62 protein-coding genes (1 of these 62 only partly in view) are annotated in these 53,191 nt (G+C 70.5%); 22 read left to right on the forward strand and 40 right to left on the reverse strand.

Annotated features, from left to right (window positions below; translation table 11 throughout):
• The 5 genes from VGC13_RS22150 to VGC13_RS22170 form a co-directional block, all read right to left on the reverse strand.
• Window positions 1–787 carry the 5' portion of an acetyl-CoA C-acetyltransferase gene (locus VGC13_RS22150; RefSeq protein WP_331127475.1) on the reverse strand. The gene continues 437 nt to the left of window position 1, outside the view, so 787 of the gene's 1,224 nt are visible here — the first part of the coding sequence; the start codon lies at window positions 785–787; its stop codon lies beyond the left edge, outside the window.
• 72 nt (window positions 788–859) lie between these two features.
• A complete protein-coding gene (locus tag VGC13_RS22155) occupies window positions 860–1,771 on the reverse strand; it encodes an MBL fold metallo-hydrolase (protein ID WP_331127476.1) in 912 nt (303 codons plus the stop codon).
• On the reverse strand, window positions 1,768–2,655 hold the full coding sequence (locus VGC13_RS22160) for a 3'-5' exonuclease (protein WP_331127477.1): 888 nt from the start codon (window positions 2,653–2,655) through the stop codon (window positions 1,768–1,770). Before VGC13_RS22160 ends, VGC13_RS22155 begins: the two co-directional genes overlap by 4 nt.
• Window positions 2,652–3,917 (reverse strand): arginine deiminase family protein, encoded by a 1,266-nt coding sequence (locus VGC13_RS22165; RefSeq protein ID WP_331127478.1) that lies wholly within the window; start codon window positions 3,915–3,917, stop codon window positions 2,652–2,654. Before VGC13_RS22165 ends, VGC13_RS22160 begins: the two co-directional genes overlap by 4 nt.
• Window positions 3,918–4,277: 360 nt before the next feature.
• Window positions 4,278–4,898 carry a redox-sensing transcriptional repressor Rex gene (locus VGC13_RS22170; RefSeq protein WP_331127479.1) on the reverse strand — a complete coding sequence of 207 codons (621 nt, stop codon included), beginning with the start codon at window positions 4,896–4,898 and terminating at the stop codon, window positions 4,278–4,280.
• A gap of 177 nt (window positions 4,899–5,075) precedes the next feature.
• Here VGC13_RS22170 and VGC13_RS22175 point away from each other — a divergent pair, with 177 nt between their 5' ends.
• Complete coding sequence (locus VGC13_RS22175; protein WP_331127480.1) at window positions 5,076–5,549, forward strand: type II toxin-antitoxin system VapC family toxin; 474 nt, start codon at window positions 5,076–5,078, stop codon at window positions 5,547–5,549.
• Window positions 5,550–5,553: 4 nt separating this feature from the next.
• Window positions 5,554–5,742: a hypothetical protein gene (locus VGC13_RS22180; protein ID WP_331127481.1), complete on the forward strand. Its 189-nt coding sequence runs from the start codon at window positions 5,554–5,556 to the stop codon at window positions 5,740–5,742.
• Between the two features lie 301 nt (window positions 5,743–6,043).
• On the opposite strand, the gene rsmA is transcribed toward VGC13_RS22180, so the two are convergent.
• The 34 genes from rsmA to VGC13_RS22350 all read right to left on the reverse strand — a co-directional run bounded on the left by rsmA (window position 6,044) and on the right by VGC13_RS22350 (window position 39,508).
• Window positions 6,044–6,910: a 16S rRNA (adenine(1518)-N(6)/adenine(1519)-N(6))-dimethyltransferase RsmA gene (gene rsmA, locus VGC13_RS22185; protein ID WP_331127482.1), complete on the reverse strand. Its 867-nt coding sequence runs from the start codon at window positions 6,908–6,910 to the stop codon at window positions 6,044–6,046.
• 2 nt (window positions 6,911–6,912) lie between these two features.
• Window positions 6,913–8,457 (reverse strand): GAF domain-containing SpoIIE family protein phosphatase, encoded by a 1,545-nt coding sequence (locus tag VGC13_RS22190; RefSeq protein WP_331127483.1) that lies wholly within the window; start codon window positions 8,455–8,457, stop codon window positions 6,913–6,915.
• Between the two features lie 13 nt (window positions 8,458–8,470).
• Window positions 8,471–8,929, reverse strand: a complete 459-nt coding sequence (locus VGC13_RS22195; protein WP_331127484.1) for an ATP-binding protein — start codon at window positions 8,927–8,929, stop codon at window positions 8,471–8,473.
• Between the two features lie 139 nt (window positions 8,930–9,068).
• Window positions 9,069–9,401: an STAS domain-containing protein gene (locus tag VGC13_RS22200; protein WP_331127485.1), complete on the reverse strand. Its 333-nt coding sequence runs from the start codon at window positions 9,399–9,401 to the stop codon at window positions 9,069–9,071.
• A gap of 272 nt (window positions 9,402–9,673) precedes the next feature.
• Window positions 9,674–10,561 (reverse strand): hypothetical protein, encoded by an 888-nt coding sequence (locus VGC13_RS22205; protein ID WP_331127486.1) that lies wholly within the window; start codon window positions 10,559–10,561, stop codon window positions 9,674–9,676.
• A gap of 372 nt (window positions 10,562–10,933) precedes the next feature.
• Window positions 10,934–11,917 carry a phosphate acetyltransferase gene (gene pta, locus VGC13_RS22210; protein ID WP_331127487.1) on the reverse strand — a complete coding sequence of 328 codons (984 nt, stop codon included), beginning with the start codon at window positions 11,915–11,917 and terminating at the stop codon, window positions 10,934–10,936.
• Window positions 11,918–11,919: 2 nt separating this feature from the next.
• Window positions 11,920–12,741, reverse strand: a complete 822-nt coding sequence (coaD, locus tag VGC13_RS22215; RefSeq protein WP_331127488.1) for a pantetheine-phosphate adenylyltransferase — start codon at window positions 12,739–12,741, stop codon at window positions 11,920–11,922.
• Window positions 12,738–13,265 (reverse strand): 16S rRNA (guanine(966)-N(2))-methyltransferase RsmD, encoded by a 528-nt coding sequence (gene rsmD, locus VGC13_RS22220; RefSeq protein ID WP_331127489.1) that lies wholly within the window; start codon window positions 13,263–13,265, stop codon window positions 12,738–12,740. Before rsmD ends, coaD begins: the two co-directional genes overlap by 4 nt.
• Window positions 13,266–13,823: 558 nt before the next feature.
• Window positions 13,824–16,727, reverse strand: coding sequence for a hypothetical protein (locus VGC13_RS22225; RefSeq protein ID WP_331127490.1), 2,904 nt, complete (start codon window positions 16,725–16,727; stop codon window positions 13,824–13,826).
• Window positions 16,724–17,398: a hypothetical protein gene (locus VGC13_RS22230; RefSeq protein ID WP_331127491.1), complete on the reverse strand. Its 675-nt coding sequence runs from the start codon at window positions 17,396–17,398 to the stop codon at window positions 16,724–16,726. The genes VGC13_RS22225 and VGC13_RS22230 overlap by 4 nt, the downstream gene beginning before the upstream one ends.
• A gap of 66 nt (window positions 17,399–17,464) precedes the next feature.
• Entirely contained in the window at window positions 17,465–18,514 is a 1,050-nt protein-coding gene (locus VGC13_RS22235) for a hypothetical protein (protein WP_331127492.1), read from the reverse strand.
• 265 nt (window positions 18,515–18,779) lie between these two features.
• Complete coding sequence (locus tag VGC13_RS22240) at window positions 18,780–19,190, reverse strand: hypothetical protein (RefSeq protein ID WP_331127493.1); 411 nt, start codon at window positions 19,188–19,190, stop codon at window positions 18,780–18,782.
• Window positions 19,187–19,435, reverse strand: coding sequence for a hypothetical protein (locus VGC13_RS22245; RefSeq protein ID WP_331127494.1), 249 nt, complete (start codon window positions 19,433–19,435; stop codon window positions 19,187–19,189). Before VGC13_RS22245 ends, VGC13_RS22240 begins: the two co-directional genes overlap by 4 nt.
• Window positions 19,432–22,695, reverse strand: a complete 3,264-nt coding sequence (locus tag VGC13_RS22250) for a phage tail tape measure protein (protein WP_331127495.1) — start codon at window positions 22,693–22,695, stop codon at window positions 19,432–19,434. The genes VGC13_RS22245 and VGC13_RS22250 overlap by 4 nt, the downstream gene beginning before the upstream one ends.
• A complete protein-coding gene (locus VGC13_RS22255; RefSeq protein ID WP_331127496.1) occupies window positions 22,695–22,844 on the reverse strand; it encodes a hypothetical protein in 150 nt (49 codons plus the stop codon). The genes VGC13_RS22250 and VGC13_RS22255 overlap by 1 nt, the downstream gene beginning before the upstream one ends.
• 20 nt (window positions 22,845–22,864) lie before the next feature.
• A complete protein-coding gene (locus VGC13_RS22260; protein WP_331127497.1) occupies window positions 22,865–23,320 on the reverse strand; it encodes a hypothetical protein in 456 nt (151 codons plus the stop codon).
• 37 nt (window positions 23,321–23,357) lie between these two features.
• The gene (locus tag VGC13_RS22265) at window positions 23,358–24,335 is read right to left on the reverse strand and encodes a hypothetical protein (protein WP_331127498.1); all 978 of its coding nucleotides are present in this window, start codon (window positions 24,333–24,335) and stop codon (window positions 23,358–23,360) included.
• The gene (locus VGC13_RS22270) at window positions 24,332–24,670 is read right to left on the reverse strand and encodes a hypothetical protein (RefSeq protein WP_331127499.1); all 339 of its coding nucleotides are present in this window, start codon (window positions 24,668–24,670) and stop codon (window positions 24,332–24,334) included. The genes VGC13_RS22265 and VGC13_RS22270 overlap by 4 nt, the downstream gene beginning before the upstream one ends.
• Complete coding sequence (locus tag VGC13_RS22275; protein WP_331127500.1) at window positions 24,667–25,137, reverse strand: hypothetical protein; 471 nt, start codon at window positions 25,135–25,137, stop codon at window positions 24,667–24,669. Before VGC13_RS22275 ends, VGC13_RS22270 begins: the two co-directional genes overlap by 4 nt.
• On the reverse strand, window positions 25,134–25,694 hold the full coding sequence (locus VGC13_RS22280; RefSeq protein ID WP_331127501.1) for a hypothetical protein: 561 nt from the start codon (window positions 25,692–25,694) through the stop codon (window positions 25,134–25,136). The genes VGC13_RS22275 and VGC13_RS22280 overlap by 4 nt, the downstream gene beginning before the upstream one ends.
• Window positions 25,695–25,699: 5 nt before the next feature.
• The gene (locus VGC13_RS22285) at window positions 25,700–26,494 is read right to left on the reverse strand and encodes a hypothetical protein (protein WP_331127502.1); all 795 of its coding nucleotides are present in this window, start codon (window positions 26,492–26,494) and stop codon (window positions 25,700–25,702) included.
• Window positions 26,491–27,144, reverse strand: coding sequence for a hypothetical protein (locus VGC13_RS22290; RefSeq protein WP_331127503.1), 654 nt, complete (start codon window positions 27,142–27,144; stop codon window positions 26,491–26,493). Before VGC13_RS22290 ends, VGC13_RS22285 begins: the two co-directional genes overlap by 4 nt.
• A 158-nt stretch (window positions 27,145–27,302) precedes the next feature.
• On the reverse strand, window positions 27,303–29,807 hold the full coding sequence (locus VGC13_RS22295) for a hypothetical protein (RefSeq protein ID WP_331127504.1): 2,505 nt from the start codon (window positions 29,805–29,807) through the stop codon (window positions 27,303–27,305).
• On the reverse strand, window positions 29,804–30,034 hold the full coding sequence (locus VGC13_RS22300) for a hypothetical protein (protein WP_331127505.1): 231 nt from the start codon (window positions 30,032–30,034) through the stop codon (window positions 29,804–29,806). Before VGC13_RS22300 ends, VGC13_RS22295 begins: the two co-directional genes overlap by 4 nt.
• 25 nt (window positions 30,035–30,059) lie before the next feature.
• The gene (locus VGC13_RS22305; protein ID WP_331127506.1) at window positions 30,060–30,875 is read right to left on the reverse strand and encodes a hypothetical protein; all 816 of its coding nucleotides are present in this window, start codon (window positions 30,873–30,875) and stop codon (window positions 30,060–30,062) included.
• Window positions 30,872–32,299 (reverse strand): hypothetical protein, encoded by a 1,428-nt coding sequence (locus VGC13_RS22310; protein WP_331127507.1) that lies wholly within the window; start codon window positions 32,297–32,299, stop codon window positions 30,872–30,874. Before VGC13_RS22310 ends, VGC13_RS22305 begins: the two co-directional genes overlap by 4 nt.
• Window positions 32,299–34,014: a hypothetical protein gene (locus tag VGC13_RS22315; RefSeq protein ID WP_331127508.1), complete on the reverse strand. Its 1,716-nt coding sequence runs from the start codon at window positions 34,012–34,014 to the stop codon at window positions 32,299–32,301. The genes VGC13_RS22310 and VGC13_RS22315 overlap by 1 nt, the downstream gene beginning before the upstream one ends.
• 268 nt (window positions 34,015–34,282) lie before the next feature.
• Complete coding sequence (locus VGC13_RS22320; protein ID WP_331127509.1) at window positions 34,283–34,717, reverse strand: hypothetical protein; 435 nt, start codon at window positions 34,715–34,717, stop codon at window positions 34,283–34,285.
• 6 nt (window positions 34,718–34,723) lie between these two features.
• The gene (locus VGC13_RS22325; protein ID WP_331127510.1) at window positions 34,724–34,891 is read right to left on the reverse strand and encodes a hypothetical protein; all 168 of its coding nucleotides are present in this window, start codon (window positions 34,889–34,891) and stop codon (window positions 34,724–34,726) included.
• A complete protein-coding gene (locus VGC13_RS22330) occupies window positions 34,875–35,141 on the reverse strand; it encodes a hypothetical protein (RefSeq protein ID WP_331127511.1) in 267 nt (88 codons plus the stop codon). Before VGC13_RS22330 ends, VGC13_RS22325 begins: the two co-directional genes overlap by 17 nt.
• Window positions 35,138–35,566, reverse strand: a complete 429-nt coding sequence (locus VGC13_RS22335) for a hypothetical protein (protein WP_331127512.1) — start codon at window positions 35,564–35,566, stop codon at window positions 35,138–35,140. Before VGC13_RS22335 ends, VGC13_RS22330 begins: the two co-directional genes overlap by 4 nt.
• Window positions 35,567–35,589: 23 nt before the next feature.
• Window positions 35,590–36,150: a hypothetical protein gene (locus VGC13_RS22340; RefSeq protein ID WP_331127513.1), complete on the reverse strand. Its 561-nt coding sequence runs from the start codon at window positions 36,148–36,150 to the stop codon at window positions 35,590–35,592.
• A gap of 681 nt (window positions 36,151–36,831) precedes the next feature.
• Window positions 36,832–37,644, reverse strand: coding sequence for a hypothetical protein (locus VGC13_RS22345; RefSeq protein ID WP_331127514.1), 813 nt, complete (start codon window positions 37,642–37,644; stop codon window positions 36,832–36,834).
• Between the two features lie 544 nt (window positions 37,645–38,188).
• A complete protein-coding gene (locus tag VGC13_RS22350; RefSeq protein WP_331127515.1) occupies window positions 38,189–39,508 on the reverse strand; it encodes a hypothetical protein in 1,320 nt (439 codons plus the stop codon).
• A gap of 695 nt (window positions 39,509–40,203) precedes the next feature.
• Between VGC13_RS22350 and VGC13_RS22355 the strand changes: the two genes are divergently transcribed.
• From VGC13_RS22355 to VGC13_RS22380, 6 genes are all read left to right on the forward strand, one after another.
• Complete coding sequence (locus tag VGC13_RS22355; RefSeq protein ID WP_331127516.1) at window positions 40,204–40,437, forward strand: hypothetical protein; 234 nt, start codon at window positions 40,204–40,206, stop codon at window positions 40,435–40,437.
• A complete protein-coding gene (locus VGC13_RS22360) occupies window positions 40,434–40,979 on the forward strand; it encodes a hypothetical protein (RefSeq protein ID WP_331127517.1) in 546 nt (181 codons plus the stop codon). The genes VGC13_RS22355 and VGC13_RS22360 overlap by 4 nt, the downstream gene beginning before the upstream one ends.
• Before the next feature lie 145 nt (window positions 40,980–41,124).
• Window positions 41,125–41,556 carry a hypothetical protein gene (locus VGC13_RS22365; protein ID WP_331127518.1) on the forward strand — a complete coding sequence of 144 codons (432 nt, stop codon included), beginning with the start codon at window positions 41,125–41,127 and terminating at the stop codon, window positions 41,554–41,556.
• Complete coding sequence (locus VGC13_RS22370) at window positions 41,553–42,206, forward strand: hypothetical protein (RefSeq protein ID WP_331127519.1); 654 nt, start codon at window positions 41,553–41,555, stop codon at window positions 42,204–42,206. Before VGC13_RS22365 ends, VGC13_RS22370 begins: the two co-directional genes overlap by 4 nt.
• 210 nt (window positions 42,207–42,416) lie before the next feature.
• Entirely contained in the window at window positions 42,417–43,232 is an 816-nt protein-coding gene (locus VGC13_RS22375) for a hypothetical protein (RefSeq protein WP_331127520.1), read from the forward strand.
• A gap of 88 nt (window positions 43,233–43,320) precedes the next feature.
• Complete coding sequence (locus VGC13_RS22380) at window positions 43,321–43,695, forward strand: hypothetical protein (RefSeq protein ID WP_331127521.1); 375 nt, start codon at window positions 43,321–43,323, stop codon at window positions 43,693–43,695.
• Between the two features lie 181 nt (window positions 43,696–43,876).
• On the opposite strand, the gene VGC13_RS22385 is transcribed toward VGC13_RS22380, so the two are convergent.
• Window positions 43,877–44,014 (reverse strand): hypothetical protein, encoded by a 138-nt coding sequence (locus VGC13_RS22385; RefSeq protein WP_331127522.1) that lies wholly within the window; start codon window positions 44,012–44,014, stop codon window positions 43,877–43,879.
• 39 nt (window positions 44,015–44,053) lie between these two features.
• On the opposite strand from VGC13_RS22385, the gene VGC13_RS22390 reads away from it, so the two are divergent.
• The 14 genes from VGC13_RS22390 to VGC13_RS22455 all read left to right on the forward strand — a co-directional run bounded on the left by VGC13_RS22390 (window position 44,054) and on the right by VGC13_RS22455 (window position 53,048).
• Window positions 44,054–44,797, forward strand: coding sequence for a hypothetical protein (locus VGC13_RS22390; RefSeq protein ID WP_331127523.1), 744 nt, complete (start codon window positions 44,054–44,056; stop codon window positions 44,795–44,797).
• Window positions 44,798–44,832: 35 nt separating this feature from the next.
• Window positions 44,833–45,180 carry a hypothetical protein gene (locus tag VGC13_RS22395; RefSeq protein ID WP_331127524.1) on the forward strand — a complete coding sequence of 116 codons (348 nt, stop codon included), beginning with the start codon at window positions 44,833–44,835 and terminating at the stop codon, window positions 45,178–45,180.
• Between the two features lie 101 nt (window positions 45,181–45,281).
• Complete coding sequence (locus VGC13_RS22400) at window positions 45,282–45,509, forward strand: hypothetical protein (RefSeq protein WP_331127525.1); 228 nt, start codon at window positions 45,282–45,284, stop codon at window positions 45,507–45,509.
• An 11-nt stretch (window positions 45,510–45,520) separates the two neighbouring features.
• Window positions 45,521–47,188 (forward strand): DDE-type integrase/transposase/recombinase, encoded by a 1,668-nt coding sequence (locus tag VGC13_RS22405; RefSeq protein ID WP_331127526.1) that lies wholly within the window; start codon window positions 45,521–45,523, stop codon window positions 47,186–47,188.
• A 39-nt stretch (window positions 47,189–47,227) separates the two neighbouring features.
• Window positions 47,228–47,770: a hypothetical protein gene (locus tag VGC13_RS22410; RefSeq protein ID WP_331127527.1), complete on the forward strand. Its 543-nt coding sequence runs from the start codon at window positions 47,228–47,230 to the stop codon at window positions 47,768–47,770.
• On the forward strand, window positions 47,767–48,090 hold the full coding sequence (locus tag VGC13_RS22415) for a hypothetical protein (protein WP_331127528.1): 324 nt from the start codon (window positions 47,767–47,769) through the stop codon (window positions 48,088–48,090). The genes VGC13_RS22410 and VGC13_RS22415 overlap by 4 nt, the downstream gene beginning before the upstream one ends.
• Window positions 48,087–49,382, forward strand: coding sequence for an ExeA family protein (locus VGC13_RS22420; protein ID WP_331127529.1), 1,296 nt, complete (start codon window positions 48,087–48,089; stop codon window positions 49,380–49,382). The genes VGC13_RS22415 and VGC13_RS22420 overlap by 4 nt, the downstream gene beginning before the upstream one ends.
• A gap of 74 nt (window positions 49,383–49,456) precedes the next feature.
• Window positions 49,457–49,690 (forward strand): hypothetical protein, encoded by a 234-nt coding sequence (locus VGC13_RS22425; RefSeq protein ID WP_331127530.1) that lies wholly within the window; start codon window positions 49,457–49,459, stop codon window positions 49,688–49,690.
• 238 nt (window positions 49,691–49,928) lie between these two features.
• Window positions 49,929–50,405 (forward strand): hypothetical protein, encoded by a 477-nt coding sequence (locus tag VGC13_RS22430; protein WP_331127531.1) that lies wholly within the window; start codon window positions 49,929–49,931, stop codon window positions 50,403–50,405.
• Window positions 50,398–50,751 (forward strand): hypothetical protein, encoded by a 354-nt coding sequence (locus tag VGC13_RS22435; protein WP_331127532.1) that lies wholly within the window; start codon window positions 50,398–50,400, stop codon window positions 50,749–50,751. The genes VGC13_RS22430 and VGC13_RS22435 overlap by 8 nt, the downstream gene beginning before the upstream one ends.
• A 4-nt stretch (window positions 50,752–50,755) precedes the next feature.
• Window positions 50,756–51,157, forward strand: a complete 402-nt coding sequence (locus VGC13_RS22440; protein WP_331127533.1) for a hypothetical protein — start codon at window positions 50,756–50,758, stop codon at window positions 51,155–51,157.
• Between the two features lie 45 nt (window positions 51,158–51,202).
• Window positions 51,203–51,610 (forward strand): phage protein GemA/Gp16 family protein, encoded by a 408-nt coding sequence (locus VGC13_RS22445; RefSeq protein ID WP_331127534.1) that lies wholly within the window; start codon window positions 51,203–51,205, stop codon window positions 51,608–51,610.
• Window positions 51,607–51,831: a hypothetical protein gene (locus tag VGC13_RS22450; protein ID WP_331127535.1), complete on the forward strand. Its 225-nt coding sequence runs from the start codon at window positions 51,607–51,609 to the stop codon at window positions 51,829–51,831. Before VGC13_RS22445 ends, VGC13_RS22450 begins: the two co-directional genes overlap by 4 nt.
• A gap of 632 nt (window positions 51,832–52,463) precedes the next feature.
• Window positions 52,464–53,048, forward strand: a complete 585-nt coding sequence (locus VGC13_RS22455) for a helix-turn-helix transcriptional regulator (protein ID WP_331127536.1) — start codon at window positions 52,464–52,466, stop codon at window positions 53,046–53,048.
• Window positions 53,049–53,191 lie beyond the last annotated feature (143 nt).

A 53,191-nucleotide genomic window follows, 5' to 3' on the forward strand; every position in this document is an offset into this window, starting at 1 on the left:
ACGACGCGTTGCCGGCGGTGACCACGGGGTCCGTGACCTCCCTGGGCGCGTCCTTCGTGAACGCCGGCTTCAGCCTGCCCAGCGACTCCAGCGAGCTGTCGCCGCGCGGGCCTTCATCCGCATCGACGATCGTGGGCCCCTTGCGGCCGGCGATCTCCACGGGGACGATCTCTTCCTTGAACTTGCCGGCCTGCTGCGCCGCCACCGCCTTCTGGTGCGACTGCACACTGAACTGGTCGGCCATCTCGCGGGTGATGCCAGCCTTGTTGGCCGTGTACTCCGCGTGCCCGCCCATGTGCACCTCGCAGAACGAGCACCACAGCCCGTCGCGGATCAGCCCGTCCACCAGCGTCTGGTCGCCGAACTTTACGCCGTTGCGCATTCCGTACACGTAGAACGCCGCGTTGCTCATGGACTCCTGCCCACCCGCGATCACCACCTGGCTGTCGCCGGCGCGGATGGACTGGGCGGCCAGCATCACCGCCTTGAGCCCGCTGCCGCACACCTTGTTGATGGTGAGGGCGCTGACAGTGCTGGGCAGGCCGGCCTTGATGACGGCCTGGCGCGCGGGGGCCTGCCCCACGCCGCCCTGCACCACGTTCCCCATGATGGCCTCGGCCACGTCCTGCACGTCGATCCCCGCGCGGCGCACCGCCTCGCGGATGGCGATGGCGCCCAGGTCGGGGGCGGAAAGCGGGGAGAGCGCGCCCAGGTACTTGCCGATGGGCGTGCGCACCGCGCTCACGATGACGGGCGTGGTCCTGGGGTCTCGGGCGATATCGATCATCTGCTCCTCAGTACGATGGATGATAGCCGGCCTGTCTGCTTCCGCACCTCACGCACTCACGCACTTCCGCACTCACGCACTTCCCTCGTCCAGCCGCACGCCCTTGCCGTCCGCCACCGCGTACCCCCAGGCGGTGAACGGGTCGTGCGTGCTCACCAGCAGCCACCGCTCGTCCGTGGCGCGCTTCAGCAGCGCGCGCTTGCTTTCCAGCGTCACCAGCGGCTCCACGTCGTAGCCCATGATCCAGGGCAGCGGCAGGTGCGCAAAGGTGGGGATGACGTCCGCCAGAAAGCACGCCGTCTCACTTCCCGAGCGCACCAGCACCGACTGGTGGTGCGGGCAGTGGCCGGGCGTCCGATACACCGAGATCCCCGGGAGGATCTCCACGTCCCCGTCGACGAGGTTCAGCTGCCCCGCCGCCATCACCGGCTCGTAGTTGTCCGGCAGGTAGCTGGCGGACGTGCGCTCGTTGGTGCGGTGCGCCCACTCCCACTCGCCGCGCTGCACGTGGTAGCGCGCGTTGGGAAAGGAGACGCGCACCTGTCCCTCGTGGTCGCGGTAGGTGTTGCCCCCCGCGTGATCGAAGTGCAGGTGCGTGTCGATGACGACGCCCACGTCCAGATGCGAAAAGCCCGCGTCGGTGATCAGCTCCTGCAGCCGGTCCGGATGGCCGCGGGCAGGATCGGCCGCGTTGTCCACGCCATAGATGTCGCGGAACTTGTCGTTCTCCTTGTTCCCCAGCCCCGTCTCGATCAGCACCAGCTCGTCCGCCGTTTCGACGAGAAGGCAGCGGAGCCCCAGGGGAATGCGGTTGCGCTCGTCCGCGGGAATGCGCTTTTCCCACAGCGGCTTGGGAACCACGCCGAACATGGCGCCGCCGTCCAGCCGCTGCGTTCCCGCCTCCAGCGCGTGCAGGGTGAACGCCCCCAGCCGCCGCGTCTGGATGCGCGGCGGCGAGTGCAAGGTGTCGGGGTTCCGCGTCACGCCGACTCCATGGACTGGGGCGCCGCCTTGCGCTTGCGGGACTTTCGCGCCTTTCGCTTCTTCAGCATCGCCTGCATTGAGTCCCAGTCCCCCACCCCCTGGTCTTCCAGCATGTCGATCAGCCGCAGCAGCACCCTGGCCGTGGCCATCGCGTCGTCCAGCGCCCGGTGGCGCGACTCGATCTCCACGCCAAAGTAGAGCGCCAGCCCGTCCAGCGCGCGCGAGGGCAGCTGGGGAAGGAGCTTGCGCGAAAGCCGCACCGTGCACAGCTGGCGCCCGGACAGGGTCATCCCGGTGGCCAGGCTCATCTCGTGGCACATGAAGCGCCAGTCGAAGGCCGCGTTGTGCGCCACGAACACGCTCCCCTCCAGCGCCTGGGACACCCGGTGCGCCACCTGCGCGAACCGCGGCTGGTCGGCCACCATCCCCTGCGTGATCCCCGTGAGCCCGGTGATCATGGACGGGATGGGCCGCTCCGGGTTCACCAGCGTGCAGAAGGTGTCGGCGATGCGGCCGCCGGAAACGCGGACGGCGGCCACCTCCGTTACGCGGTGCCCGCGATAGGGAGAGCCGCCGGTCGTCTCGACGTCCACCACCACGAAGTCCTCGTCGCGCAGCGCGCGCACGGGCGTGAGCGCCGCGACCGACGGCTCCAGCGCCACGGACCACACGCCGCGCGCGTCCACGGCAAAGCGCGGGTCGCCGCCCAGCAGCGTGAACACCGCCTGCGCGGCGGCCCCCGCCCCGCCGGTGATCCCCAGCACCCGCTGGGCGACCTCGGCCGAAGAGAGCGGCTGCTCCATCAGCACGCGCAGGGCGCGGTCGGTGAGCGAGCCGTCGCGCTCCAGGCGCACGCCGTACAGCGGAAGGGCCAGCTGGCTCACCAGACGTCGTCCCGGCAGACGGGCATGGTCATGCAGCGGCCGCCGCCGCCGCCGCGCACCAGCTCCGAGCCCTCGAACGCGATCACCGCGCGCTCGCCCTCGCGCACCAGCGCCTTGCCCGTAAGGAAGTCGACGGCGTCCACGATCTTGAAGCCGGCCTTTTCCTCCATCTCGCGCATGGTGCCCTCGTTGCGGCTGTAGCCCAGCACGATGCCGGGGCGCACCGCCACGAAGTTGCACCCGCTGCTCCACTGCTCGCGCTCCTGCCGGGTGGGGTGCTGGCCGCCGCACCAGATGGGCTCCAGCTTCAACCCCACCTCCGCGAGCGCCGTGAACACGTCGTCGTGCGCCTGCACCCCCTCGCGGCCGGGGCGGTAGTAGAGGACGGGAAGGCGCGCCGGGCCAAAGAAGTACGGCGGATACACCACGCAGTGGGTGCGGTCCACCATGGTGAAGATCATGTCCAGGTGGATGGCCGGGCTTTCCGTGGGCAGCACCACCACCAGCACGTGCTCGATCCCCGCCTTTTCCTTGAGCCCGTCCACCAGCCCCTCAATAGCCGCGGGGCTGCTGCGCTCCGACAGGCCCACGATGGCCAGGTCTGGGCGCAGCACCAGCACGTCGCCGCCCTCGATGGTGTAGTCGCTGCGGTGCTCCTCGGTGCCGTCGTAGATGTAGCCGGCGTTGCCGCGCAGCAGCGGGTGATAGGTGAAGAGCGCCTTCATCAGCAGCTCCTCCGTCCACCGCACCGCGTAGCGCATGGCCCCGATGATCACGGCGTTGTTGACGATCATCGCCGCGTCGCGGGTAAAGAAAAGGTTGGGCAGCGGGGGCAGCTCGTAGCTCACCTTGTGCAGCAGCTTGCTGATGGGCCCCTGCGGCGCCTCCTTCCCCTCGATGAACTGGCGGATCAGCTGGTCGCCGGGGATCTCGTACAGCTCGCCCCCCAGCGGCTCCGACGACGCCACCTCCATCACGCGGTTCACCAGGAAGCGGCGCACCTCCGGCTCGTCCACGATGTCGGCCAGGATGTCGCGCACGTCCAGCACGTCGCAGAAGCGCGACAGCACGGCGCGAAAGCGCTGGTGCTCGGCCTGGGCCTGCCGCAGGTCGATGATGTCGTCGTACAGGTACTGCTCGCGGTTGGACGGCGTAACCGCAAGCAGCTCCGGGCCGGGCGTATGCAGGATCACGGTGCGCAGCGCCCCGATCTCGGACGTAACGCGCACCATGCCGGGCGTATCGTTCTTTCGCTCGCTCATAAGACCCGGAACATAGCCAGCCCCGCCGAACCGGGCAACGGACCCCGCCCCGCCACAGTCCTCATCGGGCCGCTCCATCCGGCCGCGTTCCGGTACAAAAGCGATGATCCCATACCGGGTTCGGGAAAACAACACCTTCATGCGTACAGAGGAACAGAGTCAGACAAAGGAACGAGGATGATATCTCAGCTCGCGTTCTCTGTCTGACTCTGTTCCTCTGTACGATTGTTCTTTTTCAGGATCTGGTATCACGATCACGCCCGCACGCGGTCGCGGATCCGACATCACCGCTCCGATTGGCACCCGCGCAAACTTTGCCGGTCTCTGCGGGACGTTTCTTGATCGGGGGGAGGAAACCCGTCAGCGGCTGTTGAGCGCGAAGGAGAGGCCTTCCAGCTCCAGCGTGACGTCCACGTTCTTCAAAGCCACGCCGCGCGGCACCTTGAGCCGGGCGGGCGCAAAGTTCAGGATGCCGCGCACCCCCGCCTTCACCAGGCGGTCCACCACCTGCTGCGCCGCGTCGGCCGGCACCGCCAGGATGGCCATGTCGATGGCCTCGGCGCGCACCAGGGCGTCGATCTCCTCGTCGGCGCGGATGTTCAGGCCGCCCCACTTCGTCCCCACCTTGCGCGCGTCGCTGTCGAACACGGCGCGGATGTGAAAGCCGCGCGCCTCGAAGTCGCGGTAGCTGAACAGCGCCGAGCCCAGCTTGCCCGCGCCCACCAGCGCCACCCGCCAGCTGCTCTGCAGCCCCAGGATGCTGCGGATGCGCGAAAGCAGCTCCTGCACCGAATAGCCCAGCCCCCGCTTGCCAAAGGAGCCAAACAGGGACAGGTCCTTGCGCACCTGCGCGCTGGTGGTGCCGCCCCGCTCCGCCAACTCGCCGCTGGAGATGGTTTCGGCGCCGGCCGCGTCCGCCTCCTGCAGCAGGCGAAGGTACAGCGAAAGCCGGCGCACGGCCGACTCGGAGATCTTCTTCATGCAACCACGCAGAACCCACTGCCGCGGGCGGCCAGCCTGCCGCCGCCCAACCTTGTGAAATTCTTCACAATCTAGGAGCGGGGGCGCCGACCGTCAACTCGTTCCGAATGCGCCAACGCTGAGGCCCACTTAACGCCACATCCTGCGGGAGCTTACCGAATTTGCTATGCTTTACAAATGGACAAACCGACCCTATATATCGAGACGAGCATCGTCAGCTACCTGGCGTCGCGCCCCAGCCGCGACCCGGTGACCGCGCGCAACCAGCAGCTGACGCACGCCTGGTGGAACACGCGCCGGCAGGACTACGCGCTGTGTACTTCAGCCCTAACACGGCTCGAGTCAGGGCGTGGGGAGCCGGGACTGGCCTGGCAAAGACTGGCCTTGCTCGCGAACCTGACGACGATCCAAGCGCCCTCGCAGGCTGCGGATCTCGCGCGGATGTTGCACCAGAGCATTCCGCTGCCCAAGCATGCAGAGGCAGATGCGGAACACATCGCGCTCGCGGCTGCAAGTGGAATGGTGTATCTGTTGACCTGGGACAGCAAGCACATCGCCAACCCGCACCTGGGGCGGCGGATCGCCGCAATTCTCGAGAGATGGGGATATGCCGCGCCCGTGTTCTGTACGCCCGCAGAGTTGATGAGGTGAACTGATGGCAGAGAACGAAATTCTCGCTGAGCTCCGCCAGATCCGTCGAGAAATGCTCGCGGAGGTTGGGGGTGACATGGACGGGCTCTTCCGCGCAATCAAAGCAGAAGAAGCCGAGCAGGCCCGGCAAGGGAAGGTCATCGTATCACTCCCTCCACGACGTCCTCAGGGTTATGAGCCGAACGCGGCCTGAGACCGACGACGAGATTCCACCGGGGTGGGAGGATCCGATCGTAGCGGAGGTCCGCGCGGCACGGCAGCAGATTTTCGCCGAGTTCAACTATGATCTCGACGCCTACGCCGTGCATCTCAGAGCACTCGAGCAGGAGGCTCGCAAACGGGGGGTGCGCTACTCCGACCGTCCTCTCGCCACGCCTCACTACGCACGGTCGGGGGAGTGATCGCAGGGGATCGATTGGCTGAACCGCGATAGCCTCTGCGGAGCCGACAAGGGCGAAAACGAGAGGGGGACGCCGCGCGGCGTCCCCCTCTCGTCATTCCACCGGTTCCTCGGGCGCGCTGTCGGGTGGTTTGGCGGTCCTGGCGCGCAGCGCGCGGGCGAGGTCCACGAAGCGCTCGGGGGAAAAGGATTCCGGACGGTCCTGCAGGTTCATCCCCAGCTCGCCGCCCAGCGCCGCCACCTGGTCGACGGACAGGCCGTAGGCGTCGCGCAGGATGCGCTGGAACTGCTTGCGGCGCTGGCCAAAGGCGGCGCGCGTCAGGTGCCGCAGCGACCGCTCGTCCTCCGGCGTCACGCGCGGCGGGTCGTGCGGGACGATGCGGATGACGGACGACTCCACGTCGGGGACGGGGCGGAACGACTTGCGGCCCACGTTCATCACCCGCTCGGCGTCGGCGACGGAGCGCACGCCGACGGCGAGCGCGCCGTACGTCTTGTTCCCCGGGTCGGCCAGGATGCGGTCGGCGACCTCCTTCTGCACCATCAGCACGATCTCGCGCGGACGAGGGCGCCGCTCCAGCAGGCCGAACAGGATGGGCGTGGTGATGTTGTAGGGGATGTTGCCGATCACCTTGAGCCGCGCCGGATCGGCCGAGACCTCCTCCAGCGGCACCTGCAGCACGTCGCGGTGAATCACCCGCACCGCCGGGTTCCCCGCGAACTCCTCCGTCAGCCGCCGCGCCAGCTCGTCGTCCAGCTCCACCAGCACCAGCCGCCCCGCGCGCTCCGCCAGGTGGCGAGTGAGCGCGCCCTGCCCCGGGCCGATCTCCATCACCTCGTCGGCGGCGGTGGCGTTCAGCGCCTCGACGATGCGGAGCTGTGCGTTGGGGTCGATGAGGAAGTTCTGCCCCAGCGAACGCTTGGCCCGCGGCGGCTGGCCGGGGCGGGGAGCGTGTGCCACCCTCAGAAGCGGACGACCAGGGCCGTCCGGTCGTCGGGCGGAACGTGGGTGGCCTCGCCGGCGCGGACGAACAGCCGCTCGATGATGGACTCCGGCACGGCGGCGCGCATCTGCACGGCCTCGTCCACCAGCACGCGCTCGCCCTCCACCTCGCCCGCGTCCAGCGCGTCCGACAGCCCGTCGGTGAACAGGAAGAGCAGGTCCTCCGGGGCCCAGTCCACCGTGCTCTCGCCGTAGGTGTCGCGGTCCACGATGCCGAACGGCGGGTCGGTGGCGTCCAGCCGCTGCGCCTCGCCGCCGGCCGTGATGCGGAAGGCGTGGCTGTGGCCCGCGTTGGAGTAGGCCAGCTTTCCCGCGGCGGGGTCGATGACGCAGTAGAACAGGGTCAGGTACATCTCCGTGTTCTCCAGCTCGTCGATCACCGCGCGGTGGGTGCGGTGCAGCACCTCGCTGGGCGCGTCGCCCTCGGAGGCGTGAATGGCCACGGCGCTGATGGTGAGCGCCATGATGAGCGCCGCGCCGAACCCGTGGCTGCTCACGTCGCCGATCAGCACCCCCAGCCGGCCGTTGGGAAGGCGGAACAGGTGGTAGAAGTCGCCGCCCACCGACTCGGCGGGGACGCATCGCGCGCCCACCTGCGCGTAGTCGGCAAACTGCTCGGGCGGGGGAAGCAGCTTTAGCTGAAGGTCGTGCGCCAGCTCAAGCTCGCGCACCAGCCGCTCCTGCCGCAGGCTGTCCTCGATGAGCCGGTTGTTCTCGACCGCGGCGCCGATCTGGCTGGCGATGGCGGAGAGCAGCTTCATGTCGCCGGCGCTGAAGCCGTCGTTGCCGCCCCGGCCGATGAGGTTGATGACGCCCACGGCGCGCGCCTCGCCCTCCGGCGGCGTGTAGCTGACGGGGACGGAGAGGAACGAGCCCCGCTGCCGGTCGCCCCCGGCGCAGTCGTCGCGGTAGTACTCCTCGCCCGGCGCCAGGATGACGGGGCGCCCCTCGCGGAACACGGCCGCCGTCACCGAGCAGGGGTCGTCCACGTCGATGGGGTGCGTCTGCCCCTCGCCGCCCTCCACGGCCGCCAGGTGCAGCTGGCGCCGGTCGGCGTTGTGCACCCACAGCGAGGCGCGGCTGGCGCCCAGGATCCCCGCCACCTCTTCCAGGATGGTGCGCGACGCTTCTTCCAGCGAGATGATGGAGCCCAGGATCTCGCTGATGGAGTACAGCAGCGTGATCTCCTCGTACCGCTCGGCGATCTCGTGGCTGAACGAGCGCATCTCGTCGTCGTGGCGCGCCACGCGCGCCAGGGTGGCGCCCAGGAAGCGCGCGGCGCCCCTGGCCTCGCCGGCGTCCGCGCCGGGAATCTCAAGCCGCAGCGGCACGCCGGGCACGTCCACCGCGCCGGGGCCGGGCGCGCCCTCCAGCCCGTCGGCGCCCACCCAGCCGTCGCCGTCGCGCTGCCACACGCGCGCGCCGTCCCAGGCCCGGCGAAGGTCGCCGAGCACCTCGCGCGCGGAAGCGGGCAGGCGGGGAACGGGGGGAGCGGCCGTAATCACCCTGGGCAGGGGGTCACTGGGCGGAGACGCGGCGAAAGCCGCGCTCGCGGTGCAGCACCATGCGCACGCAGTTGCCGGGCGGGTTGTACTGCACCTCGTCCATCAGCGTGCGGATCAGAAAGATGCCGCGGCCGCCGGAGCGGTCCAGGTGCTCGGGAAGGGTGGGATCGGGAACCACACCGGCGTCGAACCCCTCGCCCTCGTCCTGCACCTGCAGCGCCACGGTGCTGGACGAAAGCTCCACCTCCACGCGCACCCGCTTTTCGGGGTCGCTGCCGTTGCCGTAGATCATGGCGTTGGCCAGCGCCTCGGCCACCCCCACGCGAAAGTTCAGGTTGAGACGGGAGCCGTTGAAGTCGTACGCCCGCAGCCGGTCCACCAGGTAGGCTACGGCGGTCTCGATGACGCGCGGATCGCTGGGCAGCTCCAGCACGAACGCGCAGGCGTCGCCGGCGGCGGAGGACGGGGCCATCAGGATCGGCGCGCTCCGCCGCGCGGGGCGCGGCAACGGGCGCAGGGTTGCAGGCTCATGGCTGGCTGGCACGGACGGCCGCGCCGGGCACCGTTGCCCGGGGCGGCCGCGCCGGCGGCGTTCATGTGAGTGGCGCGGCTCAGAAGCCCGCCAGGGCCTCGTCGCGCGTGTCGGCGATGCTGAACAGCGTGTCCAGCTTGGTCAGCTCGAACAGGGTCCGCAGGTCTTCGTTCAGGTTGGCCAGCCGCAGCTCGCCGCCCTGCTCGCGGATCTTCTTGCTCAGGCTTACCAGCACCCCGAGTCCCGACGAGTCGATGTAGCCCGTATTGGAGAAATCGATCAGGAACTTGCGCTCGCCGCCCTCCAGCTCGTCGAGCACCTTCTGCTTGAGCTCCTGACGGTTGCCCACGATGAGCTGCCCGTCCACGTCCACCACCACCACACCGTTGTTCTTGCTCGTCTGGAAGCTCATGGCTCCTCAATGATCCTCAGGTTCGGGGCTAAACCGCCGTATGGAAGGCGCGGGAGCAAGCCCAGTGCCATCCCCCGTGCAAGCCCCGCCGCGCCGGGGGTGGCGCGGCCTCCGTTCCGTCCGGGACACACGCTACGGCACGCGCCCGCCTTGCGCAACCATGGCGCCATGACTTCCACTCCCACCGCCCGTCCATCCCCCGGATTCCGGCGCGTTTCGCGGCACGGGGAGCAATGCGCATCCTCCCCCGAACCGCTGCCCCCGGCCAGCCGTCACTCCCGCTGCCGCCCCAGCGCTTCACAGGCGCGCTCCACGGCCCGCGCGTGGTTGGTGTTGGGCATCGGCGGCAGCCACCGGGAGCCTTCGATGGCGGGGAGGGCGCGGTGGGAGTAGAGGGGGATGGTGCGCAGCAGGCGCGCCGTCATCCGCCGGCAGTCCAGCTCCACCTCGGTGAGCGCGCCGTTGTACATCATCCCGTTCTCCAGCCGGCGGCGCTGGAACCAGCTGTCCAGAAAGCGGGCGCGGTACAGCCGGTCGCCCACACGCGTGAATCGCACCGTATCCACCCGCGTGAAGTCGCGGAAGTCGCTGAAGACGTTCAGCCAGTCGCCGTACGAGGTGGTGTCGGCGCGGCCGTTGTCCCGCTCGTGCTCCATCCGTGCGACGTCCACCTCGTTGCGCCGGTCGTACTCGGCCTGCCAGCCGGGTCCCTCGTAGCGCAGCGAAAGCAGGCTGTCCATCCCGCTGCCCCGCGGAAAAAGCATCAGCCAGACGTGCACTCCGTCGCGCTGCCAGTCCATCGCCAGCTCCTCCGTGTTCTCCGAAGGCTCCGGCGTGCCCCACGCGCGGCGCAGCGAGTCCGCCAGGCGCGCATAGCGCGCGGGAAGACGGTGCACGTCGTGAAACCACTCCAGGTCCACGCCCACCAGTCCGGCGGAGTCGAAGGTGGTGATCAGGTCCACGCGGTCGGGGCCGCGAAACACCCGGTTGCCCTCCTGGTCCTCCCCGCGCAGCACGTAGCCGGCGCGCTGGATTCGCGCGGTCGCCGAATCGGCCGGCGTGCCCCAGGCGATGCCGCCGAACTCCAGCTGCGCCACGGCGGACGCGGGCACGGCCAGGAGAAGCGCGAGGATGAGGCGGGAGAGACGTCGGAAGATCATGAAGCGCATCCGGTGGATGGGGAGATGCACTGCTTTCGCGGCCGCCGCGGGGAGGACGGCGGCGCGGGTTCCGAGAAAGATCGGCTCCGGCGGAGGGGCTTCGCGTGTCTTCGATCTTCCGAATCACTGACGGAAACGCTTGACTTCCTGAGGGAGCGCACACGGTGAAGCCGGAAGATACCCCATCGCTTGCGCGCGACCGAAGGATCTACTCTCGGCCACGACGGGGCCAGATCCAGCGTCACGATCCAGCCCATTCGTACTGCCAGCCAGATCCTTCGGTCGGCGCCAGGCTGCTTTCGTAGCAGCAAGTCAGGCGCGGCGCCTTCCTCAAGAAGTCAAAGCGACTGCGTTGATTCTTCGAACACCCTCTTAGACGGCCAGCAGCCCCGCGATGCAGGCGACATTGACGATGTCGTCGGCGTCCGAGCCGCGTGACAGGTCGTTGCACGGCCGCGCCAGCCCCTGCACGATGGGGCCGACCGCCTCGGCGTTCGCCAGGCGCTGGGTGAGCTTGTAGGCGATGTTTCCGGCGTCCAGGTCGGGAAAGATCAGCACGTTCGCCCGTCCGGCGACCGGCGATCCCGGCGCCTTGCGCGCGCCCACGCTGTCGATGAGCGCCGCGTCCACCTGCATCTCGCCGTCCGCCGGCACGTCCGGCATCCGCTGGCGAAAGAGCTCCAGCGCCTGCCGCACCTTGGTGACCGACGGCCCCTCGGCGCTCGCCCTGGTGGAGTACGAGAGAAAGGCCACCCGCGGGTCGTCGCCCACCACCCGGCGCCGCGCGTCCGCGGCGGCGACGGCGATGTCGGCCAGCTGCTCGGCGGTGGGATGGGGGACCACGGCGGCGTCGGAGTAGGTCAGCACCTCCTCGCCCCCGCCCCGAAAGTCCTGGACCACCATGTAGAACGAGGACGAGACGGTGCGGATGCCCTCCGCCGGCCCCACGGCCCAGAGCGCGGCGCGCAGCACGTCGCCCGTGGTGTTCACCGCGCCGCTCACGCAGCCGTCCACCTCGCCCGCGGCGACGAGGAGGGCGCCGAACTGCAGCGGATCGGCGGACTTGCGGAACGCCTCGTCCTCGGTGAGCCCCTTGGCCTTGCGGCGCTCGTACAGGCGCGCCGCAAAGGCGGCGCGGCGCGGATCGTCCGCCGGGTTCACCAGCGCCACGCCCCGCGCGCCCAGCCGCTGCAGCTCCGCGCCGATCTCGGGGCCGCCCAGCACGGTGGGGTGCGCCAGCCCGTCCCGCGCCAGGCGCGCGGCGGCCACCAGCGTGCGCTCGTCCGCGCCCTCGGGAAGAACGATGCGGCGGGGATGGGCCTTGGCCCGGGCGTGTACGGTATCCAGAAAGCTCATCGTCAGGCGGCGTGCAGGGCGGGCAGGTGGTCCACGAAGTGGATCTCGGGCGGCGGAACCTCGGACGGCAGGTCCCTTCCCGCGTAGTCGCGAAGGTCGGCGTCGCTGGCGGGTCCGCGCTCCCTGGCGTGAACCAGGAAGAGCGGCCGGAGCCCGCCGGCGTCTTCCCTGAACGACAGGACGGCGTCGACCACGCCGGGATGCTCGCGAAGGCGCGCGTTGGCCTGGAGCAGCACGCCCACCCACCGGTCCTCGTACGCGCGCAGGATGGAATCCTTGATCATGCCCGCGGCCTGCGGAGCGGTGGAAGTGCTCTGCCCCGCCTCGGCCGCGGGCGGAAAGCGATGCCGCAGCCGCGCCAGCACGTTGGCGGGGACGAAGGGCGACACGTCGCCGCCCAGCTGGGCGATCTGCCGAACGAGGGAGGACGAGAGGTACGAGTGCTCCAGGTCCGGCGCCAGGAAGACCGTCTCCATGCCGTCCCACAAGCGGCGGTTCATCAGCGCCATCTGGAACTCGTATTCGAAGTCCGACACGGCGCGCAGGCCGCGGACGATCAGGCTGGCCCCCTGCGCCCTGGCGAAGTCCACCAGCAGCCCCTGAAACGACATCGGCTGCACGCGCGGCTCGTCGGCGAAGGTGTCGCGGATCATCTCCACCCGCTCCTCCACCGTGAACATGCCGCTCTTGACCTGCGTGGCGCTGTAGGCCACGGCCACGATCACGCGGTCGGCCATGCGAAAGCTGCGGCGGATGATGTCGTCGTGGCCCAGGGTGATGGGATCGAACGACCCGGGGCAGATCGCGACGCGCTCGGCGCTCATTCGGGGGCGGGGATGAAGGTGAGACTGGTGTCGCCGTAGCGGCGGGTGCGCGCGCCGGGCAGGTCGGGAACGGCGTCGGCGCGGCCGTGCTCGATGCACAGCAGCCCGGCGAACGGGGTGCTGGCGAACGCCTGGGCCAGTGCCTGCGCAAAGCCCTGGCCGTACGGCGGATCGGCAAAGGCCACGTCGAAGGCGCCGGCAGAGAGCCCCTCCGCGTACTTCACCGCGTCCGCGCGAACCACCTCCGCGCGCGCCTCCGCGTTCAGCGCGGCGAGGTTGGCGCGCAGGATGGAGAGCGCGGCGGGGGCCTGCTCCACGAACACCGCGTGCTCCGCGCCGCGGGAAAGCGCCTCCAGCCCCAGCGCGCCGGAGCCGGCGAACAGGTCCAGGATGCGCGCGCCGGGAAGGTACGGCGACACGGCCGACATCCACGCCTCGCGCACGCGGTCCGTGGTGGGCCGCGTGGCGCGCCCCGGCGGCGCCGCGATCCGCCGTCCCCCCCACTCCCCCGCGACGATCCTCACAGGCGGTATCCGCTGAGATGATGGTGCCCGGCTGACGCGGGGCTCGGCGAAAGGCATCGAACTGCGCCGGCGGGGTGCCCCTCCCCCGGCCCCTCCCCGTTCGTTCCTCACGGAGAGGGGAGAACTTCGGTGCCTCGGCGAAAAAGCTCGAACTGGCGCCCGACAGGGCCCCCGCTCCCCCGCAGAGCGGGAGAAAGGGGAGAATTCGAATCCGCTTCGACAGGCTGCGCACGGCGTCGGCGGGTGCCCTTCCCCCGGCCCCTCCCCGTTCGTTCCTCACGGAGAGGGGAGAACTTCGGTGCCTCGGCGAAAGAGCTCGAACTGGCGCCCGATAGGGCCCCCTCTCCCCCGCGGAGCGGGAGAAAGGGGAGAATTCGAATCCGCTTCGACAGGCTGCGCACGGCGTCGGCGCGGCCCCTCACCCGCTCGCTCAGGCTCGCACCCGCTTCCGTCGCGCTCCGGAGACTGCGCCTCGCGTCTGTTGCCGCGCGCGAAATTTTGCCGATTTGAATTGCGATAAGCAAGGTATTCGCAAATCAAACCTGGGGGCGCAGCTGATCACGCGACCAGCAGGCTCATCACCGGCCGGGAGCGGATCGAGCCGTGAGCCGTGGACCCGGCGTAGAGCTCTGCCTCGACGGAGTGCTGATTCGACGTTCCGTCCCCGAGCCCCACGTCCGTCCAATCGATCGATACGGTGGAATCATTAGTTACGGGGGATATGACAGCGGTGTGCCGAAGCGAGGCTCCTCTGTAGTATCTGACTTCAACCGACTTTCCCTCGAGGGCGACGCCGTCGAGGCCTCCCGCGTAGACATCGTCGCCGCCTATTCCCGTGTCGGTCACCACCAGGTGGACCGCAGTGAGCTGCGGGGGTGGGGGTGCGGGTGGTGGAGCCGGCGGATCATACCGGTCGATCGGGGCCGCGAACCAAGGCCCGGATAGCCCCGCCGAGTTCTGTCCACGCACCTGTAGGGTACTCACAGCGACCTGCGATCGGACGATGTCGAACCGGCCGACTCCTGCCGCGTCGATGGCAAACGACTCTACGGCACCGCCGTTTACGCGATACTCCCCCTTTGCCTCGCCGCGCGCGGTAGCAGAGTTGTGGATGCTTACGATCCGCGCGATCGCACCTTCGTTCGCCTTCTGGATAGAAAGGACCTCCGCCGGGGCGCCGTAGCCACCGGTATCCACAGGCTCGGAGCCTACCGTCACATCCGCGTACCGCCTGACCCATATGCTCAGCTGTCGGCCCCACGGGTCGCCGATTGATTGAACCACCCCGAGTGCCCAAACCCTTCCCTTGAGCTCCCGCCCGCCGACCAGGTCGCGTGCGGCGAAGCTGGCCGCTTCGACGGCGATCAAGTCGCCGAGCTCGAGCTCCGGGTAGGCGTACTCGGTGACGATGCTCCAGACCATCAGGCCGGGCCCCATCGCCTCCGTCACCTGCCTCGCAGCCGCGCTCGCGAGCTCGTCGGTGTCGATCCACCGCGCCACCACGTGGTCCAGTTCACGCGGCGCGTCCAGGGTCGCCGTCCCCAGCCTTTCAAGCGCCTGCACGTGGAAGGACCGCACCAGGCTTCGGAACCGCGACTCCCCCTCAGCCTCGGACCAGAGGTATGGCACGAAGAATTCCGGAGTTCGGTGGCGCAGCCCGGGGCTGATCCTGTCCTCCCTGTGCTCCTCCCTGACTACGACCGCCGTGAGCGGTTTCACTCCGACGACATCCACGAACCGGAGCCTCCCCTGCGAACAGATCATCGCTCCGCCGGCGAGCCGGGCCAGTGCGTCGAGCTCGGACTTCGCGTCGGCGTCGGTGATGCGCTTGGTGACGCTCCACGGCACCTCCGGCATTGGCGACCCTCGATACCGCTCTGGCACCGCGACGGCGCTTTCGAGGAGGGCCGCGTACACATCGTGGATCGCTGAGTTCGCGAACACCAGAGGATCGCGTACTGTCGCCGGCCCCGCCTGCGTGGCCGGTGGGATCGTCGCACGCGTGAATGCCAGCGGCGAGATGCAGAGCACCGTGAACTCGGGGCCGTGGCTGTCGTAGTCGTCTACGAGGAAGCTGTCGACCAGCAGCCACAGCCGGCGCGCCAGCGCGGGGTGGCCTATCCAGAGCCTGATGCTCAGCTGGGCGATGTAGTAACGCGTGAATATCTCGGTGCCAGGGTCGCGGTAGTCGCGCTCCCCGGTGCGCAGGATCCGGAGCGTGCCCTCCATCACCTCCGCCGCGGAGGTAATCGGGTCGAAGGCCCACGCGCCGGACTGCTGCCACGACGCCTCTCCATCCAGGACGATGCGCTCCACGGCCCGCGCGCCAAGGGCGCCGGCGATGGGGCTGGTGGTTGCCGACGGAATGAGCCGCGCTCGCATGTGGTAGGAACGCCGGCGGGCCACGGGGTGAGTGGCGGTAGGCGACAGGTCGGCACCTCCCTGCGGCCGGTTGTCGACCCCGGCGAGATCACCGTCCCGGAACGCCGTCCAGGTGCCGTCGTCCGCCATCACCTCCCACGCGACCGAGGTTCCCGTCGGCTGGGCGCCCTGCCCTACGAGCTCGACGTCGGCGCCTGGATCGGCGCCGAGGTCGATCCGGTTGTCAGGGCCGGTGAAGCCAACGGTGACCTCGGCGAGCGTGTGGCCGTACATCGAGAGGGCGGGGACCTGCGAGACCGCCTGGCCGCCCACCACGCCGTTCGCCGCGACGAGCATGAAGGACTGAAGACGAAGACCGCCCTGTGTCTTCGAAGCTCTCGAGGCGTCCGCGGCCCAGCCGACGTTCCCGGCGGGCGACGCGTCGTCCTTGAGGGCCCACACGTGGACGAAGCCCGTCGGCGGAAGCGCGGCCGCGCTCGCCCGGTTGAGCCCCGTGAAGAGGGGAGGCCGGAGCGGCTGCCGTACCTCGATGCCGAGCAGCGCGAAGTCGACCTCCACCGGACCGGGGTTCACGCCGCCGGCCGCGGGGATGTAGACCGGCTCGTGGAGCGGGTAGAACGAGTACTCGAGCGGCTCCGTCTGCGCCTCCGAGGAGGCGGTGTGGCTCTCCAGCCAGAGCAGTTGCACTCCCCAGCTGGCCACCTCCTTGGGCGCGCCGGCGTCGAGCTGCGCGACTAGCTGGACGACGATCTTCCGTGGCTCCCAGTACGCGCCGCCCTCCGTCCACTCTAGCCGCGCCAGGTGCACCGCGCCGGAATCGAGCACGTGGCGGCCGAGGCTGGTCAGGTATGCCGTACCCACCATCGCCGCCTCTTCCACGAGCGCGTGCTCGACGCCGGTGATCTCCACGCCGCCGTCGTACCTGGCACTCAAACCCGTGAGGCTGTCGGCCTCCAGCCACTCGTCCCGGCGCTCTCGAACGTCCTCGGCCGTCGTGGCCACGACCTCCGGGATCAGGCGCGCGACAGGATCGGCGCGCCGCACCAGGCGCTCCAGTTCGGGGGACCAGCCGCGCTTCACGGGCCCACCCTCGGTTCGTGCTCGACCCACGCAATCTGCGCCTGCCTGTAACTCCACCCGCCCTGTCGGCTGAAGCCATTCCTTCCCGCGGGAGGCATCGCCAGGACAGCGCGCTCGGCGGCGGCCGAGTCGTAGACGATCCACATCGGGCGCGGCATCCAGAAACCCTCCTCGATGTGGCGCTCGGCGAGGGAGTACTCGTCCTCGGCCTTCAGCTTCAGGCCTATCTCGCCCGCCCGAACTCGAGCCGCCGATCCACGCCCAACCCACCCCGCGTCGCTCTCCGACGACGCGAAGCTCAGCTGCCGCGTCGAGTCCCCCCAGGGGAGGTCGAAGAGCAGCTTTGGCTGCCAGCTCTCACCCAGCCAGAGCCCCACGATCTCAGGCCGGAGGCCGGCGCCCATGGCCGGAATGCGGAGCCGCCAGTCCCTGGCGCTGACGCGCGGGAAGCGCTTGAGCCACGCCCCCTCCCGGGTAGCGGCGCCCGCGGCACGGTCCACGTTGCCGGCTACCCCGCTGGTCGCCGGCACCACCAGGTCCAGCACGGCGGTCGCGGTGGCGAAGCCGTCGTTCGACACCTCAAGGATGATCCGGCGGCCGCCCAGGTTGTGGCCGCGGTCGAGTACGACCAGGTCGGCCGCTCGCGCCGCGTCGCACGAGACCCGCACCACCGCCTCGGCGTTGGTGGCGGCCGGTGTCCAGCGGTCGCGCGCGCTCCGACGGCCGTCCGCCAGCCGTCACACTTCGCCCCCCGCCGCCTCACCACTCGCGGTGAGGACGTGCGCGGGGAACTGGACCGTCGAGAGCAGATTCTCCACGAGGAAGAACGGGCGGCCCGGTGCGTACAGCGTGAACGTGCCCGATTGTCCCCACGGCCCGAGCCGCGCGTCTGTGGTCCGACCACGCACCCGGACCTCGACGCTCGTCGCGGCCAGGTGAGCGATCGCGTCCCACGAGTAGCCCTCGCCCGCCTTGCCCGTGAACAGGGCCGTCCAGGCGCCGCCATTCACGCGGTACTCGCCGTCGTAGGTCATCGGGACCGCGGGCAGCGCCGCGTCCAGGACCGCGCTCCAGCCGATCGTAAAGCGCGGAGACACCACGGGCGGAACGGTCACCACCGGCGCCTGGGTCACCACCCCCGGCGCCGCCCCGCCTCCGACCGTGACGCCGATCCAGTCGACCTCCACGGTCGCCGAGCCGCTGTTCGGGCCCTGCAGCGCGATTCCGACGTACCCGCCGGCCGGCTGGCCGTCCGGGCTGGAGACGGAGCCGGTGCTCACCAGCCAGGCGGCGGGGGGCGGGTCGTTGAGCCCCGCCCACACCTTGAGCCGGTAGACGGTCGTGCCGCCGGACGGCTCGCCCCGCAGGCACACCATGTACTTCTGGCCCTCGACCCACGGGAAGTCCACCGTAACCCACGGGCTGTAGCCCACGGCCGTGATGCCGACCTTTCGCGTGGTTCCAGGGATGAAGACCACCGTCGCGTGGTTCGACGCAGTCAGGCTGCCGCGCACGGCCAGCGAGTACTGCGGCGCGCCGGCGTAGGTGACCCGCACCGGCGCCATCGCCTCGACGGTCTCGGCGGCGCCGGACACCGGCCCCCCTGTCCACAGCCACATGGCCCGGCTCAGGCCGCTGCCGCCGCCGACGGAGTTCCAGAACAGGCGCAGCAGGTTGCCGGCCTCGACCGTGAGCGCGCAGGCGGCGCCCGGGAGCCAGCGCGTCCACCCCGCGGGCTGTGTCGCCGTCGGGGTGGTGTCGAATGTGGTGAAGGCGGAGGCCGGCATCAGCGGGGCGCCTCCACGCGCATCTCCCCACCGTAGTCTTCGCAGACGGGGGAGCCGAAGCAGCAGCCAGGGCGGGTTCCGCGGCTCGCGTGGCACGGGAGCTCCGATGGACGCAGCCGGATCCAGACCTCGGATTGGCAGCAGTCGACCCACCACCGCTCCCAGTGGCCCCCGCGCCAGCGGCGGTACCCGCGGAAGCCGCTCAGGAACGCGTCCGCCCAGAGGTCAGGCCGCACGAACGACCAGACCGCGGCGACCATGCGTATCATGGCTGGAAAAACCACGCGGCGGTGCGTACCCGTCGCTCGTCATCCGGTGAGATGATCTCGCACCCGGCGCGCACGCGCGCCGCGTGCAATGCGGCCTCATCGATCGCCCGCTCCCGGGCCTCCTCGACGGCCTGCACCAGGTGCGCCAGGCTCTCCGCCTCGGCTCGGGGCAGCAGCCCCTTGTGCCCGTACGTGCGGGTGAGCCGCTGACCCATCTCCGCCGCGGCGTCGTCGGCGCGGATCTGTTCCGCGGATCTGAAGATCGCGAAGCGCTCCTGGCCGCGGCGCCACCGAGCCGCGATCGCGCGCGCCTCCTCCTCGAGCTGCTCGTCCGACGGAGCGGGCGCGCGCTGCCCGTCCCCGTCGTCGCTCCCGGTCTTCGTCGCCGTTCTCCCCATCATCATCACGCCGCCTCGTCATCGACCAGCGCGTCCGGCAACGCACCGAGGTCGGCGAGCACGCCGCGCGCGAAACCCAGGAACGGCGACGGCGGACGCGTCGTCCGGGCGGCGTGGTACATCATAACGGACGCAAGCACCAGCTCCGCGACCTCCCGCTGTACGCCGGCGTGGGCGGCATCGGCCATCGCCGCGTCGTACTGCTCGCGCACGGCCGGGTCCGACGGCAGCAGCGCGCGGTTCTCCTTGCTCATCGCGTACCTCCTCCCTGTGAATACCCGCCCGTGGGCGGGAACCGGTCGACCGCGTCGCGCCGGGTGCGGCGCGACAGCGTGTACTCGTTCTGACCCGTCACCCGCCCGGTGCCCGGGTCGATCATCTGGATGGTGATGTGCTGGGGGCCGCCCCCGCCGTCGTTCATCTGGCTGAGCGCCCGCTCTCCGTACTCGTCCAGCCGGACCCGCTGCACCTTCTCTTCTTCGCGCGCGCGCTCGCGCGAGGCGAACAGCCCGCCGATGATTCCGCCGGCGGCACCGAGCATCGCGCCCGCGAAGCCGCCGACGCCCGGGATCGCCTGCGCGATCGACGTCAGGTTGCTGACCACCGCGGACGCCATGTCCTCGCTGCCCAGGATGAACGCCTGGGTCACGTCCCCGAACGCGCGCACCGCGACCTCCGACGCCTGGCGCATCTCCTCCGCGTGCGCCTTGACCTGCTCGTTCCGGCCGGTCTCCGCCTGCGCGCGGTTGCGCTCGTGCAGGGTCGAGCGCCCGGCGGCCGCGTCGCGCGCCACCTGGCTGTCCAGGCCGCGGCCCGGCGTGAGCGCGATCGACGCGCTCGCCATCGGCGCCGGACCCGGGTCGCGCACCGCCAGCACGCCCTTTTCGTAGTCGGCGAAGCCCAGGCCGTGCAGCGGGGCCAGCTGCCGCAGCGCCAGCAGCGCCGCCGGCAGCTGCGCCTCCAGCTTCGCCAGCTCCGCCCGCAGGTCCGCCACCCGCTCGTTGGCAACCTGGAACGCATCCGTGCCCGGCGCCTGCTGCTGCAGAACTGAGAACGCGAGCTCTGACTCTCCTCGCGTCTTTTCGATCTGCTGTCCAAGGTCAATGACCTGGTCATGCACCAGCCCCAGCGCGGCCCAAGACCGCCGATCTGGCCCCGTCCGGGCGACGGTGGCGGCGAGGCTCTCCATGGTGGGGCCGGGCACCAGGAGCTGGTTGGGCGTCGGGCGCTTGGAGGCGCCGCGGCGCGCGGTGTCTTCTTCGCCGCCCGCGAGCAGCGGGTGCAGCGCCGCGGACGGCGTCGCCGGCGCGGCCTCACGCTCGCCGATCTCGGCGTGCAGCTCCGCAAGGCGGTTGGAGAACCTGACGTTGAGCAGGTACATCGCGTCCAGCCGCTCGGCCGCCTGCGCCCGCTCGCTCGGCAGGTAGCGCGGGCCGCCGTTCTGCGGATCGCCCGCATCCCAGATCGGCTCGTCCGACATTCCCGGCATCTCCTTCCGGAGCGCCGCGATCTCCGCCTGGTTGCGGCTCATCTGCCCGTCGAGCGCGTCGCGCTCGTACCGCAGCGTCTCCACGTCCATCCCGTCGAGCGTCGCGCGCAGGCTGGTGGCCGCGTTCGCGGCGCGCGCCGCCGCGGCCTCCGTCTTGTCCGCCATGTCGTCGGCCCCGTCCCCCGCCCGCGCGAGCCAGACCACCAGCGCCCCCAGCCCCACCAGGACCGGCGCGCCGACCGCCAGCGTGGTCCCGAGCAGCGCGGCGCTCGCCGTCGCGCCTGAGATCGCGATCCCCGACAGCGCCGCCGCCGCCTGGAAGCTGATCACCGCGCTCCGGGCGACCGCGTAGCCCTTGGCGAGCGTGCCCACCGTCTGCGTAAGCGTGCCCACCACCATCACCAGCGGGCCCACCGTGGCCGTCATGGTGGCCATCACGACCACCGTAGTCTGCACGCCGTCCGGCAGGTCACTGAAGACCTTGATCGCGCCGCTCACCACCGGGAGCACGTCGTCGCGGAAGCTCGTCGCGGCGATCCGGAGCACCGGGATCAGCTCCGTGCCCAGGTCGGCCGCGATGTTGGTGACGACGTTGCCCAGCACCCGCATCTGCGACGCGGTCGACGCGTTGAACATCGCCGCCTCCTTCTGCAGCGCACTCCCCTCCCGCCACGCCTGGTTCCCGAGCTCGATGCTCGCGCGCATCTTGTCGCTGGCGCCGGCGAGCCGGGTGAGCGTGTCCTGGACGCGCGAGTCCTTGAGGTCCAGGGAGTTCAGGACCGCGAACACGTTGCCGCCCTGCTCCCCGATGCGCCGCAGCCCCTCCACCACAGTGACGAGCGTGCCGGCGGCGTCCTCCTTCCAGGCCTTCGCGAAGTCGGCCGCGCTTACGCCCGCCACCAGCGCGAACCGCTTGAGCTCGTCCCCGCCGTTCGCGACCGCCGTGTGGATCGTCTTGATCACCGTGCTGACGGAGGTGCCTCCGGACTCCGCCTCCATCGCCAGGCTCGACAGCGCGTTCGCCGTCGCCAGCACCTCGGCCTCCGTCATGCCGACCTGGCGTCCCGCGCCGGCGATCCGCAGCCCCATGTTGAGGATCGCCGATTCGGTGCTCTCGCCCGCGTTGCCCAGCGCGACGATGGTCGCGCCCAGCTTTTCCGCGTTCTCCGTGGGCGTCTGCATGACGTTGGAGAACGTGGCCATGCCCGTGGCGGCCGCGTTCGCCGCCAGGTCCGTGGCAACCTCCATGGAGGCGATGGTGCGCGCGAACCCCGCGATCTTCGACTGCGCCACCCCCATCTGACCGGCCGCCTCGCCGACCTCGGCCAGCGCCGCCGCGCTCATGGGCACCTCCTCCGACAGCTCCCTGAACTCCCGCCGGAGGTGGGCGATCTCGGCGGCGCTCGCGTCCGTCGTCTTCTGCACGCCGATCATCGCGCTCTCATAGTCGACGGCCGACTTGAGAGACACCGTGGCCACGGCCAGGATGGGCGCGGTTAGCCCCATGGCCAGGTTCCCGCCGGCGCTCTGCATCTGCCCGCCAATCCGGTCCAAACGGTCGCCGAGCGACTCCACCTGGTCGTCCAGCTTCTTCAGCCCCGCCGCGGCGCCGGGCGGCACCAGGTCGTCGAGCGCCGTGCGCGCCGCGCCCGCGCCCTTTACGAAGCGGCCCAGCTCGTCGCGCGTGCGTACCACGGTGTCGGCCAGGCGATCGAGCCCCGCGGCGCCTTCGCGGCTTTCAGCCGTCAGCGGGGCCGCGGCAGCCGCCGCGCCGCGCGCCTCGATCGACAGGCGGTCCATGACCACGGCCGCACTCGAGCCCGCGCGGACGAGCCCCTGCAGGCGGACGTACTGCTCCTGCTCCTCGCGCGAGAGGCGCTTGAACGCGTCGGCGCCCAGGTCGCTGGACGCTGCCACGCGGATGACGGACTCGCCGACCATGTGGGCGGCGCGCGCGGCGTCCGCGGCGCCCGTCGGGCGGAACCGGATCTCGATCGCGTGCGAGGAAGTCGTGCTGCTGCTCATCAGCCGGGCCGGTGCAGGATGCGGTGGTCCTCGATCGTCTCCTTGAGGAGCCACATGGCCACCTCCCACTGCGGGTCCAGCTCGGCCAGCGGGAGGCCCAGGTCCATCGGTGTCTTTCCGTACTGCTCGAGCCAGGCGAAGCTCGCCACGAACCTCTGCAGCCGAGGCGTCAGGCCGGCGTAGACGTTTGATCCGTGGAAGAAGGCGGCGCCGGCCGCGCGGAGTTTCCCACGTCCGCCTCCGTCAGCCCCTGGCTGTAGTTGAAGAGCCGGACCATTGTGTGCACCTTCCACGGCGCCGGCAGCGCGGCGACGTGGTCCCCGTCCGCCCGGTCGAACGCCGCCCCGGCGATGGTGAGCGCCGCCGGCGTCGCGGCCGCGTCGTGGGGCGCCGTGGTGACCTCGACGCGGCGCAGCCGGTCGGGGAAGAACCGCATCCCGGGCGCGACGCTCCACCGGATCTCGCGGACCCGCCCCTCGGGGTGCTCGGGCGTGGGCTCGTCGCGCGCGACCACCTGGGTCTCGGTGAGGAGCGCGTACTGCTCGTCGGTGAGGGGCTCCGCCCACACCCTGACGCCCGGGGCCACGTCCACCGGGATCTCTGCTTCGCGTCGCGGAAGGTTCATGTCGTCGGCGCTCCTGTTGATGTGTGTGTGTGACGTGTCAGCTCTGGACGATCCGGATCGGCGGCGTGCTCTGGTCGATGTCGCGGCAGACGCCGATCGTCAGGTCCATGGTCGTCATCTTGTCCTTGTCGCCGGGCCGCAACGGCTTGAGCTCCCCGGCGGGGCCGAGGATGCTGAAGCGGTTGAAGGGGGAGGCGTTCTGCATCTCGAACGACCACGGGAACCGCGCCGTCGTGCGCTGCAGCGTCCACGGGTTGAACGCCGCGGCCAGCGGCGTGTCGATCACGGCCTTGATCGTCGTCGTGTAGTCGACGATCTCGTATCCGTCGTGGCCGTCCTCGGCGCCGCTCCGAGGGAGCGCCACCACCTCGTTGGCCACGTCGAACGCCGCGCTGTGGCAGCGGGGGGCGAACCCGTTCAGGGTGAGCGGTGCCCCGCTCACCTTCGGCCTCGCGACCGCCCGGTTTCGGTACGTGAACGCCGGCAGCGCCGCGTCCACCGGGTCCTCGCGCACCAGGCCCCACGCCTTGAACGTGATCGGGACCGGGCGCGACGGGATCGCCGGCCAGCTCACCGAGCCACGCACGCCCACCACCTTGAACAGGTACCCGCCCGCCCAGAGGTAGGCGGTGACGCTCGCGCCCGCGTCCGCCAGGCTCTTCGACGACCAGGTGCGCTTGTTGGCGCCGGGAACGCCCTCGGACCGCGTGAAGCCCGCGGCCGCCAGCACCACGTCCATGTCGGGGATGGTGGCGAAGTCCGCGGCCCCGCGCAGCGGCAGCACGACGGTGAACTCCGCGTACCGCCCGCCCGGCGCCACCGCCTCGCCGCCCGCCCCCATGTCCAGCCCCGCGACGTTGGGGTGCTCGTTGTCCTCGAGGAACTTCACCTCGATGGTGTTCCACGGGCTCTCGTCCAGCTGCACGGCGTTGGCGGCCGGGGTCGGTCCGGCGTCGACGCCGTACTGCCCCTCCACCTTCATCGCGCAGCCGTGCAGCCGCAGCTTGTTGCTCATGCGCCCTCGCCTTCCCCGCCCCCGGCGGTGCTGTTGTTGTTCTTGGTGGTGGTGGTGACCGCGCCGGCGGCCGCCGTCCGGGCGCGCGCCGGCCGCGCCGCCGCGGGTGCCGCGGACGCCGCGGCACAGACGTGGCCGGTGAACCTCTCGGCCAGCCCGTGGACCCCGCCCTCGCTCGTGACCGGCGTCTCCGACAGGCACGTCATACAGACGAGCGCCTCCGGCTCCCCGTCCTTCCTGCGTACCGCGTAGTCGCGGCCCCCCAGGCTCCCCTCGGCGACCCAGGTGGCCGAGGGTCCCCCGTGTGATGTCGTCGGTGTCTCCGTGCCGCTCACGCTGCGCCTCCTCCGACCAGCTGGTTGATGTCCATGGCCACGACGAGGCCGCACTCCGCGACGTGGCAGACCGCCTCCCCGAACAGCCGCTCCTCGATCACCCGTAGCTTGAGCTCGCCGACGACGGTTCCGAAGGAGAGGCCGCCCGGGTTGTCCCTGAACCACACCACCGCGTCGTCCAGTGATTCCTGGAACGCAAACTCGCTCTCGGTGGCGTCGTGAACCCCGCAGATGCGCACCAGCGTCCAGCGGTCGAGCCAGTAGGCGTCCGCGCCGTCATCGCCGCCCTGCTCGCCCGAGGACCGCGCGACCGTCCACCCCGCCACGCGCTTCCCGTCGGTGAAGCGGGCAACGAACGCCTGCCAGTCGCGCCCGGTCACCCGGCTGCGCGCGTGCACCTGGCCGGCGCCCGGCAGGCCGCGCAGCACGCCCGCGATCTCCTCCGCGCGCTCCCGGTACCGCTTCATCCGCGGCCCCCCGCCAGGTCGACGGTGATCCGCAGCCCTCCGGCGGCGAAGATCTGCTCGAGCGCGCCGCGGCTGTCCTCGATCCCCCGCTCGAAGAAGTGCCGTCCCTCGATCCCGCGCGCGCCGATCGAGCGTGCAATTACGTACGCGACGCCACGCGCCTCCTCAGCCGTTGGGGCGCGACTTCCGCCCGTTGGCGTCCGGATGCTCACCTTGCGCCTAACCCACAGCACGAGCGAGCCTTCCTCGGTGTAGCCGCCGCCCTCCCCTTTCTCCATCACCGGCGGTGGCCGGGCACCCGGGCGGCGGCCGTCGTTGATCACCGCCACGTGTTTGAGCGGCGAGCCCACCACGCCGACGGGAATTCCGCCCGCGCCCGGGCGCACCTCGCTGTCGATGGAGCCTCTCGCGGCCTCCGTCACGCCGATCGGCGTGTGCCGCGTGACGTTGCGCTCCACCAGCAGCGTCGCCTCGGTGAGCATCCGCTCGAGGTTGCGGGTCAGGATCGGACCCGGGTCGCCGAGCGGACCCCCGCTGATCGTGATGGTCGCCGCCATTTTGCTCAGTGCGTGAGGAAGGGGGTGTCGGCGGCCAAGCTCACCTCGCCCGCGGCCGGCATGCGCACGGCTTCCGCCCTGAGCTCGGGCAGCTCGGCCTCCGCTTCCTTCCGGAAGGCCTCGCCGCGCTTCTGGAACTCGCCGCCCTTGCTGCCGTGCCTCACCCCCTCCAGCTGCAGCCCGCCGTCCTGCTCGTGGCTGTAGAACGCAGCGAGCTCCAGGCACGCCGTGCCGGCCGCGAGCTTTACCACCGTGTCCCAGCCGGTCTCCGGCAGCGTGGTGCCGGTCTCGGCGAGCTCGTGCGGCGCCGTGAACGTTACCCTGACCACCTGTCCGACGCCCGGCGTCAGGTGCGCGAACGCCAGGTGGTCGCCGTCCGGGCCGCTCATGACCCTGTACTCCCGCGCACCCAGGAACGCCGGCGGCCGCTGGTCCACCGGGCTCTCCACCCGCCGCACCACGCTGAAGCCGTGCACCCACCCCGCCGGCATCGGGTAGCGCCACACCCCGGACGAAGCCAGGATGTCCACGACCACCTCGCGCGGCTTGTGGCGCGAGTACTTGAGTGCCGCCACGCGCAGATGGGCGCCCACGTCGAGGCGCCGCGCCACCTCCAGCTCCGCCGCGGTGGCCAGCGCCTCGAGGTCCGCGAGCGACGCCTCGCTCAGCGCCATGCCGCCCAGCGCGCCGGGCCGCGCCGCCAGGACCGCTTCGATCAACCGGACACGGGTGAGCGGCATCGAGACCCGGGCGCTCGACACCAGCTGCTCCACGCGCGGCCGCAGGACGACGAGGCTCACGTGACCACACCCTTCGTGCGTCCGCGCCCGTCGTCGAGCGCGGCGGCTAGGGCCCGCAGCGCGTCGGGCGGCGAACCCCCGAACCCGGCGATGCCGTCCTGCAGATTGCCGCCGATCAGCGCGCACCACCGGTCGCCGTCGGCGCTGACGTGCACGACCAGGCAGCGCTCGGCGGCCGCCGCGGCGCCGAGGCCGCCGCCCACGACCCACAAACCGTCCGGCACGTAATCGTTCGGCCACAACGAGAGCGGGCTAAGCGGCCGCGGCGACTGCAGCCCCGCCATGAACTCGTCGATCTCATCCTGGTCCCAGAGCCTGTCGGGCCAATGCCACACGACGGCCATCACGCTTCCGTCTTCATCGACGTAGTGGATGTCGGCCCCGGGGTACGGCTCCACCGGCTGGCACCCGCAGCGGTGCTGCATGGTCACACGCGCTCCGGCCAGTGCCACGAGACCGGCGTGTGCTCGCCCTCGCTGTGCGGTACCCCGTCGGCAAGGATCACCCCCGTGCTCGTCATCAAAGGCGGTCAGGCGCACGATTTCGGGGTTGTCGACCAGGACGGCCCGGATCACCGCCGGGTACGCGTTCCCGTCGGCGTCGACGTAGTGGACGACCCGGCCCATCGAAGGCATCTGGAGCATGGCCATAATGGTTGGTTCCTCCTTTTCTCTCACGTGCGGGAAAGGTTCTGCGTTCTTCGGTCTCGTCGTTGTCCAGCCGCGGCCCCCCGGCGGGGCGGCGGCGGGGGCCGGGCGGGCCTCGCCCTCCTTTCCCCGCGCCGCCACGCCTGGGCCCGGCGCGCGGATCAGGGGTTGGCCACCACCGACTTCACGATGCCGCGCGTGTCCTCCGGAGTGCCGCCGAAGTCGAGGAAGGCCTTCAGCGAGATCTTCCCCTGCGTGAAGACCTTGCCGACGTTGGCGGCGTCCTGGCGCACGATCTGAGGGATCTTCTGCCCGTTCAGGTACTTGATCTCGATCAGCCCGCGGTGCTTCGGGTCGACCGACAGCGCCCAGTCGTTCTTCCCCGAGTCCGCGGGGTCCCAGCTGTAGACCTCGTGGATGAACTCGTCCTTCTCCCCGAACTTGTGATACCAGGGATTGGCGTCGTTGTTGGCGCTGCCGGGCACCTGCTTCGACTGGTTGATCCCCCGCGCCGCCTCGAGCTGCTCCGACGGAACCCACAGGTGCACCTGTACGTTGCCCGGGAGGCCGAGCCGCTTGCCGCTGCTGGGCTCCGTCTGCGTCGCCAGCAGCAGGCGCGCCTGGTTGAGGCCCGCGACGCTGAGCGGCGCCGTCATCAGGTTGTTGCGGCTCGCGTGGAACCACGTCAGCGTCCCGGGGGTGTACGGGATCACGGGGTTGAGCGTGAGGAAGCTGAAGAGGAACTCCGCCACGGTACGCTTGCCCGCCCAGGCGATGCGGCCCGGCACCTTCTGCACGGCGCTCATGTCGTCGTTCAGGATGTGCTTCCGGGTGAACTCGATGATCATTCCCCGCTCCTCGCCCTCGTAGATCGCCCGCTCCTCGCCGTAGGCGTTCACGCTCGGGTATTCCTGCGTGTCCGTGTTGAGGGTGGGGAAGTTGCCGAGGTAGCCGAGGCGCGTGGTGCTCTGCGGGCGGAAGTCCTTCATGCTCCCTTCGGTGCTCACCAGGAACTCGTCGCCGAAGCTGATCTCGGCGTAGTCCATGGCCAGCCGGCGGTTCAGCGTGTTCTCCATCACGGACGGAAGCGTGCTCTCGTCGAAGCCGGCGGCCTGGATCACCTTGAGCTGCGCACCCGTCGAGATCCCATGGACCCCGTAGTCCTGCCCCGCCGTCACCAGCTGGTACAGCTCCAGCAGCCCGCCGATCGGCCGGATCGTCTTGAGCTCCGGGTTCTCCGGCTCGACGCCGAGCGCACGGTCGAAGGCCGCCTGGATCCGGTCGATCGCCTCCACCCCCACGGTCCCGAACGCGTACCCGCCCGCGCCGCCCAGCAGCGCCGGCCCGCCGAGCCCGGCCACGTGCGCCGGCGCGGCGGCCGCGAGCGTGGCGCGCTGCTCATCCACCGCGGCCTGGATCGACTCCGCCGTCACCCCCGGGATGGCCAGCAGCCGCCGGACGGTCGCCTGCGCCCCCGCCGGCAGCTGCGAGCTGGTGATGATGGTCTCGATCTCTCCGCGCGCCTGCAGGCGCTGCTCGACCGCAGCCGCGACGCGGTCCGCGATCGCCGTCTCGTCTACCGCCGGTCGTCCGGCGGCGGTCGGCGCGGGCGCGCCGCCGGTGGCGGCCGCCCGCAGCTCGGCCTCGTTGGCCACGAGGGCGAGCTCGGCCATGCTGATGGTGGTCAGGTCCTTGTCGCGCAGCACCTCCGGCCGGCTGGCCCGGATCGCCGCGATCAGACGCTCTCGGTTCATCTCCACTTCCTCCACGGTGATTCGAGCTTCGGCCGCCGCGGACGCGACGATCCGGTTGAACACTCCGCCCGCCGCCGGACGGAGCACGATGTCGGTGCTGAGCAGCCGGTCCGGCCGCGTCGCGAAGTAGACCGTCGCGCCCCGGTGCGGCCTGAGCTCGCCCATGCCCCGCGAGTCGATCGACAGCCCCCAGCGCGTCCGGTTGCCGCGCTGCCACGCGTGCACCAGGTCCGCGCGCTTCTGCCTGGCCCGCGGGTTCTCGCGGTCGAACACCAGGTTCGCCTGCACCGCGGCGCCCTCGAGGCGCGGATCCGCGGTCCAGCCCACCACCTGCTCCTGCAGCTTCTCGCCGGCGTTGTGCTTGTGGCCGCCCGCCGTGTCATCCAGGGCGTAGACCGGCGCGTTCGCCAGCAGCGGCGCGAGCAGCCGCACGTATTCCTCGGTGAAGAACACGGGGTACGTCTGGCCGTCGATCTCCACCGCGGCGCTCGACATTCCGGCGCGGATGACCGTCACCTCCCACTCGAGGCCCTCCGGCTCGGCCGACGCCGCGGCCGCCGCGCCGCCGGCGTCCCCGCCCACCAGGAGGTGCACCCCCGCGTGGGCGACGTCCACGTGGATCGACGCCTCCACGGCCACGTACTTCGCCTCCACCTCCTCCGGCTCCCCGAACACCACCTTGCCGTCGGCGCCGATGGTGTAGGAGACCCGGAACGTCTTGGGTCCGCGGCGCGCCACGGTGTGGTCCTCGTAGGTCTCCACCACGTACCACGGGTCGTCCGCGTCGTTCAGGCTCGCGCGGTTTCGCGCCCAGAGCGCCTCCTCGACGGCGCGCACGCGGTCGGTCAGGCTGAGCGCGGCCGCGGACGCCTGCAGGCGCACCACCCGGCCGCCGCGCGCGCGCCCGCTCACGCGGCCGCGGCGGGCTTGGCCCCGCGGTAGCGCTGGCCGTCGACGGTGATCACGACGACCTCCGTCTCGCTCTCCGACCAGTCGAACACCTCCGCGGCCTTGATGGCGCGGAGCGCCGGCACCGCCTCGCCGCTCTCCTGCTTCGTCACCGCTCGGCCGTCCTTGACCTGCGGCCGCTGCACCAGCTTGAGCAGGTCGGCCGGGATCTTCTTCTTGTCTTCGGACACGCGCTTCCTCCCCCTTGTCGAGGTTTCATGAGTCCCACCTGGCCATCCACGGGATCGACTCGCACCCGCAGAGGATGGTGTTCTCCGGCGACCCGGCCGGGTCGCGCGGGTACTGCAGCTTCTCTCCCGCGACGTCGAACGCCTCACCCGCCTTGCGGCGCTGGCCGCTGACGGCGGCGTGCGCCACGCGCGACTTGCCGCTCCACAGCCACTCCTTGCCGAGGTCCGGCACCAGCTCGGCCGCCTCCATCAGCCGCAGGTCCGCGGCGGCGGAGTGGATCCGGCCCACCTCGGTGCGGACGATCACCTCGCTGCGGTGCGAGATCCGCCGGAAGGGGCCCGGGCCGTCCAGGCTCCGCCCGATCCCTTGCATCGCTTCGTGCGGCGACTGCCCGCCGAGCACCGCCAGGCGCACGTGCTGCTCGATCGCCGCCCGGCCCTGCGCGAGCCCGATCTCCAGCTTCTCGGCCGAGTAGCCGGCCACGGTGCGGAGCAGCGTGTCGGTCAGCCGCCCGCCGCCGTGCCCCACGTGGATGCCGGCGGCGGCGAGCGGCATGAGGAGCAGTCGCGGTCCGCGCCTGGCGGCGCCCGCCCATACACCGTCGGCCGCGTCCACCACCCGGTCCGACCAGTGCTCCACCCCCCGCACCACCTCGGAGAGAAGCCGCGGCAGGAACGCCGCGTCGAACTCGGAGGGCGCGCCCGCGAGCACGTCGAGGATGTCGGCCTGCATCAGCCTGAGCAGCGCGAGCACGCGCCCGGGCGCATCGTCGAGCCCCGCCCGGCGCCGCTCGAGCTCTTCGCGGACGCTGGCGCGGAAGCGCTCCTCCTGCCGCGTCACACCGCCCTCTGGCCGCGCCGCCCCCGCAGCCGCCCGTCGTAGACCTGCGCCACGTCGTCGGCCGCGCGACCCGCGCGCTGCTGGCGCGCGCGCTTCAGCATCTGCTCGGCGTCCACCTCGACGCCCACGTGCTTGCCGAGCGCCGCCACGAACTTCGCCGGCGTCTCCTCGTCCACGAAGCCGCCCTGCTGCCCCATCACCAGCCCGTTCACGATCCCCTGCATCCCCGCGGAGATGCGGCTCACGTCCAGCGTCGACAGGTCGGGGAGCGTGACCGTGACGTCGCGCACCTCCGGCGTGTCGCGCAGGTACCCGACGCGGATCCCACGGTCCACCTGCGCCAGCAGCCGGTCGCGGATCATCCACTTGAGCTGGGTCTGCTTGGCGGTCAGCGTCTTCACCCCCACGCTCGCGTCCATCGAGTCCGCGGTGCTCCGATTCACGTCGCCGCCGCCGCCGTACCAGTGCTCCGGCTGCCCGGCCCCGCCGAGCACGTGGTTCCGGAGCGTCCGGGAAGACTCGGCCATGCTGGATGCCGCACCCGCCGGCGGGCCGACCAGCGTCCGCTCCACGCTCTCGTTGTGGCCGAACGAGCTGAGCGGCCGCGGCGACTGCAGCCCCGCCATGAACTCGTCGATCTCATCCTGGTCCCAGCCCGTGAACTTGTAGTCCCACACGAACTTGTTCAGGGCGTTGCTGCGGATCATGTCGCCGAACAGGACCTGCTCGTACCCGTCCACCCAGTCCGCCAGGCAGAACAGGTCGCTCACGCCGCGGGTGGCGGTGCGCAGCTTGTTGATCGCGGTGAACAGGATCTCGCCGTCGGCGAAGCGCTCGCGCTCCTTGAGCGCCCAGGGCGAGAGCATCGCCTCGTCCTCCCGCCGGAGCACCGTCTTCCACCGCCGCTCGACGCCGCCGGAGGTGTGCTGCTTCTGGATGATCCCGATCGGCTGCGTCGCGTCGTCCGGGTTCGGCACCACCTCCTGGATCCACGTGGGGTCCAGCAGCCCCGTCTTGATCACGCCCGAGTAGGGGTTCGGGAAGCAGGGCACGCACTCCTCGCCGAAGATCCCCAGCTCGATCACCACGCTGGCCAGGGAGATGTCCCAGCGGTTCAGCTCCCAGAACTCCTTCAGCAGCGCCTGCGCGCGCGGGTCCGGGACCGAGAACGACGCCCCCTCCCCCACCATCCACTCCGCCTGCACGTTGATAATCCGGCGGCCGAGCGGGTTCCTGTGCCACAGGTAGACCGCGATCTCCTGCATCCGCTCGTGCGTCACCGCCGGCAGGTCCCGAAGCGACCCGCTGAGCGGCCGCCAGCCGTCCCGCGCGTCCTGCTGCTGGCGCGCCGCGGGATCGCGCCGCGCGGCCTGCACCCGGGCCGCCCGGACGCCGCGGCCCCCGCGCCTCGTCCCCGCGGCCATCAGCCGAACATCCGGTCCAGCATGTTCCCGAAGAACCCGCCGAGCACGCCGTCCGCCCGGTCCTCGATCCGCGGCATGTGCACGGCCCCGCCGGCCAGGCGCTCCCGCCCGAAGGCGTCTTCGGCCCGTACGGTCGTATCTCCGGCGGCCTCCACGTAGGCCGCAGCCGGCTTCACGCCCGCCAGCAGCTCGTCCAGCAGCTTGTTCGCCTGCTGGATCGCGTCCCACAGGTCGTCGTTGGGGTGCTGCGGCCAGTACTTGATCTGCTGGACCGCCTCGACCGGCAGGCTCGCCGCGAAGACGAGCCCGCCCGACATCACCAGCGGCCGCTCGCTGCGAATGCGCAGGTTCTTGTCGCCCGTGGGCGTCACCGGGACCACCGGCAGCGCGATCCCGAGCTCGCGCGCCCTCCGGGTCAGGTCCTCGTCATAGGAGCTGAGGCCGACCCGCTCGACACCGAACGCGTTCACGGCGCGCTGCCGCACCTGGCCGATCCCCGTCTCGATCATCTCCTCGGGCGGGAACTGGCCCACCGCCGCCCAGGACACGAAGCGCCGCCCGTCACGAAGCGCGTCCACCCGCGGCATGGCCGAGGTGTCGCTCTTCGACGTGCCCCGGCTCGGGTCCCACATGATCGCCGAGGCGACCACGTCGCTAAGCGGCGGCACGTCGGCGCCCTCCAGGAACAGCAGCTTGTCCTCGGGGAAGTAGCACGCCTTCGGATCGAACGGGTCGTTCTGCCGCTCCGACAGGAACGAGGCGTAGTCCTCCGCCCGCTCCAACATCAGGTCGTAGAGGCTGAAGCGCGCGGGCCAGAGCACGACCGCGCCGGCGTCCATCTCCTGGCGGTGCGCGTCATAGAAGGCGCGCGCCAGGCGCTTGCGGGTCTCGACCTCCGGGACCGAGCGGTCGTGGAAACGACCCTCCCACTCCGCCCACAGGTCCGTAGCGGACGGCATCACCTCGACCGCCCGGTAGATGCGCGCCCGATCCTCCCCGATAAGCACCGACAGGAAGCTGTGCGCGTGCAGGATCGTCCCAAGGATCAGGTAGACGGCCTTGCGGCCAAGCTTCTTCGCGACCCTGTGCCACCAGCGCATCTTCTTGGCTCGCCTCTTCGGGTTCTCGACTTCCGCGTCGCTTTCGATGTCATCCGGGATGACCCAGTCCGGGCGGATCCACCCCTTGCGCACTCCGCGCATGGCCTTGCCCGACCCGGCCGCCATGAAGAGCGTGCCGTTGCCCATCATCAGCCGGCTGAGGCCGGCGGGGCTGATCCTCGGCGGCGCGGACCAGGTGCAGTACTCGGGGTAGACCGCCCGCAGGCGGACGTTGCCCTCGATCTCCGCACGGATGTCCTCCGCGACACCCGAAGCCTGGCTGCCGGTGTCGGAGAAGACGATCGGGAAGAGCCGGTGCTTGTTCGCGGTCGCCCAGATCACACCCTTGAGCATCGTCACGGTCTTCCCGTGCTCCCGCGGACACGCCATCGCCACCGTCGTGCTCGCTGTCCGGCCGAGCACCAGATCTTCGATCTCCTGCTGCAGGTCATTTTGCATTCGCGACGGCTCGATCTCACGGCCTTCCTCATCCTCATGGTAGTGCGGGAAGAAGAAGCGGCCGAAGGCGGTGTTGCTGGGCGCGAACGCCCGCTGGACCTCCTCGGGGGTGGCGCTCGGCGGCAGGCCCAGGAAGTCGCGGGCGTCCTGCATCACGGCCGCGAGCTCCGCGGCCGCCGCCTCGTCGTCCGTAGCCGCAGGAGGCGGCGGTTCAGGCTCCGGCTCGGGGAGCAGGCCCTCGAGCTCCGCGCTGAGGAGGCTCGCACGCGCGGCTCGCCGGGAGTCCTGGAACCCGGCCGGGGAGACGGCCTTCAAAATCGCCCCCTGCCGCCCTCGAGCCCCCGGTGGGCCCTGACCCCCGCCCGCGCCGCCGATCGCGCGCGGAAGGCTATTGCGCAATAGCTCAATGGCCGTTGGGCGGCCCTCACCCGGCTTCGCCCTGCAGCCGCTCCGCCTCGTCCGACACCAGGCGCAGCACCTCCCCCCGGTTGCGCTTCACCACCGGGCCCACCTCCGGGTGCGCGGCGAGCACCCGCACCAGCGCCTTGGCGATGTCCTGGACGGTCGGCATCGGCCGCGCGCCGGAGTGCTGCCGCGCGAGCTGCGCGGCGGTGCTCGCCGCGAACGCCTGCTGCGGGTCCGCCGTCTCCCGTGCGCGCTCCGCCATGGCCACCGCGAGCTCCGCGCTTCGCAGCTCCAGCTCGCCGTGCAGGCGCCGCATGGCGCCCCACTCCTCCTCGCGGCACCAGCGCTTGACCGTGCCGAGGCCCACGCCCACGCGGCGCGCCACGGCCGGGAGCGGCATTCGGCCCATGAACAGCTGGCGCGCCCGCCAGCGCGTGGCCTCCGGATGCGCCATCGCGCGTCACGCCGCCGCGCGGGCGGCCGTGGCTTCCATGCTGGCGGCCGCGGCGTTGATGTCCGCGGTCCGCTCCTGCATCAGCACCCGCGTCGCCAGCTGGAGCGTGCGCTCCACCCTGATCTCGTGGACCTTGCGGCGGGTGAGGTCCACCAGGCTACGGATTGCGGCCATCGTCGGGCGCTCCGGTCTTGTGGGTGAGGTCGATCAGCTCCCGCGCATTCGCTATCGCGTCGGTGATGCGGTTGCCGGCCATCAGGTACCTGCGGAAGTCCGCGCTGGACTGCCGGTTCTCTCGCCAGAGCACCCGCACCACCGCGACCCAGAAGCCGTTGGTGACCACCACGGCCGCGAGCAGCAGCAGCGCGGCCGCCACGGGGCTCTGTAGGATGGTCTCCCACCCCTTGAGCTCGTCCGGGCTCATCCGCCGACGCGGCCGAGGCCGTGGTCCAGCTCCTCGGCCACGTGCCGCGTGGCGAGCGCGCGCCGGTCCAGCGCGATGTGCTCCGCCTGGCGCGCCGCCTTGCGCCTGCGCCCCTCCAGCTCGGCCTGCATCAGGGCCAGCTGGTTGAACTGCCGGTCCAGCTTGTCGATGTCTTCCTCGGCGGCCAGCTCGGCTTCGCTCGGCGAACCGGGCCGCGGGCCGCCGCCGTCCGCCTGGCGCAGCAGCATGGCCTCCACGTGACCCGCCCAGATCTCCATCTTCGCGAAGCCCACGCGCACCGCGTCGCGCGTCGCCTCGTTGAACGGCAGCGCGGCCTCCAGCTCGAGGATCACCTGGCGGCCGGCCGCCTCCACCTGCCGGACGCTGTGGTGGATCTGGCGCTGCTGCACTTCACTCAGGGGCATCTTCACTCCGGTGGCGGCGGGTATCAGCGGCGCGGCCCGTGGCTCACACGGATGTAGGGCGCCGACCTGGTGATGGTGGTGAAGACCTCGACCGTCGCCGCCCGGATGCCGCCGGCCGCCACGCGCGCGTCCAGGGCGCCGGCGTCCAGCACGTGCCTCGTGATGCCGCGGCGCATCGCCGGCGACAGCGCCGCGGCGATCCGCTCCCGCTCCGCCTCCGGCAGGGCGTTCAGGTCCAGCTCCGTGCGGAACACCGGCGGCAGCCCGTCGATCCACCGGCGCCACCCCGGCTTGCTCACCGCGTACAGCCCGGCCGCGTCGATCACCCGCGCCTCCTTCTGCACGAGCGTGATGTGCGTGCCGGGCTGGCCGAACTCGCGGACGCCGCGCGCCTCCATCTCCCCGACGATGCGGCCCTGGCACTCCCCGGCCAGCGCCTTCACCTGGCCCTCGATCCGCTTCGCCTTCTCGTACCGGGCGCTCTCCGCCACCAGCTGCTCATCGCTGAGCCGCGCGGCGGCCTGTGCGGCGGCAAGGACCCGCGGGTCCACGCGCGGCGTCGAGGTGCGTTCGTTCTTTGACATCGGCGATCAGCGGGCGGTTCGTGGCGGGGGCCGGGCCGGGGGCCGGCGGGTTGGGGTCCCGGGTAAACGGAGAAAGGGCCCCGCAGTGGTTTCTGCGAGGCCCTACTCTAGCTGGTCTGCTGCGTCGGTGTGTCGCTAACGTCGCAAACGTCGCGTGACTTTATCCGGGGGCGTCGGGCGGGGGCCGGGCGCGGGGCGCTGGGGGCGCCGCCGCGACACGGGCGAGTTGCGGTTGGGGGGGGGGGCGGGGTTCGTTACGGCCAGGCCACGCGGCGTTCAAACACAAAGACCTCTCCGCTCGGACGCCGTCCGCGCGCCTCCTCGTAGGTTGCCTGTTGCGGCGAACTCCAGTTCGGCCTCGACCTCCGCCCGACCGACGCCCCGGCGCCGCCAGCCCCGCGCGGTGGTGGCCTTAGCGGCCGCATTCTCAGGCGGGTGTGGCCGGCATCCCGCTCGTACCATCTCCCCTCCCACGCCTGCCATTCCGCAGGCACGCCGCGCAGCACCACGTACTGCTGCTCTGGCTGCGAACCGACCGCAGCCCCCCGCACCTCGAGCAGAACGACGACGACCCATCTCCGTTGAGAGACGGGGCACGGAATGGCGCCGTATTCAGCACAGAGCAGGCGCGCACGCGCCTCCTGCAGCATGGTCTCGCCTTTCATAATCGTTGGCCCCCTTTCACTCGCGTCCGCTCTGAAGTTCCGCCACCCGGCCCGCCTCGAACCGGACGTGCAGGTAGTCGCCACCCACGCTGTACACCCACACCTCCGTCACACCGCGTGCCGTCTCCGTCCGGTGCTGGCGCAGCGGCGCCCCGCGCGCGGCCCGCACCATGTCCCGCGTCATCCCGATGAGAACCTCACGCCTGGCGACAGCCTGCAGGTGCCGCTCGGACCAGCCGGCGCGCACCCGGTCGGCGCGGGTCCGCGCGTCGAAGGCGGCCCAATACTCCCTGTCCTCTGCAAGAGTGGTCAACATCCCGCGCAGAGAATAGACGGCACCCTCCAGACGCGGCCCCCGGATCAGCCGGAGCACCGGGTATTCCGGGTTACCACCATACCTCGCGGGCGCAATCATGACGAGGGAGAGGGCGCCACTACGCAACAGAAACCCGTGGAACCTTCCTCGGACGCATAACGCCATTACGACGGAGACACGCAGTGTGTCGGCATCGGAGGGAATCACCTTCACCGCCTGCACGTCGGCGAACACCGGCCCTAGCGATTCGCCCGGGATCAGTAGGACATCTACCCCGCCGCCCACCGCAGCCTCGCCCGGCCCGCTAACTAGCGCTAATTCGCGGTCGGTAACAACGGCGCTCGCGCAGCGCTGGGCTGACACGTTGAGCGGAGTACCCCCGAGATCTGGCCGAGGAATCAGGCCCAAGAGGCTGCGTCCGCCGGCTGCCGCCTCCCGGTAGGGTCGCAACGCTTCTTCCCACCCTCCCGGCGTTCCGCCACGCTGCGCGGCAGCGACCGCTGCTTCGGTCATGGATAGCCACCAGACGGCCAATAGCAGGAGCACCACCCGAGCCGTCCTTCCGCGCCTGCCACGGATGGAAATGCAGCGCCGTCGCGGGACTATGAGGACCGGCACCCGCAACGTACATTTTCCCTGCGCTGTTAGAGGACGACTCGTACCCTCTTCTGCCATAACCCTTATCCACTTGTTAAAGGGGGAGTATCGCACCCATGACCTACACCACTACTGCTGATCTCCGGCGCCGGGCGGCCTTGAGCGGTCTACGACGGCTGACCCTGCTCGCCGGGGTGGCCGGCCTGCTCCTTCTGATGCCGTCGTGTACGGCATCATCGCCTGTCGCAAGCGGGGAGTCGATGGAGCTTCGCCAGAGGGATTCCGGGTCCGCTTCCCTGACAGACGAACCCAGCTGGGACATCACGGTGGCAACTCCACCGCCACCGGCTACCACTCAGTCCGACACGACCACCAAGCGCGGCGGTGGCGTTGGAAACGGGGGGAACTGAACAGGCTCCCCCCGCCCCCGTCGTCTAAAGGCGACCCGCGCCGGCCGCTCTCACCAAGAGCCACAGTCGAGACGGGTGAGTAGTGCAAACTGATGACCGCCGCCGTCCCCCATGTCCTCACTGAGGGCGCGGGCGAGGGCGGCGGCCTCACTCAGGCCGTGCGTCTCTGCGCCGTCCCGGATCCAGCAGATGTGGGAATGCCGCCGGACCGACTCCAGCACGGCTTCGGATTCGAAGATTAGGACGGCCTCTCGCCTAGACGAGGCAATCTGGAGCGCCTCGGACGCGTAGCCCTCCGCCTCCGTCCAGCGGAGCAGAGCCGCGGCGCCGCGCGCGATGTCCAACGTGGCCTGAGCTGCGAAATGTTCGGTGGGCGATAAACCTCGTAAGTACGCCACACGTCCGACCGCGAACTCGAATACAGCGGTCAGTCGCAAGGCACCCGCAGCACGAGCCACGGCGCCCCAAGCAACCATCAGCTCATCGGGCTGGGTGAAGTACTCCGCCGCCGCCCTGATCAGCGGGAAGGCGCGGCCGATGTAACCAGTGGTGAGCCAATAGTAGCCAACGTCATACGCGAGCCTTGGCAGCCATGGATGATCGGGGCCGTAGGCTTCACGAGCTTGGTCCGCTAGCCGGAAAGCCGCCGCATCATCCCCGGCCTCCAGCGCCACCAGAAAGGCGTCGTGCAGGGTCGCCCCCTCCAGCTCTCGTAGCGAGTGGGAGCGCGCGACCTTCAGTGCGCGGCGCAGGACAGCATTAGCCTCCTTAAACGCGCCTCGCTGGCGTGCTGCTGAGGCCATCGGCCAGTGCGCAGATACGACCAGATCCCACCTCGCCGCACTAGTAGCAGCGGAGATCGCCTGCTCCGCAGCGGCTTTCGCCAGCGCGAACAAGGAGTGCCGTCGGCCCACTCGGGCGAGCGCGTAGTAGGCCATTGCCTGGTCTTCTATTGAGCGCGAGTCGGCCTCAAGTCTGAACCAGACCCTGACCGCCATAGCGAGCAGCTCGTCCAGCGAGGCGCCTGTCCAGAGGTCCGTCATCGGCGCAAGCTGGCGGATCACATCGTCCACCCAAGTGCCCGCTACCCCACGACCATCACCCCATCTGCGTTGCGCGTCGATCGCACAGACGATGGCGTAGAGGTCGTGCGCTGTGGCGTCGATCTCTCGGGGCCAACGCGCCGTCGACTCCGCGTAGTGAATTGCGAACTGGTCGGCAAGCTCGCTGTTCCACACGCTCAGGTATAGCCGCCAAGATCGGCAGGCCGCCGGAGACAACTCGAACGCGAACGGTAGCACCAGCCGAACGGTGGAGCCGCCAAATCGACTCAGGCGGGCGTCGAAGCTTTCGGGGTCGACCTTACTCAACCCAACATCATCACCGCAGGCCCGGAGGCTACGGATTCGCCCGGCGACCCTGCTGACTACCCTGGTGGTGCTTTTCGCCTTCTTCCTGCGAGGCAGCATCGGACTCGGCGCTCAAAAAGTGATCAACCCATCCTTCCACATAACCTCTTCCGACCGGATGCATGGCGCATGCGATCTGACGGGCGGCCTCTGCGACCTGCTCGAGTGACGCATATTGGCCTCTACCCCACGACATCGTCAGCGTAGCACACAGCCTCCGCGCGGCATCCAGCGCCCGTCGCTCTTCACCCCCCAGTGGCGTACCTCCGCCCGCAGCCCCCGCCCGCTCTCCCCCGCCCACGAAGACTTGGCTACGCGCCGTCCCATCTGTCCCGTCTAGCCAGCGTTCAATTGCGTCGAGGGTCCTGGCATACGGAGTAGTCCCGTTCTCCACGAAACCGTGCAGCGCCGTCCGGGAGATGCCGCCGATCTGTTCGGCTGCGTCACGGTAGGTCGTGCGCCCAGCAATGATTCGCTCGCGCACCCGGCCTCGCAAGAGGTCCGCACGATCAGCACGTTCAGGCTTCAAGGTCTTGACAGACGGGACAGACGGGACTAAAATCCGGATGAAGGTCCGTGAACAAACATGAAGGCCCGTGAAGGTTTCGCGCAAGGAGAATCGGGAAATGGCCCGTCGCCGCCGGGGCAAGGATGAGATGTACACGCCCGCTGAGGCAGCGGCTTACGTGGGTACCCAGCTGTACGGACGGCCGTACGCGCTCGGCACCTTCTACAACCTGCGCTGGGCGCGTGTGATGGCGGAGCCTGACGAGATCGTCCGTACGCGCCCCCGCTGGTCCCGGTCCACGCTGGACCGGTGGGTGGCCGGGCAGAAGCAGTTGCGCGTCCGTGCCAGCGCCAGCGGCGGCGGCCAGGACGCCCCGCGATGACGCGGGAGGATGAGCGGCGGGCCTACTGGGAGGCGAAGGTGCCGAGTGATTGGGACCTGATCCCTCTCAAGGATGTGCACCGGGTGATCAACCGTGGTCAGTCGAGGGAGCTGTTCACGCTGAAGTGGCTGCAGCGCCGGGCAGCCGCGGGGCACATGGGGGCCATGGGGGGCCGCGAGACGCGGCTGGGCTGGTACCGCGTCCGCCGCGGCGACCTGATCGAGTTCCTCGTCGGTCTCGACGTCACGCTGGCGCCGGGCGCGGAGGAGGAGGTGCCGCCCCGCGCCGCCCGCCAAAAGCGGCGGCGGAAGCGGCGGCACGGGCGGCGGCGCCAGAAGCAGCAGTGGTCGCAGATGAGCCTCCTGGACGACGGCGCCGGCGCGGCCGGCAAAAGTGGGGCCCGTGTAGCCGCCGAAGTGCATGAGCCCCCCGCAGTCGTAGCACGCGCGGTAGGAGCGCGGGTACCGCTCGAACAGTCGCAGATGAGCCTCCTGGACGACGGCGCCGGCGCGGCCGGCAAAAGTGGCGAAGCTCGCCAGTAGTCGCCGGACCAGAAAAGCTAGCAACGGCGCGAAACCGCACCTCGCAAAGTGGCGAAATTTCGCCAATTTGGCCGCTATGGACGGGCAGGGGGTGGGGCGGAACACCCGCGCGAAACCGAAGCACACCCGCGAAAGGAGCCTTTTGATGAGCAACACCGACCTGTACGAGCCGCTGTACCGCGCCAGCGTGGCCGAGGGCCACGACCAGCACCGCCAGCTGCTGGAGATCACCTCGGTCCTAGTTCGCGTGGACTTCCGCGCGGCCGAGCGGGTGCTTGAGGCGCTCGAGGCGCCCGGCGCCATCCCCGCGGGCGCCGAGTGGGCGGCCGCCCGGGCGGAGCTGGCCGGCAGGCTCAAGAGCCTGATCGACGAAGGTCGCTTCGTCTACGAGGTCAAGCAGCGGGCGGAGCGCGACGAGCGTGCCCGCGCCGCCCGCAGGCGCAAGGAGGACCGCGAGACCGCCCGCCTCCGCAAGGAGCACGGCCGCACCGCCGCGGGGCTCGAGCGCGACCTGGCGGCGCGGGTCTCCTCGGCCTCCGGTACTTCCAACACCCGCATGCGGAAGGTCGGCTCATGAACGCCTCTACCCATCGCGCGCTCTCGGACCGGGCGCTGGAGCTCTGCATCCAGTACAACGACGGGATCGCGCCCGCCACGACGGAGATGCACTGGCGCCGGGGCACCTTCAACCGGGACTTCTTCAACGGCGCGGTCCTGCGGCTGCTGGCCGGCGAAGACGCGCGCGGCGTCCTCTTCAGCGCCTACGACTCGGCCGCCGCGGTCGAGGCGGTCACCCGGCTGGTGGAGCGGTGGACGGCGAGCGACGGCGCGGCCGCCGGGGAGTACGCGGAGCCGTGGCGGATCGAGGTGTTGGACGACGACATCGAGGTGATCAGGACCGCCGACGGGCGGGGGCTGATGATCCTGGACGACGAGTCGGACCCGCGCATCCAGAACCGCGTGGTGGCCTGCGTGAACGCGTGCGCCGGCACCGCCGACCCGGCGGCCGTCGTCGAGGTGCTCCGGGAAATCGTCAACGATGGCTTCGGCGCGGTCGACACCAGCGAGGAACCGGTGTGCTGGTTCTGCTTCGCCGACTACCCGGAGGACGCGGACGCCATGGAACACCGGGATACGTGCCCGTGGGTGCGCGCCCGCCGCGCACTCGGCCTCCAGGTGCCGCCCGCCGCGCCCGCCGTGGAAGGAGACCGCCTCGATGGGTGGTGATGCGGTCTGGCCCCGCCCGGCCGCCGCCAACCCGCCGGTCGACCTCGCCTGGTGCGCCGCTGCCTACGATTGCCGCAGCGAGCCCGCTGAGCTCCGCGCCGAAGAGGCCGTGTCCACTCCGTCACGCACTGCCGCCGGGCGGCAGTCGGCCGATCCGAAAATCCAGTGAATACGGGCATGCTCGCTCCGCAGACTGCCGCCGCGGCGGCAGTGCCGAACACTCTGGACGACCTGATGCGGCGCGTCCCGGAGGACCAGCGCGAGCTGGCGGAGCTGGTCCGGCGCATCGGCCAGGCGGGGGCGTTCGGCCTCGCGTCCTCCTTCGCCGACGTGTCGTTCCTGGTGACGGTGCAGGAGATCAAGGACTCGGGCGCGTACACGCGCCTCGGCCTCACATGGGAAGAGTTCTGCCGCCGCCTGCCGGGCGCCAGGAGGTCCCGCAGCTCGATCGACGAGCAGCTCCGGATCCTGGACGACCTCGGCGCGGACTTCGTGCGCCTCGCCGGCGACCTGGGGCTGCAGCGCCGCACTCTCCGGGGCCTCCGTAAGGTGGAGCCGGACGCGCTGCCGCGGCTGCTGGAGAGCGGGGAGGTGGAGTTCCCGGACGGCCGCCGCGTGCCGAACTCGCCCGAGTACCGCGAAGAGATGCGCGAGGCCATGGAGGACCTGGCCGCCAAACTCACGGAGCTGCAGGACCACGTGGGCGACGGCATGAAGCAGATGAAGGACCTTGCCGGCGAGCTCACGAAGGCCAAGGCCGAGCTGCTGGACGCGAGGAAGCGCGGCGAGGCGGCGCAGCTGGACCCGATCAGCGAGCAGTGGACGCACGCGTTCCGGGAGGTGCGGCTGCTGGCGGACATGGTGCTGACCGGCCGGCCGGACCCGGCGCTCGTGCTCAACTGGAGCCGCCAGCTGATGATCGACATGAACGCGCTGCTGGCCTACGCCAACGGCCCCGCCGGGGACGACTTCGACCCGGACGAGCTGGAGAGCGCGGGCGGGGAAGGAGGGGTGCAATCGCGATGAACGGAAGCGCGGGCTTCGATCGCCCGCGCGCTGGGGGGGGCCGAGGCATCATCATCATCAAACCTCTAGGGAAAAAGTGAACACTTCGATGAAACTCAAGCTGAAGCTGGAAGACCTCGCTGTGGTCACATTCGTGGCGGGCTACGATGCGAGCAGCAAGTATGGCACCGTCCGGGGCGCGCAGGCGGAGCTGCCGACGGTGGAATACGGCACCAACGGAACCTGCCCGCAGCCCGGCACTTGTCCAGGCGGTAGCGCAGCCTGCCCGAGGCCGAGCGTACCCGGCACGTGCGCGGCGCTTCCCACACAAGAGTGCGCCGCCACGTGCTACTGGACGTGCACGGTGACCGAGTGTCAGGGCGGCGGGGGCACGGGCACGGCAGTGCAAACCTGCAACGCGTGTGGTGACGGCAACACAACCATCGAGACCGCAGTCTACCCCTGCGTACCGACGGACAGCTGATGCACTCCACTGGCTCCGGCGGGCAGAGCCCCGCAGCGCAAGCACCGGCGTCCTGCCCGCCGGGCTCCCACGACGCCCTTCAGGCCGCCCCCGGGGAGGGGGCGGCCTCGGCGGCCACGTCCCGCTGGCTGATCGACGGCGAGTGGGTCGAGGCCCGCCTCCCTGTCCTGGACATCAGCAGCTACATCACCCGCTGCGTCGGGTGCGGCGTCGCCGCCGTCGACCCGGGCGGCACGCCCTTCTGCACCCGGTGCGCGGCGAAACCGCCGGCCTGCACCGCGCCGGGCTGCGTGGGCGGACGCGTGCTCGCGGGCGGCACCTCCCGCGCCTGCGTCGCGTGCAGCGGTGAAGGTGCCCGATGACTAACTCGATGACGAGCCTCACTCCGGACGGCGAGATCGCGGTGGCCCGCTACGTCACCCCGGCACTGACGATCCGCCTCGCCGGCCAGGAGTTCCCGCTTCCGCTCCGCGCGCCGTTCCTGGCCGTCGCCGGCACTTCGGTGGAAATCCGGTACCGGCACGGGGACCTGACACGGATCTCGGTGCTGGTGGACGGCGCCTACTACCTGATCCCCGCAGCGGCTGCCAGCCGGGCGGAGGAGGATGCGGAAACCCGCGCCGCGGCCGGGCTGATGGATAACTACGTGCGCAGAACCCGCGACGCGCTGCCCGCACCGACGTACACTGTCGGGAGCCGGCGTCTCCATGAGTTCGACGAGCTGGACGGCATGTGCGGGCGCTGCGGCGTGGAGATCGACGACGCCGAGGACGCCGGTGATGACTGCACGGGCTACGATCCGATAATCGAGGTGGGCGCCGGCTTCGCACTCAGCATCGAGTGGGACCATGTCGAGGCCGACTTGATCCGCGAGCTCCGCGATCGCTGTCACACCGCCCTCGCCCAGCGCGAGTACGGACGGCGCGACCTGGTGACGGACCGGGATGCTGCGCGCGATCTCGGCTGGCAACTGCTCGCCGTCGGCATGACGGTGCACGCGCGGCCGCTCACCGACGGTGAACGGGCCCAGTTCCGCGCGCGCGGCGACGTGCCGGTGGCGCTCTTCGACCTGGACAACGCCTGGCTCGTGGAGGCGTACTGATGCCGCCGCGCCCGCCAGCCGAAGTCCGCAGCGTCGTGCCGCAGCGCCACGAGAGCTACCGGTCGTGGCTCCTGGTCCCGGTCACGGACATCAACTTCACCAGCGCCGTGGAGACGGCGCCACGCGACGTCCTCGCAGCCGTTCTCGCCGACCGCGGGGACGTGCCGGGCAACACCAAGCGCTGCGCGGCGATCCGCCGGCGTCTCCGGTGGATCGACTCCGGCGCCGCGGCCGACGCGGCGCCCGCTCCTGCCCCGGAGGCGATGGAGTGGGGCTGCAGGTACTGCGACGCGATCGGAAGCCGGATGCCGGCAACCCTGCGGTGCGGTTGTGACGCGTACCTGATGCTTCGCCCCGCGCGGCGGCAGGCGGTGCCCGCGTGAAGCCGGCCGCCTCCATCGTAACGCAGCTGAGCGCGATCCTCGGCGCCGGTGAGGAGCTATGCGTGATCTACTGGGGCCTGAGCATCCCGGGAGCCGAGCCCATGTGGCGCTCTCTCGCCGTCAGCGCGAGCGAGCCCACCGCGAACCCCGGCGCTCGCACGCGCATCCTGGGAATGCTGTCGCACGCCGAGGTTCGCGGCGGCGAGTGGCACGACACGGCCGCGCCGGCTGGGTTCGTGGAGACGTACACCACGACGCACGGCGACTCAGGCTCGCTCCGCGGCTCGCTCGCCGGTCCCGACGTACTCATCCCACTCCCGTCCGCCTGAGCCGCCCCGCCGTGCCGCGCGTCTCCAAGCTCACCCCGCCCCAGCGCAAGGATCTCGTAACCGCCGCGGAATCCATCGCCGAGGGCCAGCGCCGCGTCTTCGCGCAGGAGCAGGCGCAGCTGCTCGGCTGCCACGTCTCCACCATCTACCGAGCGCTCGAGGAGGCGACCCCGGTGCGCGGGCGCAAGCGCCGCAAGGACGCGGGGAGCCTCAAGGCGGTGGACGAGGACACGTTCCTCGACCTGGCGGCGCTGACGGTCAAGTTCGAGTTCGACGCGGAGAGCGCCATCGACGTGCTTAACGCAAATCGGCAGAAGCTGGGCCTCGCGCCTGTCGACATCACGCCAGCGACGCTCAGGCGCCAGCTCGCACAGCACCAGGTGAGCCGCCGCCACAACGGGATGGACCTGCGGATCCACCGGAGCTGGCAGGCTCCGTACTCGAACCACACGCACCAATTCGATTCCACCGTCGCGCGCTGCTATTACATCGACCACGGCGGATCGATCGGGCACGAGACGCCGGAGGCGCTCAACAAGAACAAGGACGGCAACGGCCGCCCCCGCGTGTGGCTCATTCACGGCATCGACGACTTCAGCCGCACCAAGTGGGGGCGCTTCTACACATCGGAGGCCGCCGTGTCCTGGCGCGACCTGATGCTGCGGGCTTGGGCGAAGCCGGCGGATCCGTCCTACTGGCCCGCCTACGGCCTCCCCGAGCAGGTCTACTCCGACCAGGGCAGCGGTCTCAAGAGCAAGGAGCTCACGCGCGTGCTCGACGAGCTCGGCGTCAGGTACCGCATGGCCGATCCGTCCACCCCGACGGAAACCAACGCCCAGGCGAAGGGCAAGGTGGAGCGGGGCATCGCGATCATCCAGGCGTTCGAGCGCTTCACGCAGATGAAGCGCTTCCAGGGCCTGGACGAGATGAACTTCTGGTTCGAGAAGCACCTGGTCTACCTGAACCGCCGCGAGCACTCGGTCACGCGCCAGAGCCCCTTCCACCGCTGGCTCGGCGGGATGCGGGACCAGCCGCTCAGGCTTCTGCCCCCGCAGGAGGTGGTTGCCCGGATGCTCTTCATCCCGACCGACCGCCGTGTCAGCAAGACGATGACGATCGAGCTCGAGGGCAAGACCTACCAGCTGCCGGACCGGGAGCCCTTCATCAGCTACCGCCAGGGCCGGGTGCCGGTCCGGTACCGGAAGCACGACCTGTCGAAGATCATCGTGGTGCTGGACCGGGAGGAGTACGAGATCGAGGCGGTGATCGCCGAGCCTGACGTCGCCGGCGACTTCAAGTCCTCCCCCGTCCCGCAGGCCGTGGTGCTGAAGAGGGAGCTGCAGCAGCGCGACCTGTCGCACCTGGATCCGCACCTCGTGCACGACTACCGGCTCGATCGCACGGCCGAGACGTTCGTCGCACGTCTGAATGAAGTGGAGCACCCGCTCACGGCCGCCGCCGCGACCGCGGCTGTCCGAATGATCCGCCGCGGCAAGGCGATCGATCGCCTCGCGGCGGACAGCGTCATCTGCACGCCACCCACGCCGGCAGAGCGCACGGCGCTGGACACGCTGTTCGCCGGCCGGCCGGAGATCCCCGAGGCCGAGCTGAAGCAGTGGATCGACGACTACACCCGCCGGGCACCCGAGCAGCCGCACACGCTGCTCGCGCTGGCCTGAACAAGAGACGTTTCTCCTTTACGGAAAGGATCGACAGCAATGCCCAAGACAACAACGACCCTCACGCTCCAGCACGAGGAGACCTACGCCGGCACGTGCCCGGTCAGCGGCTGCGGCAAACCCATCGTCGTCACCTGGAAGGGCAGCGAGCGCACCGCCGGGCTTTCCGGCCGCGACGTCGCGCTGCGAACACTACGTCCGCGCCTGGATCGTGGGCGCGGACGGCCGGCGGCGCGCCGAGTTCTATGTGGCGCCGGCGCCCACTTCCCCGGCCGCCTGACCAGGGACATGCATCCTTCGCTTCAGGGTTCAGGGGCGGCGACGACGCCCGCGGCCGGCGTCATCCCGCCCGGCGCGTGCGCGGTCTGCGGCGCGGTGGTCGCGCGCAGCACGCTGCAGCGCGATCCCGCGCTCGGCGAGGCGTGCATCCTCTGCCGGCGCCAGGCCGACACAATCCGGATCCGCCTGTCGATCGCACAGGGGCGCCAGCAGCAGGAGCTCGAGAGCCAGCTGAGGCGGATGGTGACCGACGTCCGCTCCGGCTGCGACCTGCCCACCTTTGACCAGCCGGACTTCGAATGATCCACGTCACCGTCCGCGGCAGCCGCAGCTCGGTTCCGAAGCTGCTGGACAGCGCGCTGGACGCGCAGCTGCGGGGAGCTTGTTCGGCGGGCGATGCGGGGGGCGGCGATGCCCTGCGCCCCTACCTGGCTCTCGGGTCGGCAGCCCGCCGAGCGCGCGAGGCGGTTGCGCGACTGATCAAAGACGCGCCGAACAGAAGCGACGTCCAGGTGCAGGTGACGGCCGACCAGGACCCCGCCGGCGGGTGGTCGGCAACCGTCTATGTCGGCGTGATCCCGCCGGCGGCCGCGGCGCCGGCCGGACGCGGGAGGAAGAGGTGAGCGGCGGCCGGCCAGCGACGAAGGCGCCCGCCGCGGCGATCAACCCGTTCCGCGCAAGGCGGTACCTGGAGGACAAGGGTGTGTCGCTGGGCGCCCTGGTCGCGCGGTTCGGATGGAGCGCGACGACGTGGAGCCGGTTCCTGAACCGCGCCCGGCCGCTCGAGGGCGGCACCGCGATGGTGGAGCGCCTGCTCGAGGAGCGTGCGATCGAGGTGCCGCCGGACCTTTGGGAGCCGGAGTCGGGCCGGACGGTCGTCGCTCCGGGCGATGCGCCGGCACACCGCTCCACTCCTCTTATGTCCGGCCAGACCAAGAAGGACCAGGTACTCACCACCCCGTACTCGGAGGTATTCATGCTCGCGCAGTTCCTGAGCGACGGGGCGCGCAGACGCTTCGGGCTTTTCAACAACCCCTTCGCCGCCTCGGCGCTGTACGACGACGAGGGCCAGCCGCGGCTCGACCACATCTTCCTCTCCCGCGCACAGGCGTCCGTGCGGCTGCTGCTGACCCAGGCCGCCACCGGCGGCGGCTTTAGCGCCGTCTACGGTCCGCCGGGGACGGGCAAGACCACGCTCCGCGCACGCGCCATGGCCGACGCGGCCGCGATCACGGAGCCGCACCGCCTGGTGGTCGTCACGCCGGCCAACATCGAGCGCCGCAAGATGGAGCTCGGCCACATCGTGATGGAGCTGCTCCGCGAGCTCACCGACGATGCGGTCCCGCAGGCCACCAACGCGCGCGACGCGAAGCTGGAGGCGGTGCTGCTGCGCTACCACAAGGACCGGCACCGCATCGTCCTCCTGATCGAGGACGCGCACGAGCTGAGGCCCGAGACGCTCAAGGACCTGAAGCGCCTGCACGAGGGACGGCACGGCTTCATGCCACTGCTCGGCATCATCTTGATCGGGCAGCCGGACCTCGGGGTGAAGCTGGATCCGGCGCGCAACCCGTTGCTCACAGAGGTCGCACTGCGTGCGGTCAAGGTCGAGCTGCCGGCACTCGCGGAAGGCGAGATCCGGTCCTATCTCGCCAGCAGGCTCGCACTCGTCGGTGATCGCCACGTGGACCACGTGTTCGCTCCCGCGGCGGTTGCGGAAATGGAGCGGCTGCTGGCAACGCCCAAGGGCGAGGGCCAGCCCTCGCGCCCAAGGACGCCGCTCGTCCTCAACAACCTGGCAGTCGGCGCGCTTAACTGTGCAAATGCGCGCGGCGAGGACCTGGTGACGGCGGAGACGGTCAAGGATGTTCTGGCTGCGAAGTCGCCGGCGCTGCAAGCGTGGGGCGCCGCGTGAGCGCGCGGAAGGGAGTCGTGGCCCTGATGGAGCCGCCCGGGGGCTGCGCGCTCGGCTTTCACGATTGGCGACCCGTGGCCGGGACGGGCCGCCACGACTATCAGGAGTGCCGCAGGTGCAGCGCCCGGCGAGTCGTCGACCGGCACCCGTTCTCGGCCCCCACCGAGACGGTGGACCTGGAGTGGATCTGCCGGGCTCACGCCGTCCCCGCGCCGGACCGGTGCGCGTGCATCATGGGCAGCGGGCGCGTGGTCCTGGAGGTTGAAGCACTCGACACGGCCGCGGCGCCGGCGGCGGGCGCGGCATGATGGCCGCGGGGACGAACACCGCCGAGTACGCGCCGAGCAAGGGCTGCATCGGCTGCCCGCATCGCGGTACCTGCCATCCCACCAGGAAGCGTATTTACGACCTCGCTCTGGATACGGGGCGCCACTACCAGTGCCCGTTCTACAAGGGGATCACGGAAAAGCTGAGGGCGAGGGCAGGACTGGCCTTGCTGCCGGACTGGCTCCGGCGAATCTGTCGCCCGTGGGAGGACAGCCGGTGATGACTTCCGCCACCCAGCTCCGGGAGCACGTCGCGCGGATGGTGTCCGAGCACGGGCACCTGGCTGTCGCGACCGCCGCCGTCCTGTCGATCGGGGGCTACGCGCACACGGGTATGTGCACGGCCGCCGGCGCCGCCAACGAACCGCTGCGCTATGAAGCGACCGCCGCCGAAGCGCTGGGACTCCGTGTCTCGGCCGAGCTGCGCAGCGCGCTCCGCGACCTGCGCCGCGCCGCCGGCCACCAGACCTACTGCACCGTGCTCACGGTCCTGGTCGCCGAGTACTCGCTCCGGGGCGCCCGCGCGTCGGCCGTCGATGAGCTGAGCAGCCAGGCCGGTGAGCCTACGGCAGCTCCACCGTACTGCCCGGGCTGCCGCGAGCGGCTCGCGGCCGGGGCGCTCTGGAAGCAGACGCTAGCCAGGACCCGCGCCGCTACGGCTGCTGCTCCCTCGACGCAGGAGGCAGAGAATGGCTGAGCGCGGAGGAAAGGGCGACGTCGCTAACCAGAAAGCCCGCTGGCGCAAGCGCCAGCGCGAGCGCCGCGACCGGGACCCCGTGTTCGCCACGCGGTGGCGCGCGCAGCGGAGGTACGAGAAGGCGTGCGCTCGCCATGTCCGTGCGTGCGCTCGCGCGCTATCGGTGGGGCTGCCTGTCCCCCCGCCCCCGAAGCGCCCGGACGAGCAGGTCCAGTACATGTTCGACGTCAATCCGACGCGCTGCCGAACCTGCAACGGCGCGATCGCGGATGGCGCCCTGTACTGCAAGCGCGCTCGCTGCAATCCGCACATCTGGAACGCGGTACGGCGCGGAAAGCAGCGGTAGCGGCATGGATCACCAGCTCGCCCTTCATCTCGAGTCGACGCGGCCTCGGCTCGCCTGGGGATCTCTGGATCTCGAGGAGAGGGCGGTCGCGGCCGCGCTTCGGTGGGGGCGAGCGAATGCGCGGCAGGTGCCCGAGGTGGCCCGCGTCGCGGAGCTATCCGTCAGGAAGACACAGAAGGTCATCAGCCAGCTGATCCTCGTGCACCACTGGCCCATCGGAACCGGCATGACCACGCCGTTCGGTAACTACCTCATCGACAGCGCGGAGGAGCTCGAGGAGACCGTTACGCTGCTCCACGACCGCGCGGTCGCGGAGCTCACTCGCGCCGCCGCCCTGCGGCGTATGTCGCTCCAGGACTACCTGCGGCACGCGCAGCTGGAGCTGCGGCTCCCAAAGGCTTCATAGAAGGGGGGGAAATCGCTTATGCCTACCCGGGCTCTGATCACAAAGATGTTCGCCGCGGCCGGCGAGGTCGGTATCGGGGAACCAGGGCTGCGCGACATTGTCGAGCACGTCAGCGGCCAGCGATCGACTCGCCGCCTGGACCGGAACCAGGCACAGGCCGTCCTGGACGCGCTCGTCCTGCTCGGCGCGCGTTCTGGCCGCGGGTCCGCGGGCAAGTCGTCCGGAAAACGACGGGTCGCTGGTGTCACGGCTATGATCAGCCCGGGTCACCGGCAGCTCATTGATGAGCTGCGCCGGGAGATCGGTGGCGACTTCGTTCGCGACGCCTACTTCGCCGGCGTCTGCAACAGGGTGATCCGGAAGCCAGCGCCGCTCACCGCATCGGATGCGACGAGAGTCGTCGAGGCCCTCAAGAAGCGCCGCGACTGGGGGCTGAAGGGTGGATCGGGATGACGACGAGGGAGGCAGCCCAGCGGGCGTACTGGGAAGGCAAGCTCCCTCCGGACCTCGTACGGCTCAAGGACGTGCACCGCGCGATCAATCGCGGGCAACCGCGCGAGCAGTTTTCGAAGAAGTGGCTCGAGCGGCAGGCGGCCGCCGGCAACATGGGCGCGATCGGTGGTCCCGGAACGCCGCTCTCCACCACTACCGGGTCAGGCGACACGAGCTCATAGAGTTCCTCACCAGCCTCGACGTGGTCGTCGGCGCTGGGGGCTACGGACGCCGACGCCGGGAACGCGTCTCCCCGCACGCTTGGCGCCGGGTCATCCGCGGGTGCGGCGGAAGAAGGCAGCGAAGAAGAAACAGACGCGGCGCGCTCGTGGCGCTAAAGACGCAACCCCCCGAGCCGGGGCGTCCGACCCACACGCCGGGTCCGCCGCGCAGCTGAGCTTCCTGGATGAGCACGGAGTAAATCGATGACCGAGTTCATTTTCCAGCGATGCCCCGGATGCGGGAGCCGGGTAGCCATCGGGTATAGAACCGACGGCATCACTGGCACGACGACGCCGTTCCGTAAGGGTTTTTGTCGCTGCGTTGCGACAGATGCGGACCGACAAGGCGGCGCGGCGTACCTCCAGTCTGTGTTGGCGAAGAACAGGACGGGTTCTGCGGGGGATGCACATTGGAGACCCCGATCCGTGTTCGAATGCCGGCGCCGCACATTCGCGCCCGCCGCAGAGCGCGTTTGGATGCGCGTGTGATCAAACCAAGTCACGAAGCCAGCGATGTCACTGCAGAAGCCACGGCAGCCTCGCGGAAGCAGGGGAACAGTAAACCACACTCACTTCAACCACAGGAGCTCCCTTTGACCGCCACCCGCACTGGAATCGCTACCGCCGTAGCCGCACTGAAGGAGTACGTGGAGGGTCGTGGTCTGTCTCCTCGTGCTGCTGCCGCCGACACCGGGATTCCGGTGAACACGCTCCGTCGGATCATCGCTGGAGAAACAACCCCGCAGAGGCACACGGAAGCGGCGCTCCTCGCCTGGTTTGAGAGCCGAGAGGCAAAGGCGGGGGCTTCCGAAGGTGAGAGTCGAGGCAGCGTGGTGGCAGAGCCGGAGGCGGGCGCCAGAGATGGGGAACTCGACGCCGCGGATGATTCCTCCACCGCGCCGGCTGAGGCGGTTGTCCCGGCGAAGAGGGAACGCGAGCGGGCCCGGGACAGGGGCGAGGGGCCGGGGCTTCCCGCCGCCCGCCGCGAGACTTCGCGTCGGATCGTCGGAACTGCTGGGTGGGCCCGGCTCGAAGAGCGCGAGGACGGTTCGGCGACGCTGACCCTAAACCTTTGCCACCCGGACACGCTATCGGCGCGTAAGTTGTACCGCTTGCTGGAAGACGAAATCGCAGCGGCTGGCGCGCATGCCGATCTCGGAACTACTTTGGGCTCGTAATCGTCTCTCCGCGGGTCCGCGGCTCCCGGCCGTCTGACCCGCCCCCACCTTCAGTTATCGCTTTTCGTACCCCCCCTTATTTCGCGTTTCTCGACACGCGTCACCCTCCCCCGCGCTGTTTGCGGGGGAGGGCTTGGGGTGGG

The sequence above is a fragment of the Longimicrobium sp. genome (assembly GCF_036399255.1).
Taxonomy (GTDB): domain Bacteria; phylum Gemmatimonadota; class Gemmatimonadetes; order Longimicrobiales; family Longimicrobiaceae; genus Longimicrobium.

Bases quoted from the DNA above. Each gene is read 5' to 3' on its own strand.
- VGC13_RS22165 (WP_331127478.1), bottom strand. From the start codon at position 3,917: ATGAGCGAGCGAAAGAACGATACGCCCGGCATGGTGCGCGTTACGTCC.
- VGC13_RS22170 (WP_331127479.1), bottom strand. From the start codon at position 4,898: ATGAAGAAGATCTCCGAGTCGGCCGTGCGCCGGCTTTCGCTGTACCTT.
- VGC13_RS22175 (WP_331127480.1), top strand. From the start codon at position 5,076: ATGGACAAACCGACCCTATATATCGAGACGAGCATCGTCAGCTACCTG.
- VGC13_RS22180 (WP_331127481.1), top strand. From the start codon at position 5,554: ATGGCAGAGAACGAAATTCTCGCTGAGCTCCGCCAGATCCGTCGAGAA.
- VGC13_RS22195 (WP_331127484.1), bottom strand. From the start codon at position 8,929: ATGGCCCCGTCCTCCGCCGCCGGCGACGCCTGCGCGTTCGTGCTGGAG.
- VGC13_RS22200 (WP_331127485.1), bottom strand. From the start codon at position 9,401: ATGAGCTTCCAGACGAGCAAGAACAACGGTGTGGTGGTGGTGGACGTG.
- VGC13_RS22205 (WP_331127486.1), bottom strand. From the start codon at position 10,561: ATGATCTTCCGACGTCTCTCCCGCCTCATCCTCGCGCTTCTCCTGGCC.
- pta (WP_331127487.1), bottom strand. From the start codon at position 11,917: ATGAGCTTTCTGGATACCGTACACGCCCGGGCCAAGGCCCATCCCCGC.
- coaD (WP_331127488.1), bottom strand. From the start codon at position 12,741: ATGAGCGCCGAGCGCGTCGCGATCTGCCCCGGGTCGTTCGATCCCATC.
- VGC13_RS22235 (WP_331127492.1), bottom strand. From the start codon at position 18,514: ATGCCGGCCTCCGCCTTCACCACATTCGACACCACCCCGACGGCGACA.
- VGC13_RS22245 (WP_331127494.1), bottom strand. From the start codon at position 19,435: ATGAGCAAGGAGAACCGCGCGCTGCTGCCGTCGGACCCGGCCGTGCGC.
- VGC13_RS22250 (WP_331127495.1), bottom strand. From the start codon at position 22,695: ATGAGCAGCAGCACGACTTCCTCGCACGCGATCGAGATCCGGTTCCGC.
- VGC13_RS22260 (WP_331127497.1), bottom strand. From the start codon at position 23,320: ATGAACCTTCCGCGACGCGAAGCAGAGATCCCGGTGGACGTGGCCCCG.
- VGC13_RS22265 (WP_331127498.1), bottom strand. From the start codon at position 24,335: ATGAGCAACAAGCTGCGGCTGCACGGCTGCGCGATGAAGGTGGAGGGG.
- VGC13_RS22275 (WP_331127500.1), bottom strand. From the start codon at position 25,137: ATGAAGCGGTACCGGGAGCGCGCGGAGGAGATCGCGGGCGTGCTGCGC.
- VGC13_RS22280 (WP_331127501.1), bottom strand. From the start codon at position 25,694: ATGGCGGCGACCATCACGATCAGCGGGGGTCCGCTCGGCGACCCGGGT.
- VGC13_RS22290 (WP_331127503.1), bottom strand. From the start codon at position 27,144: ATGGCCATGCTCCAGATGCCTTCGATGGGCCGGGTCGTCCACTACGTC.
- VGC13_RS22310 (WP_331127507.1), bottom strand. From the start codon at position 32,299: ATGGCCGCGGGGACGAGGCGCGGGGGCCGCGGCGTCCGGGCGGCCCGG.
- VGC13_RS22320 (WP_331127509.1), bottom strand. From the start codon at position 34,717: ATGGCGCATCCGGAGGCCACGCGCTGGCGGGCGCGCCAGCTGTTCATG.
- VGC13_RS22325 (WP_331127510.1), bottom strand. From the start codon at position 34,891: ATGGCCGCAATCCGTAGCCTGGTGGACCTCACCCGCCGCAAGGTCCAC.
- VGC13_RS22330 (WP_331127511.1), bottom strand. From the start codon at position 35,141: ATGAGCCCGGACGAGCTCAAGGGGTGGGAGACCATCCTACAGAGCCCC.
- VGC13_RS22335 (WP_331127512.1), bottom strand. From the start codon at position 35,566: ATGCCCCTGAGTGAAGTGCAGCAGCGCCAGATCCACCACAGCGTCCGG.
- VGC13_RS22340 (WP_331127513.1), bottom strand. From the start codon at position 36,150: ATGTCAAAGAACGAACGCACCTCGACGCCGCGCGTGGACCCGCGGGTC.
- VGC13_RS22345 (WP_331127514.1), bottom strand. From the start codon at position 37,644: ATGACCGAAGCAGCGGTCGCTGCCGCGCAGCGTGGCGGAACGCCGGGA.
- VGC13_RS22355 (WP_331127516.1), top strand. From the start codon at position 40,204: ATGTACACGCCCGCTGAGGCAGCGGCTTACGTGGGTACCCAGCTGTAC.
- VGC13_RS22360 (WP_331127517.1), top strand. From the start codon at position 40,434: ATGACGCGGGAGGATGAGCGGCGGGCCTACTGGGAGGCGAAGGTGCCG.
- VGC13_RS22365 (WP_331127518.1), top strand. From the start codon at position 41,125: ATGAGCAACACCGACCTGTACGAGCCGCTGTACCGCGCCAGCGTGGCC.
- VGC13_RS22370 (WP_331127519.1), top strand. From the start codon at position 41,553: ATGAACGCCTCTACCCATCGCGCGCTCTCGGACCGGGCGCTGGAGCTC.
- VGC13_RS22380 (WP_331127521.1), top strand. From the start codon at position 43,321: ATGAAACTCAAGCTGAAGCTGGAAGACCTCGCTGTGGTCACATTCGTG.
- VGC13_RS22390 (WP_331127523.1), top strand. From the start codon at position 44,054: ATGACTAACTCGATGACGAGCCTCACTCCGGACGGCGAGATCGCGGTG.
- VGC13_RS22400 (WP_331127525.1), top strand. From the start codon at position 45,282: ATGTGGCGCTCTCTCGCCGTCAGCGCGAGCGAGCCCACCGCGAACCCC.
- VGC13_RS22410 (WP_331127527.1), top strand. From the start codon at position 47,228: ATGCCCAAGACAACAACGACCCTCACGCTCCAGCACGAGGAGACCTAC.
- VGC13_RS22415 (WP_331127528.1), top strand. From the start codon at position 47,767: ATGATCCACGTCACCGTCCGCGGCAGCCGCAGCTCGGTTCCGAAGCTG.
- VGC13_RS22430 (WP_331127531.1), top strand. From the start codon at position 49,929: ATGACTTCCGCCACCCAGCTCCGGGAGCACGTCGCGCGGATGGTGTCC.
- VGC13_RS22435 (WP_331127532.1), top strand. From the start codon at position 50,398: ATGGCTGAGCGCGGAGGAAAGGGCGACGTCGCTAACCAGAAAGCCCGC.
- VGC13_RS22440 (WP_331127533.1), top strand. From the start codon at position 50,756: ATGGATCACCAGCTCGCCCTTCATCTCGAGTCGACGCGGCCTCGGCTC.
- VGC13_RS22445 (WP_331127534.1), top strand. From the start codon at position 51,203: ATGTTCGCCGCGGCCGGCGAGGTCGGTATCGGGGAACCAGGGCTGCGC.
- VGC13_RS22450 (WP_331127535.1), top strand. From the start codon at position 51,607: ATGACGACGAGGGAGGCAGCCCAGCGGGCGTACTGGGAAGGCAAGCTC.